Genomic DNA, 57,671 nt, shown 5'->3' with positions numbered 1-57,671 from the left:
AGGAGAAGGTGAAAGGCTATGACGGGGAACTTCTAATAGAAGGAGCATTTCCAGTTGAATTACCAAAACCGAAAGACAAAAATTGGGAAAAGGGATGGTATCAAGTTAAAGTTTTTGTTCTTGGAGAAGAGGCTTCAAATATTAACTTTATTGTTACAGATGAAGTGGATCTTAATGAATTAGATAAAAAGAAGAGTAGCGATATAGATATTAGTAAGATTAGATTTTTCTCTAAAGCTCAACAAAATATATCTTTTAATGTGGAAATAAAAGATAGTAATAAAGGGAAAATACAGGGAGCTATTTTATATAGAAATAAGTCTATAATCAAATTTGAGGCACCTATTAAAGATAATAAAGTAAAAATAAATATAGAAAAACCTAAAAATGGATGGCCTGAGGGGATGTATCAACTTATCCTTAATGTTGGTGATAAGAATATGGCAATACCATTTATAGTAGCAGAAGAAGTAAATAGAGAAGATGAGCATATATCTATTCCTATAAATATAAACTTAGAAGGGGAAGATATTTCCTCAGTAAAGCTAAAGGGACAGTTTATAGATATAGATAAATCAAGGGTTATGAAAAATATTTCAATTGAAATAAAGAGTTCAAATAAATTTAATATATCTATAAATAAACCAGAAAAGGGATTTTCCCCTGGAAGATATCAGTTTAGGATAGGAAATAAAAATGAGCTTATATATACTAAAAATTTTATTATAAAATAGAAAGGATGATATAAAATGAAAAATAAGGTTATGGTGTTTGTTATGGCCGTTTTTATGATAGTATCCATTGGACTAACAAATGTCAAAAATGTGGAGGCAGAAAATGATATTAGAAATATGAACTTTAGCTTAGAAGAGGCCAAGGACTATGCCATTGAAAATAGTAAAGACATAAAGCTTACAGATATTGAGATAGAAAATGCTAATACACAAAGAAGACAACAGCTAAAAAGGATAGAAGATTTGGAGGATGCTCAAGATTTAGCTAATAAAGGATTTATACCTATGTCAATGCAAGATAGCTTATATGGCTATGACGTTGAAATAACAAAAGAACTTACTCCCGATAGACTAAATATGGCTATAGAACTTGCTGAAAAGGGTAAGGAATCCACTATAGAACAAACTAGGTTAGGTGTAGAAAAGCTATATTATGAAGTGAAAAAAATGGAGAATCTTATAGATATACAAAGAGAATCTATAGAACGGGCTAAGGATCAACTTAAAATAGCTAAGTCCAAATTAAAAAATGGGGTAGGAACAGAGGTTGCTGTAACCATGGCGGAAATAAATTTATCCGATTTAGAAATAGAACTTGATAATTTAAATATAGGTTATAATTCAGCTAGGATGAATTTAAATAAGTTATTAGGACTTCCTGTAAATACAGAACTTACATTGACTTCGGAAGTTGAATTTGAAAAGTTTAAAGACATCGGGGCTGAAGAGATCGTTATGAAGGCATATGAGGATAGAATGGATATGTATCAAGTTAAAAAGAAATATGAATTTACCCTTAGAGAAACAGAAATAAATAAGAAATTTTATGATAAATATACTTATCCATACAAATATCAACAATATAATTTAAATAAAGCACAAATTAACCTTGATAATAAGAAAACAGATATAGAAATAGAGGTAAAGCTTGATTTACAAAAACTTAATAGTCTTGAAAATGAAATCAAGAAGTATGATAATAATATAAAAAAAGTAGAAGAAAATTTAAGGATTGCTAAAGTAAAATATGAAAATGGATTAGGGATACTACAAGACGTATTAGATGCTGAGAACACCCTTAAGAAGGCTAAATTTCAAAAGGTAACTGGTATATATAGTTATATGAATCTTAAAGGAAAGTTAGAATCATATTTGGAGTAAGTTATAATAATAGTAAAGGGATTAACTATTTACAAATTAACTATAAAGATATATAATATATATGGTGTTAATATAATATAAAAAATCAAGTAGTAAATACTACTTGATTTTTTAACAATAATAGTTAACGTATGTACAATTAATATATAAAACATATTTATATTATATATTTAGGAGAGTGGTATAATTGGGTAAAGCTAAAAGACTTTTCGAAAGCTATAATTGGATAGGACCTATAGCGGGTAAGACTATAATAGAGCTAAAGAAGACTGCTGATATTTTAGAAGAGGTCCATAAGACTTTCTTTGATAAGTTTCATATGTCAGCCACTAAATTCAATTTATTAGTAATTCTTTATAGTGATTCAAAAAAAGAACTAACACTATCGGAAATAGGAGAGGAGATGTTAGTTACAAAATCAAATATAACAGGACTGATAGATAGATTGGAAAACCAAGGGTATGTTAGGAGGGAAAGAAGTAGCAAAGATAGAAGGAAGGTAATAGCTATGATAACTAAAAAAGGAATGGAAGCAACTAAAAATATAATAAATGAGTATAAAGATTGGTCTGCTGAAACAATGACTATGTTAAATGACTATGAAAAGGAGAATCTTATAGCATTGTTAGGTAAAATGCAAAGAGGATTAGTATAACAAATTCAACTGGGGAGGTAATAAAATGAAGTTTACTAAAAGAGCAATAGTATTATTAAGTATCATAACATTATTGACTTATAGCACTGAGACATTTGCTTTTTACTATGATAAGGATAAGTCTACTGAAGAAGTAAAAGATGTAGAATCTAAAGTGGATTTTTCTAATTTATCTGTTGAGGACGCTGTTTTAGTTGGTCTTAGAAATAGTATAGATTTAAAAAAAGTAAAAAACCAGATAGAGTTAAGTAAAGTTTCTGAAGATAGGGCAGAGTATTTGTCAGGGGAAATAGAAGATGGTTCAGATCTATTGGAGCGAGGAAAACAAACAATAAATAAAAAGGAGAAACAACTTAATAGTGCTGAAAAACAACTGGAAAATGCTAAAAACAGTTTAAATTCAGGAATAGTTTTTCAGGATATACAATTACCAAATGGAGGAGAGATTAAAGCTGGAACTAACTTAAATGATTTACAACTTCCAGATAGTATGAAACATCAGATTGTTTCAAAGTTAGAAAGTGGATTAGACCAAAAAGAGGAACAACTTAAAAATAGTAAAGAGTTATTAAACTCTAAAAAGGAACAATTAGATGGTGGACAATTATCTTTAATAAATTCCCTTCAAGCAGCAGGTAGTACATTATCGAATAAATTAAATTTCGATAGTTTAGGTTCTTTTGGAGCAGAATCAACCTCTGAAATAATGACTGTTATGGCTAATATATCATATGAGGTAACATTAGCATCATATGATATGTATAAAAATCAAATAGCTATGCTCATTAAGAAAAAATATTTTGATGTATTAAAGGCTCAAAATATACTTGATATAAAGAAAAAGGCTCAAGATAGAGGAGCTAAGCAATATGAGTTTGCAAAGGCTGGATATGAAGAAGGAATGAAGGCCAAAGATGACATGCTACTTGCTAAAACATATTATAAAAAGACCCAAATTGAATATACAAAAGCAAAAGGGGATCTTAAGCAAGCTTTAATAGAACTTAAAAAGGTCATGAACATTTCTCTAGACAAAGAAGTTAATATAGTAGATGTTTCCTATGATATAAATGAGGCACCTGATATAGACAAAGGTTTAAAAATGGGATTAGAAAATAGATTGGAAATAAAAAAAGCGATTGGAGAAATGGTTGTATATAACTTGAATTTCCAATTGGCGGAGAAAAAATATACCCCCAAGACTTTCCAATATAAAGAAGCTAAACTTCTAAAAGAAAAAAATATATTAAATTATGATAAAATACAGGTTGATGTTGAAAGCTCAATAAGAGAATCTTTTGATAGGTTAAATACTGTAAGGGAAATGCTTAAAAATACAGAGGGTATGTTAAATGCAGTAAAAGAAAATCTTGAAATAGCAGAGTATAAATATAAAGAAGGTTTTGGTGTAGAAACTCAGATGCTTAAAAAACTTGATTTAGAATCTTCAGCTGGTACTATAGTTGAAGTACTAGCAGCTGAGGAAAAACTAGCAGAAGTGGAGGAGAGTATAGTAGAAATAATACATGGATATAACCTTGCTAAAGAAAAATATTATAATGATATAGCTAAATATACTTATTAAATATAAAATTAAGGAGTGATTATATGAAAAAAACAAATAAAAAAATAATATCACTATTATTTATAGTATTGCTCACTAGCATATTTACCTTTGGTTGCACATCACAGAAAAAGGACAGTGAAGCAGTGGGGTTATTTGATGGCAATAGTGAAAATATAGTAACTGGAAGTATAGAAGCTAAAGAGGTAAGTGTAAATACCAAAATTCCTGGTAGAATAAAAAAACTTAATATAGTAGAAGGGGATGAAATAAAGGGTGGAGATATTCTAGTACAGATATCTAGTGATGAAATAGAAGCGAAAAAAGAGCAGGCCGAAGCAGTTATAAAGGCAGCAAGAGCTAGTTATGAAGCAGCAGAGGGTCAAGTAACGGCGGCAAAATCAATGTTAGATAAGGCCCAAAATGGTGCTAGAAAACAAGAAATAGCCCAAGCACAGGAATATGTTAATTTAATGGAAAAAACCTATGAGAGGGTTAAAAAGCTTTATAAGAAGGGAGCAGTTTCAGCCCAAAAAAAGGATGAGGTTAGTACTCAACTTAAAGTTGCCAAAGAAAAGCTAAGTATGGCTAAAGAAGGAGCTAGAAGTGAAGATATAAATGGAGCACAAGCTTTGGTTGCTCAAGCACTTGCCATGAAACAAGCGGCATCGGGAAAGTTAGAACAGGCAAAGGGTGCTCTACAAGAGGTAGAGGCTTATCTTAAAGACACAAAAATAAAATCACCTATTAATGGTTCTATTACGGCATTAAATGCCAACGAAGGGGAACTTGTATCTACAGGAATGTCCATAGCTACCATAACTGACTTTGAAAATACATGGGTTGAGATAAATATTGAAGAAACTAAATTAGATAAAATATCTTTAAACGATGAGTTGGAAATTAAGATATCAAGTTCGCCTGACAAAGTATTTAAAGGAAAGGTCGTTCATATAAACAGAAAACCTGATTTTGCAACTAAAAGGGCTACCAATGATAATGGAGGATTTGATATAGTAACTTATGGGGTAAAAATAAAAATAGATAATAAAGATAGATTATTATTACCGGGTATGACAGCTTTTGTTAAATTACCTAAGTAGGGAGTGTTAATAATGATAAAGAGTTTTAGGTGCTCTTTTTTGGAAGAAATAAAAAAAATGGGAAAGGGAAAAATAACCGTACTAGTTCTTTTTATAATACCTATATTAGGAAATCTTCTTTTGGGATATCAGTTTAAAGAGGGACATTTAAAAGATATATCGTTGGCGATATATGATCAAGATAATTCATCTTTGAGTAGAATGATAATCGATGAATTTAATGCCAATGAAACCTTCGATATTAATTATTATGTAAATAGTGATAAAGAAATTAAGAGACTATTTAAAAATGGAGAAATAATGACTGCTATGGTTATACCTAAAGACTTTAATAAAGACATATTAAAGCTTAATGATACTAAAATTTTGATGATATATGATGGCAGCCATATGCCCACATTGAGTGTTGCTAAAGCTAAAGCAAGTGAGATATTGCTTACCATTAAAACTGGTGTATCAATGAAACTAATAGGGGGTAAATTGGGAGTTCATAAAAATATAGTGGAAAATATATCCCAGGCATTGAAATTTAGAACAAGATATTTATATAACCCTACACAGAATTATAAAAACTTTTTCACTATAGGAATGGGAATAGCTATGATACAGTCAGCTATAGCTCTATTAGCAGCATCATCTATATTGAAAAAAAAACTATCTGATAAAAGATTGGATAGAATTGGGTATCAAATAGGTAAAATATTGTTTTATGGATTATTCGGATTCTTATCCATAATGTTAATAATATTTGTTCAAAGAGATATATTGAGCATACCATTTAGAGGGAGTATTTTTGATAGTGCAATAATGAGTATCCTCTTATCTTTTTCTGTTTCTAGTTTCGGTGTTATGATATCTTCTATAATACCTGATAAAATGATAGCAACAACTATAAATGCGGTTATATTTGTTCCCAATACAATAATGATAGGATATACTTGGCCTGTTTTATCAATGCCAATTGCTTATAGAAAGGTGTCTTCATTTTTTCCATATTACCATTATGCTGATAATATAAGAGATATGTTTCTTAAGGGAACAGAAATAGAAACTATGGTATCAGATATTAATTGGTATTTTGCATTTATATCTATTACAGTTATCATAGGAGCTTTTGGAATATCTATAGGTAAAAAGGACTCAAAAGGAGAGACTACAAAATGCAAAGAAGGTGAAGTTATTGAAGCTTCTTAAATATATAGGACATGACTTAAAAGAGATAATAGGCGATAGGGATGTAATTATAATAATGCTTTTAGGACCAATATTTTTAACATTTCTGTTCGGAGGTGTATATATAAATGATTATTTAGATGATATACCCATTGCAATAATGGATATGGATAATTCATCTATGAGTAGAATGATAATAGATAACTTTGATAATAATGATAGATTTATCGTCAAATATTATCCTTCTACTACGGAGGAATTAAAAAAAGTAATAAATGATAGAAAAGCTCATATGGCAGTTTATATCCCTAAGGATTTTTCACAGGATGTTAAGGGACTAAGAGGATCAGAGGTGGCAATACTAGTTGATGGTACCAATATAGTTATAGGAAATAATGCCTATTCAAAAGCAACTAGTATAATTCAAACTGTGTCAGCAGGAACTCAAATAAAACTTATACAATCTAAGGGACAATTACCTGAGATTGCAGAGAAAACAGTAGTTCCCTTTAACTTTACCGATAGGATACTATATGATCCTAAAATAACATATATGAATTACTTACTTTTTGGTTTTATAGCAGTATTCTTACAACAGGTAACATTTTCTGGTGTTGGTATATCTATTTGTAAAAATGGAAATAAAATGGCCGTGGAGAATCCTATACTTAGAATATTTTCAAGAATAATAGCCAGTGGAATATATTGTTTAATTTCTACTTTTATAGCTATTTTAATAGCTATAAAAGTATTTGAGGTTCCTTTTAATGGAAGCATTCCCCTTGCTTTAGGATTATCTACTATATTTGTGTTAGCCATAAGCCCAATGGCTATTATAATTGCTTCTTTTGTAAAGAAAAAATTAAAATTTGTTCAAATAGCATATATGTTATCACTTCCCACATTTGCAACTTGTGGATATGTATGGACGACAGAACATATCCCAAATATGTTAGTTATAGGAAGCAAAATATTATGGCCCCTTGTGTACTTTGCAAGACCTTTTGATGAAATATTATTTAAAGGAGCAGATTTTAGTGTTATAAAATCTGATTTTTACGGACTAATAATATTTGCAGTAATATGGCTTACTATAGCAATCTGGTTGTTTAAGGTGCGATTTAAAGTTAATTCAAAGCAATCTAGTTAGAAAGACAAGGCTGACTGACCGATCAGCCTTGTTTTTTTACGATTTATTATTGTATAATCAATAATATCTTAAATTGTTAATATTAATTAAAATCACTTGACAATTATTATAATTAAGAATAGAATGAAAACAACTGACTGACTGTTCAGTTTTCAAACAAGGATAAGGAGGAATGGATAATGTCAAAAAAATTAAGTTTAATAGTTGTAATATTATTACTTAGTATTGGAGTTTTAGTGGGATGTGGGAGTGATAATAAAGATACAGAGGGAAATAGTGTAAAAAAAGAAGAAAACTATACTCCTGTTAATGTTGAAGATGTAAAAAAGAAAACTTTATTTAATGTAAGTACATTTAGTGGTAAAATAAAAGCGGATAAGGAAGTTATGATATTACCCAAGATAGTAGGTAAAGTTGAAAGTATAAAAGGGGAAGTGGGAGATAAAGTCAATAAAGGGGATATATTATTCACATTAGAAAAAGATGATATCCAAAAGAAAGTAAAACAAGCAAAAGTAGCATATGAAGGGGCCAAAGCTAACTTTGAACTTACAAAGGAAAAAATAGATAATGCCCAAAAGAACTTTCAAAGAACAAAGGAACTATATGAACAGGGGGCAGCTACAAAGGCTCAGTATGAACAGGCTAAAATAGCTGCATCTAATAATTCTCTTGAAGCTGCTAAAACTCAAGTAGAACAGGCAAAGGTGACCTATCAACAAGCATTAGATGCTATTGATAATACTAATATTAGTTCTCCTATAAGTGGTGTGATTTCAATGGTTAATATTGAAGAAGGAGAGTTTGCAACAAATACTCAGCCATCTATGACTATAGTTAATGCAAATAAAGTGTATGTAGAGATAAATGTAACTGAAGACATAATAAATGAAATTTACAAGGGGATGGAGGTTAATATAGATATACCTTCTGTTCCTTTAAAAGATGTAACTGGAAAAATAAATACGGTTAGTCCATCAGTAAATCAAAGGATTCAGTTATATCCAGTTAAAATATATGTGGATAATGAAAATGGAAAAATAAAACCGGGAATGTTCTCTAAAGTTGATATTAAAACTAATGTAAGAGAGGACGTAATATCAGTAAAAAGCGAAGCCGTTGTAAAGGATGAAGGAGAAGATATTATATATATAGTAGAAGAAAATAGAGCTGTAAGAAGAAAAGTAAAAACGGGGTTGGATACAGGAGAATATATAGAGATAGTGGAAGGTGTAAATGAAGGAGAAAAAGTTATAGTTAAAGGACAAAATTATACAGACGAAGGGGAAAAAGTAAAAATAATAAGAGGTGAATAGTATGAATTTATCAAAGTTAGCTGTAAATAGACCTGTAACAATAATCATGATAACACTTATTATTCTATTACTAGGTTTTATTTCCTTGACTAGACTACCAATAGATTTATTACCAGAAATAGAGGTGCCAGTGGCTATAGTTCAAACAACATATAGGGGAGTAGGGCCTGAAGAGATTGAAAAATTAATTACTAAGCCTTTGGAAGAAACAATTGTTACAGTTGATAACATAAAAAATGTAAGTTCTGTATCATCAGAGGGAAGTTCAATAGTTATAGCAGAATTTAATTTTGGAACAGATATGGATTTTGCTTCATTGAAAATGAGAGAGAACGTAGATTTAGTTAAGGGCTATTTGCCGGATGGAGCCAATGATCCTATGGTAATGAAGATAGATCCAAATGCTCAGCCTATTATGAATATTGCTATATCTAATGGAGGGGATTTGGCAAAACTTCAAAATATAGCAGAGGATACTATAAAGCCCAGGCTAGAAAGACTAGAAGGAGTGGCTTCCATAGATATTATCGGTGGATATGAAAGAGAGATAGAGGTCTCATTAAATCAAAGAAAAATGATGGGATATGGGATTTCTATAGACTATATATCTAAGATAATAGGAGCAGAAAATCTAAATTTACCAGGGGGGAGGGTTACAAAGGGAAGTCAAGATCTTATAGTAAGAACTATGGGGGAATTTAAATCAATTGATGAGATAAAAAGGTTACCCATTCCCCTTAAAACTGGTGGAGTTGTATATTTAGAAGATTTAGCTGAAGTGAAGTTCAAAAATAAGGAGCTAGATGCAATATCTAAATTAAATGGCAATAAGAGTATAGGTATATCTATACAAAAACAATCGGGTAGTAATACTGTAACTGTAGCTAATAGGGTAAATGAAGAAATAAAAAATTTAGAAGAAGATTTAAATGGAATAAATATAAAGGTAGTTTTAGATTTATCGGAGTTTATTAAGTTATCAATAAATAATGTTATGCAAAATGCTATTATAGGTGCTATTTTAGCTATAGTTATATTATATCTATTTTTAAGAAATTTTAGGACTACTATAATAATAGGTACGGCAATACCTATATCAATAATTGCAACTTTCATACTTATATATTTTAATGATATTACACTAAATCTTATGACCCTTGGTGGATTGGCCTTAGGGATAGGTATGCTTGTAGATAATGCAATAGTTGTACTTGAGAACATTTATAGGTTTAGACAAGATGGTTACTCTAGAAAGGAAGCTGCCATAAAAGGGGCTAAGGAAGTTGGAATAGCAGTTACTGCATCTACTCTAACTACAATAGCAGTATTTTTACCAATAGTATTTATTGAAGGAATTGCTTCAACCATATTTAAAGAGCTGGCTCTTACTGTTACAATGTCCCTTATAGCATCATTATTGGTTTCTTTAACGATAATACCCATGCTATCATCTAAGTTTTTAAAGGTTGATAGAGAACAAGGAGAAAAACATAATAATAAATTTAGACTTTTTTCTATTATATACGATACCTTCGACAAACTGTTTTTCAAAGTTGAATCCATATATAAGAGAATATTGAAGTGGGCTATAACACATAGAAAGACAACAGTGTTACTGGCTATTTTAATATTTGTGGTTAGTATGGTATCTATATTTAGTGTAGGGGCAGAATTTTTTCCAAAAGTAGACGAAGGACAAATTACAATAAGTGTATCTTTGCCTCAAGGGGCAGAATTAGAAGAAACTAATAATATAGTAACAAAAATAGAAAATAAAATAAAAAATGTCGCTGAAATAGAATCTGTACTATCAAATATAGGTTCTAGCGGTGCTATTTCCTTTGGAGGAAATAATTCTAATAAGGCGAGTATAACAGTTAGCCTTATTGATTTAGATAAAAGGGATAGATCCACTTCTGAAATCGCCGATGAATTAAGAAGTAGGATTAAAGACATACCTGGAGCAGATAAGAAAGTTAGTGAAGCATCTAGTATGATGATGGGAGGAGCAGGAGGAGCTCCTATAAGCATAGATATTAAAGGTGATGATATAGACACACTTAAAACTATATCTGAAGATTTCAAAGATATTATTACATCAATAGATGGAACTAGAGGTGTTGAAACTACTCTATCTGACGGAATTCCAGAAGTCCGAATAAAAATAAATAGACAAATGGCATCTCAATATGGGTTAACTGCAGCCCAAATTGCAAATAGTGTAAAAAGTACTATATCGGGGACCACGGCAACTCGTTATAAGATTGATGGGGATGAGATAGATATAGTGGTTAAAGGAGATGAAATATTTAGCAAAAGTATTTCCAACCTAGGCCAGAGCTTTATTGACACTCCTATGGACATAAGAGTGCCCTTAGCTCAAGTATCAGATATCTCCATAGAAAGGGGACCTGTAGGTATAAATAGAGATGGACAGGTAAGGACAGTATCTGTAACAAGTCAAATTTTAGGTAGGGATTTAAAGAGTATAACAGATGATATAAGACTAAAAATAGATGAATATAATATGCCAGAGGGATATAGTTATGAATTTGGAGGAGAAAATAAAGAGTTAAATGATGCATTTTCAGACTTAGGTTTAGCTCTTATATTGGCCGTAGTTCTTGTGTATATGATACTTGCATCTCAATTTGAGTCTTTATTACATCCATTTAGCATAATGTTATCTGTTCCATTAGCATTTGCAGGAGGGGCATTAGCATTGTTCTTAACTAGAAGATCTCTAAGTGTGCCAGCATTAATAGGATTTATTATGTTGGCCGGAATAGTGGTTAATAATGCAATAGTGCTTATTGACTATATAAATACTAGACGAAGAGAAGGGGAAAATAGAACTGAAGCAATAATAAACTCAGGACCTATAAGACTTAGACCAATACTTATGACTACATTGACTACTGTTTTAGGTCTTATCCCGCTGGCATTAGGAATAGGTGAGGGAGCAGAGACCCAAGCACCTATGGCTACAGCAGTTATTGGAGGACTATTATTATCTACAGTACTAACATTAGTATTTATACCAGTTGTCTATACGTTGTTTGATGATCTTGCAAGATTTATTAAAGTAAAGATATTTAAAAGAAAAAGTGCTTAACAAGTGGTTATTCTTTGGAGAATTGTAAATTCTTCTGGATAATTTTTAGAGAGGAGAAGAAAATGATTAACAAAGAGGAACGAAGGGAGAAGATATTAGATTCGGCCCTAGATGTTTTTTCTCAAAATGGATATTACAAATCGAAAATTGAGGATATAGCAAAAGAAGCTGGTATAGGAAAGGGAACAGTGTATGAATATTTTGAAAGTAAAAAAAATCTTTTTCAAGAGTTAGTTATTTATACTTTAGATAGATATTTTGAAGATATTTATAAAATAATTGAACAAGAAGGTTTGAGGAATAGACTTTTAGCATATGCATTTTATCATGGAGAATCGATAAATAGGCATATGGATATGATGGAATCTTTGCCTAAAAAAAATGACATATTTTCTTCAAAGATAAAGTTATATATAAAAGAGTTTAGGCAAAAGGTCTTTATACTTTTAGAAGATATTCTAAAAGAGGCTATTAACAGAGGTGAGGTTAGAGAGGATTTAGACATAAATATAGCAAGCTTTATGATACTAGGAACCATAAATCAATATTATGCAGAGGAAATATTTTTAAATGATAAAAATGTGTATGATGTTGATCATAAAAAGATTGTGGATTTTTTAGTTGAAAGTATGTTATAATGACACTAAAAGGTAGGGTAAGCTATTTTTAGCAGCTCTACCTTTTATATTTTACAATAATTATAGAAGGAATTATAAGTTATATGAAGAATATTAACAGTAAGATGTTAATTTTGATTTGGCATTACTTTATAATATTAAATAGGATAGGAGAGATAATCATGTTTAGAGTGTTAATAAACCATAAAAAATTCATAATATGTATTATCATATTGGCAATGATGCCTACTATGGTTTACGCAAGATCATTTACAGATGTTAAAAAAGACTACTGGGCTTATGATTATATTGAAAAAATGAATAAAAATAAAATAATTACTGGTTATCCAGATGCAACATTTAGGCCGAATGATAGGGTTACAACAGTTCAAAGTTTGGTCATGTTATCTAGAATATTAGATATTAGTGATAATGAAGCTAAGATTATACAAGATAGATATAATGAATTTTTAAATAGTATAGGTGTTGATAATTGGGCTAAGAAGGGCATAGCTATTGCCATAGATAGAGACATAATAAGCAAAGAAGCAGTAAAAGAAATATATACAAAGGATAAAGGGAAATTTGCCAAAAAATACGAAATATGTGTATATATAACCAAAGCTATGGGTTTAGAAGAAAAAGCTAGGGAAAATAAAATAATTATACTGCCATTTAAAGATACTGAGAATATACCAGTCAAGTCTAGAAAATATGTTAAAATGATGCTGGATATAGGTGTTTTAAATGAACAGGGAAGTGGAGATGGGAAATTTAATCCAGATACATCTCTAACAAGGGCTATTATAGCGAAGATCTTAAGTGTTGCTGTAGATTATTTAAATGAAAATAAAGAAATAGATATGGAGGAAAATATAGTTAATGACAGCAATAAAGATACATATAGTGTACACGGTAATATAATAAAAATATATAATATAAGCGACAATTTATTTTTGAATATAGATGATGACGGTAAAGACAAAGTTTATAGAATAGAAGATGATGCCAAAATAAAAATTGATGGAGATATATCAAAGGTGTCGGATTTAATAGTGGGATTAAAGGTTGAACTAGAAGTTGATGATACTAAGAAAATAATATCCGTAAATGGAGAAACTATAGAGGATGAATATGAAGGATATGTATATAACATTGGAAAAAAGGAAAACAAAATTACTATAGAATATGAAAAAGGAAATGATGATATAAAAAAGACTTTTGTTGTAGATAGTGATGCTGATATTGAACTTGATAATGTTGATGTTAAGTTAAAAGATATAGATGAAGGCGATTATGTAGAAATACAAGTTAAAAAAAGTAAGATAGTGGATATAGAAGGAATAAGAGAGGACAAAGATGTAGAAGGATATATAACTGAAATAGAAATAGAGGATAATCCAAGTGTAATTATAAAAAACAAAGATGGACAAGAAAACAAGTATTATATATTAGATGATGTTTATGTGGAAAGAAATGATAAAAAAGTCAGGGTGGAAACATTAAGAGTTGGAGATCAAGTTGAACTTAAGCTAAAATACAATAAGGTTAAAAGTATAGAAGCAGAAGCTACAGAAGAAGATAATGAGGGTATAATTAAGTCAATAAATATATCTGAGTTATCTCAGATAACTATAATAGATAAAGATGATAAAAAAGTTACGTATGATTTGCCGAAAGATGCCACAATAGAAATAGATGATGATCTAGAAAGTATTTATGACCTAAGAAATGGATATTATGTAGAGCTTGAAGTGGAAAGCGGGAAAGTAAGGAAACTAGAAGCTGAGTCTAGGGATCATGGAGAAAGATATATTGGAATAATCGATGATATAAGTGTTAGAAAAGAAAAAATTGAGCTATATATACAATCCCCTAAATATAGAAAAGGAGAGTATATTATTATAATATTTGATGAAGATACTAACTTTATTGGATTAGATGGAAAGAGAATGAGGCCAAAAACATTAGATGATGACGATAAGATAGAAGTTATAGGAGAATATTATAAGGGTCAATTTGTGGCGAATACGGTTATTTTATCTGAAAAAGGGAATTAGATTTCACTATTTTGTGATAATAATAAGGATGGTAACAATACATCATAAAAGATATATTTTTAGATTTTATGATGTTATAATTATACGAACTAAATATAAAGGAGGAATAAATGTGATATCATTATTCGACAAATTAAATACAGCATCTATAGTGATAATAGGTTTTATATTAGCCATATTGGCAATAGCTGTAGTAGCTAATATAGTTATAAAAATAAGGTATAGAAAAGTAGGACATGCTTTAAATGGGATCAAAAAAGGGCATGAAGATGGGGAATCTAATAGATACTTAGGTTCTATTGTAAAAGATTATAAATTATCAGCCGGAGGTAATGTAGAGGATATAAATACCCAAGCTATAATAGAGAAACATTTTAATAATGAATATAAAGGCCTTCAATTTGGACAAAGGTTTGTGAATTCTAGTATTTCACTTATGATTATTTTAGGATTATTGGGTACATTTTATGGATTAACACTGTCTATATCGGATCTGGTACAAGTATTGGCAAGTACTGATAGTGGAGAGGTTTTAAATGGAGTATCTAATATAGTAGGGGGATTAATCGAATCAATTAAAGGGATGTCAGTTGCATTTATTACTTCATTATGCGGTATAGCATCATCTATAGTTATGACACTTATTAATATATTTTTTAGTATAGAACAGACTAAGGAATCGGTTATGGTAAACATAGAAGAATACTTAGATAATGTTATAGCACTTAAGTTTGCTAGAACTAAAAAATCAGAAAGTGCAATGGTTGTGGATGAATTGAAAAACACATTTGAAGATTTTGGAGGATCAATTGAAAAAAATCTTGAAATGTTAATAGGTAAATCTGTTAATAATTTAGCAGTGGCAACTAAAGAAATAGAAACATCTGCTACAGGGCTTATAGGTTCTATTAATACTTTTGATAAAGCAATTGATAAATTTAACCACAATACTAGAGACTTTTCTGAATTTAATCATCATTTAAAAACTAACATTGACAGAATGAATGTCGCATTTGCTGATTTTACAGAAGAAATGAAAACAAATACTAAAAATATAAGAAAAGATAATGAAGTGTTTAGTGAAATATCTGTATCTTTAGACAAGTTAAGTAAAAAAATAGATAATTAAAGTTGGTGATATAATGAAGAGAAGAAAGAGATATACAGAATATAATAAGGAGCATAATTTCTGGCCGTCATTTACTGATATGATGGTAACTATAGCCTTAATACTTTTTTTTCTTATAATTTTGGCCTTTGTACAAAATATAATATTTGATAGTCATTTAAAGGAAGCTAATGAAGAAATAAGTAAAAAAAAGGATAAAATAAAATTACTTAGAGATGAAGTAGATGAGATACGGGCAGAGGTTGAAAGGGGAGAAAAAATATTAAAGTTATATCAAAGAAAAACAGAAAAACAAAAAGAAATAATAGCAGAGAGTAATAGAGAACTTGGAAATCTAAGGGCTCAACTTAGGGATATAGCTATGCTTAGATTAGATGTATTAGAGAAGGTTAAAAAGTCCATTGAAGTAGAGTTAGGACAGGAAAATCAAAGAGGAGAGGAACTCCTAAAAATATCAGAGAATGGAAATATAATGTTAAATGAGGGGTTAATGTTTGATTTAGGGTCTTATGAAATAAAGCCAGAAGGAAAAGAATTATTAGATCAACTTTCTGTAGCCTTTGAAAATATATTGGAGAATAGAGATGTAAGAAAATATATAGATGCGATAAACATACAGGGGCATACAGATTCAAACAGTAGTCATGAATTTAATAGAGATTTGTCCACCAAAAGAGCTACGTCTGTTGTAAACTATTTATTAAATGCCAATCAAACTTTAGAAAAGTTATATGGAAGATATTTTTTAGCTAGTGGTTATTCTGAATTTAGACCAGCGGTAATAGAAAGAACAGAAGAAGATAGGGCAAGAAATAGAAGAATAGAGATATCAATAATCCTTAAAGATTCTAATGTTAGAGATATGATAGAGGACTATTTAGAGGGATCTATGGAGATATTTGAACAAGGAAATAAAAATTTAAATCAATAAAAATTATCATTTTATTCAAAAACGTTTGTTCTGTTGAAAAAATATCCCAATAGTGTATAATATAATTGTGAATTTAAATTAATATATTACTACGAGTGGGTGAAAAGTTGTGAAAGAATACAAAATGATCTGTGTTGATGATCAACTTGGTATAAGGATTCTATTAAATGAAATTTTTAAAGATGAATATGAAGTAGTTATGGCCGATTCAGGAAGTAAGGCTATAAATTTGGTTAAAGACTTTCAACCAGATGTTGTATTACTAGACGTTAAACTGGGGGATATGAACGGGGCAGATGTATTAGGAACCATAAATAGTATTAATTCAAACATAAAAACAATAGTTATGACAGGATATAATGATGATGAATCCTTAAAGAGGGTGGAGAAATTAAAGCCCCATATGATAATTAATAAACCCTTTGATGTAAATGATATAAGGTCAAAGGTAAAAGAAATTTTGTACTAGAATTTATAAAACTAGATGCTATAATAGGTCGCAGATTCCTGTGACCTTTCTTTTTTTTGAGAAATCTAGTATAATGAAGGGGAAAATAAAGAAGAGATATAAAGAATAAAGAATGAAGAATAGATAATGAAATTTTACGACCGTAGGGAGTAAAATAACCATAATTTCTTCTTTCTTCTTTCTTCTTTAAATGAAAAGGGAGGTCATATTATGGAGAAAGTTGTTATAAGAATGAGGATGAGTATGCATGATGCCCACTATGGGGGAAATTTAGTAGATGGTGCAAAAATGCTACAACTATTTGGAGATGTTGCAACTGAGTTACTTATAAGAAATGATGGAGATGAAGGTCTTTTTGCAGGTTATGAAAGTGTAGAGTTTACTGCCCCTGTATATGCAGGAGATTACATAGAAGCCGAAGGGGAAATCATAAAAAAGGGGAACTCATCGAGAAAGATGAAGTTTGAAGCAAGAAAAGTAATAAAGCCAAGACCCGATATAAACGATTCAGCATGTGACGTTCTAGAAGAACCTATAGTGGTATGTAAAGCTGTAGGGACTTGTGTTGTACCGAAGGGGAAGCAAAGAGGAAAGTAGAAAGAAGCAATATAAAAGCAAAGAATAAAGAATAGAGAATAAAGAATAAATAAGGAGATTTTACTCCCTATGGTCATAAAATTTAATTAAATAAAAACAAAGTGGTCTTAGGCCACTTTGCACCGCATCTATTCTATATTCTTTATTCTGTAAAAAAGTAGGGACAGGGCATGCCCTGTCCGGATGGATGATCATAAAATACTGGTCTGAAATGTAGAGGAATTTATTCTCCAGTACTTTATGAAATAAAAGTTATATAGCATAAAACAAATAAGAAATAAGAATAATAGGAAAATTTCCTGGGAAATATGTCGGTAATTATTTAAATATGATAAATAAAAAAGACGAAATATAAAAATAAAGAATGAAGAATAGAGAATAAAGAATAAATAATGAAACCTTCGACTGAAGTCGAAGTTATAAATTAAATAAAAACAAAGTGGCCTAAGGCTATTTTGGACGATATCTATTCTCTATTCTTTATTATCTATTCTTTAAATAAAAGAAGGGGGATCACTAACAATGGAAAAACTAATAATAACTGCTGCCCTTACTGGGGCAGAGGTAACTAGAGAGCAACAGCCTAATCTTCCATTATCACCGGAGGAGATTGCAGAGGCTGCCTATGAGGCTTATAAAGCGGGAGCATCTATAGTACATGTACATGCTAGAGATAAAGATGGAAATCCAACTCAAGATTATGAAGTTTATAAAGAGATAAAAGAAAAAATTGAAGAAAAGTGTCCAGTTATATTTCAACCATCAACAGGGGGAGCCACTTGGCATACCCCAGAGGAAAGACTACAACCGGTAAAGTTAAGTCCAGAGATGGCAACCCTTAGTTGCGGTACATGTAATTTTGGACCAGATGTATTTATGAATTCCCAAGAATATATAGATGAATTTGCTACAGAAATGAAAACAATGGGAGTAAAGCCTGAAATAGAAGTTTTTGAAAGGGGTATGATTAATAATGCTAAAAGATTAGTTAAAAAGGGCTTAGTTGATGCCCCAATTCACTTTGACTTTGTTATGGGTGTTCCAGGGGCCATAACAGGAGAGATTAGAGATTTATTATATATGGTGGAAAGCATTCCAGAAGGTTCCACATGGACAGTGGCAGGAATAGGTAGATATGAATTACCCCTTGCTACAACAGCAATAATGTTAGGTGGTCATGTAAGGGTAGGATTTGAAGACAATATATATTATAAAAAAGGTGAATTAGCCAAGTCTAATGCCCAACTGGTAGAAAGAATATCAAGACTTGCAGAAGAGTTGGGGAGAGAAGTAGCAACCCCAGAAGAAGCAAGGAAAATATTAGGGATTAAAAAATAAAGTAAAGTCAGTTGTGGGATTACGAATCCCCAACAACCGTTACTGGGGGATTCGTAATCCCACAGTTTCATGCAAGGCCTGAATATATTCGGGCCTATTTTAATGCCCTATGGGGGCCTTGTCCTAATAGATATTAAGAAAAATTAACAGGCCTACTGTCTACAAAATATATTGACAGTAGGCTTTATTTTTCAATATGTGACAATATATTTTTTATTCTTTGACAAATTTCATATGGATATTTATATAAATAAAGAAGGATTTTCTATCCCGTTGAAGAATTAAAATATATAAGGAGGTGGAAGGGTGTTTATTCGTAGCGATGTAGCTTTTGCTGTTAAATGTGAGATATGCGGGAAAGTCAAAGTACAGAAGATGTCCCTATTTGATATAAGAAAAGGTAAGGGGCTTAAACTATATTGTAACAAGTGTAAGCAGCATAATGCTACTATAAAAACAGTAGATTTTAAATCCTTCAGCATAGAAGTTCCTTGCTTTGCATGTCAAGACACCCATATTTTTAGATATTCACTTAAGGAACTAATTTCAGATAGAAAAATATGTAAATGTCCAGAAACAGGAATGGAAATATTGTTTATAGGAAAACATGATAATATAAATACAATAGTACAAGATCATAAAGAAGACTCTAATTTAACTATTAACGAGCTAGGCTTTTATGACTATTTCAACAATCCAGAGACAATGATGAGGGTTATAAATATAGTAAGAAAACTAGAAATGGAAGAAAAAATATATTGTGATTGTGGTATAGGTGATATAGATATAAACCTATTTCCCGATAGAGTAGAACTTAACTGTTCAAATTGTAATAGTATACAAGTAATATATGCTGAAAATGAAACAGATTTACATAATATAATGGATAAAGAAGGAATAACTATGCACAAAAATTCCTTTGGCTGTATAGATGCTATAAACTTTAGGGACTAGTTAATAGTTAATAGATAACAGATAATAGTCAAAACAAAAGTAGTTACGAATTTATTCGGAAGTTACGGTAAAAAATAATTGACAATTGACAATTGATAATTGACAATTTAAGGTGATTTTACTCCCTACGGTCATAAAATATTATATTCAAATCGGCTTCAGCCGATTTGCACCTTTAATTGTCCACTGTCAATTGTCAATTGTCAATTTAATAAACGCCCCATCAGGTGGCGGAAAAATCAGCTTGCTGATTTTATTAACTATTAACTATTAAGGGTGTCACATATAAACAATTATGTTATAATATATATATAAAAGAATAAAAAAGTATAATATAAATACAAACAAAAAAGGAGGAGTATTTTAATGTTAGTAACAGGTAAAGAAATACTTGATCATGCCCATGAGCATGGGTATGCGGTTGGAGCTTTTAATGTTAATAATATGGAGATAGTTCAGGCTATAATTAATGCTGCAGAGGAGACTAACTCCCCAGTTATTATGCAAGCTAGTCAGGGAGCCCTTAAATATGCTGGGGTTGAGTACATATCTGCTATGGTTAAGGTAGCTGCAGAAAAGGCAAAGGTTCCTGTAGCCCTTCATCTTGACCATGGTACAAATTTTGAACAAATAATAATGTGTATAAGAAATGGATTTACATCAGTAATGATAGATGCATCAAAGCATGAACTGGATAAAAATATAGAGATAACTAAAAATATAGTAGGAATAGCCCATGCAGCGGGAGTATCCGTTGAAGCTGAAATAGGTAAAATAGGTGGTACAGAAGATGATATCACTGTTGATGAAAAGGAAGCAACATTTACAGATCCCGATGAAGCAGAAAAGTTAGTTAAAGAAACTGGTTTAGATTCCTTGGCAATAGCAGTTGGTACTGCCCATGGCCCATATAAAGGAGAGCCTAAATTAGACTTTGACAGAATAACAACTATTAAAGAAAGATTAAATATACCTCTAGTATTACATGGTTCATCTGGGGTACCAGAGGAAAGTATTAAAAAAGCTGTAGAGCGTGGCATTAATAAAATAAATATTGATACAGATATAAGAATGTCCTTTAATGAAGCAGTTAGAAAGTTTGCCAATGAAAATCCAGATATTTATGACCCAAGAAAGTTATTAGGACCAGGTAGAGAAGCTGCTAAAAATATAATAGCTGATAAAATGAGAATGTTCGGATCAGCAGGGAAAGCTTGGAGGTAATATAAATGAAACTTTTTATAGATACTGCCAATGTAGATGAAATAAGGGATGTAAATGATTGGGGAGTTATATGTGGTGTGACCACAAACCCATCCCTTATAGCTAAAGAAGGAAGAGATTTTAAAGAGGTCATAGCAGAAATATCTGATATAGTAGATGGACCCATAAGCGCAGAGGTAATATCTCTAGAGTCAGAGGGTATGATTAAGGAAGCTAGGGAGCTATCTAAGATACATCCAAACATAGTAATAAAAATACCGATGACTAAAGAGGGTCTAAAGGCAGTAAAGATACTAAATAATGATGGTATAAAGACCAATGTAACCCTTATTTTCTCTGCTAATCAAGCATTACTTGCTGCAAGGGCAGGAGCTACATATGTAAGTCCTTTTATAGGTCGAATGGATGATATAGCGAATGAAGGTATGGAAATAGTTAAAGACATAGTAGAGGTATTTGCAATTCACAGAATCGAAACAGAAATAATAGCTGCAAGTATAAGACACCCTATGCATGCCCTAAAGGCAGCAAAGGCAGGAAGCCACATAGCAACGGTACCATACAACGTATTTGAAAAAATGCTAAATCACCCAATGACAGATAAAGGAATTGAAAAGTTTCTAAAGGATTGGGAAGGGGTTAAGTAATAAAGAATAGAGAATGAAGAATAAAGAATAGATAAGGTGCAAAGTGGCCAGAGGCCACTTTGTTTTAATTATAATAAAATCTCTATATCTATTCTTTATTCTCTATGCCTTATTATCTGTTTTTACGTTATGCTAATTGACAAATTAACACTAAATAGAATATACTATTTGTGATAATAAAATACGAAGGGGATGTTTCCATGGATAGAAATCTTGCTTTAAACCTAGTAAGGGTAACGGAGGCAGCTGCGTTATCAAGTGCCAGTTACCTAGGTAGAGGAGATAAAATAGCTGCAGATCAAGCAGCTGTAGATGGAATGAGGAAAATGTTTGAAACCTTAAATATAGATGGATCTGTAGTAATAGGTGAAGGAGAAATGGACGAGGCTCCAATGTTATATATTGGAGAAGAAATTGGTAAAGCTTTAGAGGGCAGTATTAAAGTTGATATAGCAGTTGACCCCCTTGACGGAACAACTGCTGTGGCAAAGGGACTTCCAAATGCAATAGCTGTTGTGGCTATGGCGCCCAGGGGATGCCTACTTCATGCACCTGATATGTATATGGATAAGATAGCTGTAGGGCCTAAGGCTAGGGGAAGCATTGACATCGATGCCCCGGTTGAAGAAAACCTAAAAGCTGTTGCTAAGGCACTAAAAAAAGATATATCCGATTTAACAGTTACAATAATAGACCGACCTAGACATGATGAGCTGATAGATAAAATTAGAAAAGCTGGAGCAAGAATAAAACTATTTAGTGATGGAGATGTGGCTGCAGCTATAGCAACATGCTTTGATCATTCAGGAGTAGATATACTAATGGGAATAGGAGGAGCTCCAGAGGGGGTTATAGGAGCCGCTGCATTAAAATGTATGGGAGGAGAATTCCAAGGAAGACTTTACCCATATAACGATGAAGAAAGGGAAAGATGTAAGAAAATGGGCCTAGAGGATCCAAATAAAGTTCTTACTATGGAAGACCTAGCAAAGGGAAATGAAATATTCTTCTCAGCAACAGGTATATCCGATGGAGAGCTACTTAAAGGTGTAGTATATCACGAAAACAATACTGCAAAAACCTACTCAATGGTAACAAGGGCAGAAACAGGAACAATAAGATTTGTTGAAGCCATTCATAAACTAGACAAAAAACCGGAATATGCTAAGTAAAACAAAGAATAAAGAATAGAGAATAAAGAATAGATAAGGTACAAAGTGGCCATAGGCCACTTTGTTTTAATTACAATCAAATTTTACGACCATCGGGAGTAAAATTTCCATATCTATTCTTTATTCTCTATTCTCTATTCTTTAAATTTTAAACCGTTGACTTTTTTTAAACAAAGTGATAGGATGGGACTATAATCTTGTCTATTTTATCTTCATTATACTTACATATGTATATCTTTGAATTCAGTCGAAGTTCATATTTAGAATTCCGAATACAATTTCAAATTAAAGGAAAAATAGATTATAAACCTTTGTTATATAAATTTTGGAGGTGGCATTTTGGACCGCGAGTATTTGAATAATAAGAAGTTAGTCCAATTAAGGACAATCGCTAAAGAGCTTAAGATAAAGGCTCCTACTAAATATAAAAAAGGAGAACTTATCAATGAGATTTTAGATAGATTAGAAAAAACTAAAAATAATAAAAAAGATAATAAAAAGGAAATGTATATAGATGGTATGCCCGATAAAATAAGCGAAGAGATAAATCAAAGTGATGATATAAACATGGCGGAAGGAATATTAGAACAACATTCAGATGGATATGGTTTTTTGAGGTGTAGAAATTATTTATCCGGTGATAATGATATATACATATCTCCATCCCAAATAAGGAGATTCAATTTAAGAACTGGAGATAAAGTAACAGGTATAACTAGACCACCTAAATCTGGAGAAAAATATAAAGCACTATTATATGTAAAAAAGGTTAATGACAAAAAGCCAGAAACCACTGTAAATAGAAGAGATTTTGATAAATTAACACCGATTTATCCTAATGATAGAATAAATGTTGAAACTTCTTCAAATGAATTATCCACAAGAATAATCAACTTAATCGCTCCCATTGGAAAGGGTCAAAGAGGTATGATAGTATCCCCACCTAAAGCTGGTAAAACTGTCCTTCTTAAAAAGATAGCTAATAGTATAGCTAAAAATAATCCCGAGATGGAAATAATAATATTACTAATAGATGAAAGACCGGAGGAAGTTACCGATATGCAAAGGTCTGTAAAGGCTGATGTTGTTTATTCAACCTTTGATGAACTACCAAAACATCATATAAAAGTTGCAGAGATGGTTTTAGAAAGGGGTAAAAGACTAGTTGAACATGGTAAAGATGTTGTTATTTTGCTAGATAGTATTACTAGACTAGCAAGGGCATATAACCTTACTATACCGCCAACAGGTAGAACCCTATCAGGAGGTTTAGACCCAGGAGCCCTCCATAGACCGAAAAGATTCTTTGGTGCGGCTAGAAATATAGAAGGTGGCGGCAGTCTTACTATTTTAGCTACAGCTTTGGTTGAAACTGGAAGCAGAATGGACGATGTAATATTTGAAGAGTTTAAAGGAACAGGAAATATGGAGGTACATCTAGATAGGAAGTTATCTGAGAAAAGAATCTTCCCTGCAATAGATATAAATAAATCAGGTACAAGAAGAGAAGAATTATTACTTTCCCAAGAAGAACTAGAAACAATATGGAGAATCAGAAAGGCCTTAAGCAATTCATCCACATCAGATGTAACCGAATTCCTTATAGATAGACTTATGGGAACAAAGAATAATGAAGACTTTATAAACGTTGCTAAGAAAAATTTTATTTAATACTTTCTGCTTGAATTACTATAATATATATGCTATAATGTATTAGTTGAAAAATAGGAATTTTTATATAAAAGTATTATGAAGAAAGAGGTGAAACACAATGAAAAAAGGTATTCATCCAGAATATAAAAAAGTAACTGTACACTGCGCATGCGGAAATACTTTTGAATCAGCATCAACAAAAGACGAATTGAAAGTAGAGATTTGTTCAGAATGTCATCCATTCTACACTGGTCGTCAGAAGCGTGTTGACGAAGGTGGTCGTGTTGATAAATTTAAGAAAAAATATGGAATACAATAATATTTGGATTGTATATAGTAGGTTAGAGCCAATTGGCGCTAACCTTTATTTTTGCTTTAAAACAAAAATTTATTTAATGAAGAATTTAAAAGATAGAATAAGAAATAAATATAAAGATGTAAATATGTAGTGGACAATTGTCAATGGACAGTGGACAATTGAAGGTGATTTTACTCCCTACGGTCGTAAAATATTATATACAAATCGGCTTCAGCCGATTTGTACCTTTAACTGTCAATTGTCAACTGTCCAATGTCAATTAGAAAAAAGAGGGGTGTCACAAAAATGTATGGACCAAATCATCATGGTTGGATAGAAGTAATAGTAGGACCTATGTATAGCGGAAAAAGTGAAGAACTAATAAGACGGGTAAGAAGAGCCCAAATAGCTAAACAAAAAATACAAGTTTTTAAACCTGCTATTGATGATAGATATAGCATAGATGAAGTAGTATCCCATAATGGGGAAAAAATCGAAGCCCAGAGGATTGTTAATTCCGATGATATATATGAATACTTAAATGATGATACAGAGGTTATAGGCATAGATGAAGTACAATTTATAGATGAAGGTGTTATAGACATATGTAGAAAATTGGCTGATAGAGGACTTAGAGTAATAGCTGCAGGTCTTGATATGGATTTTAGAGGTGAACCCTTTGGATGTGCCCCAAGTATTATGGCGATAGCAGAGTTTGTAGATAAGTTAACTGCTGTATGTGTAAAGTGTGGAAGCCCTGCCAATAGAACCCAAAGATTAATAAATGAAAAACCGGCAAACTATTATGAACCAACTATATTAGTAGGCGCTAAGGAAAGCTACGAAGCAAGATGTAGAAAACATCATGAAGTTCCGAAATAAAGAAGAAAGTGTAAAGAAGAAAGAAGAGATTAAAAAACAAAGAATAGAGAATAAAGAATAAATAAGGAGATTTTACTCCCGATGGTCGTAAAATTAAATAAAAACAAAGTGGCCTTTGGCCACTTTGCACAATATCTATTCTTTATTCTTTATTATTTATTCTCTAAATAAAAGTGGAGTTGATAAAAATGAAAACCACAATACAAAACCTACTAAAAACTGCCAATGCAAAATTAAAAGAAAGAAGAAATCCCCAATTGGATAGTATGCTATTACTTTGTTATGTTATTAATGTTGATAAAATATATATTTATACACATAGGGATCAGGTTATAGATATGGAAACTGTGGATAAGTTTTATAAACTAGTGGAAAAAAGAAGTAAAGGTTACCCTTTACAATATATAATAAAAAAACAGGAGTTTATGGGTCTAGATTTTTTTGTAGATGAAGGAGTATTGGTTCCTAGACCAGATACAGAAATATTAGTAGAAAGTATAATAAAACTAGTTAATGAATCTAATATGAGGGATAAAGATAACATAAATATAGTTGATATAGGGACCGGTAGTGGAGCCATAACATTAAGTCTAGCCCACTATATTAAAAATGCCTTTATTTATTCAATAGATATAAGCCAAGATGCTTTAAATATCGCTAAAAGGAACTGTAAAAACTTAAGACTTGAAAATAGAGTAGAATTTTTAAATGGAGACCTTTTTAAGCCCTTAGAAAATTTATATAAAGAAAAAGAAATAGATATAATAGTATCAAATCCCCCCTATATACCCACTAAAGATATAACAAATCTCGAAGTAGAAGTTTCCCAGTATGAACCTAAACTTGCCCTAGACGGTGGCATCGATGGACTTAATTATTACAAAAAAATAATAGAACAAGCTCCAAATTATCTCAAAGCAAATGGAATTTTAGCCCTAGAAATAGGATATAATCAAGGTAAAGATTTAAAAAAACTGTTACAACAAATAGGGAAGTTTGATAACATAGAAATTAAGAAAGACTTAGCAGGACATGATAGGGTTGTGATCGCTATGCTTAAATAGTAAATAATAAAGAATAGAGAATAAAGAATAGATAAGGAGATTTTACTCCCGGTGGTCGTAAAATTAAATTATAATAAAACCAAAGTGGCCAAAGGCCACTTTGTACCACATCTATTCTCTATTCTTTATTCTCTATTCTCTAAAAAAAGAGGGGGTTATTACATAAATGAAAGAGTTACTAAAGCAATTCCTAATATTTTTCCGTATTGGAGCTTTCACTTTCGGTGGGGGATATGCTATGATACCCCTTATACAGGAGGAAATAGTGGATAAAAATGAATGGATGGATAATGATGAATTTTTAGATACCCTTGCTATAGCACAATCGGCTCCAGGGGCTGTGGCAGTAAATACTGCTGTTTTTATAGGTAATAAATTAAACGGATTTCTGGGTTCAATGGCCTGTTTATTAGGTGTAATATTACCATCCTTTATGATAATACTTATAATTGCTATGTTTTTATACCAATATAGGGATAATAAGGTTATAGACAAAATGTTTTTAGGAATAAGACCAGCAGTTGTAGCCTTAATATTATCATCGGTTTATAAACTGGCTAAGGCATCAGAACTTAAGAAAAAATCATTTATAATATCTATATTGGCATTAATAGCCGTTGCCTTTTTAGATATAAACCCAATATGGACAATAGTTGTTGGGGGAGTTTTTGGAGTAGGGATTAACCTAATTAAAGAGGAAATGTAAAAATATAATTAACAATTGACGATTGACGATTGACAATTGACAATTAAAGGTGATTTTACTCCTTATGGTCGTAAAATATTATAGGGAAATCGGCTTCGCCGATTGTACCTTAAATTGTCAATTGTCAACTGTCCATTGTCAATTAGAGAAAAAAGGGGGGTTATTACTTTGATTTTAATTAAACTTTTTATATCGTTCCTAAAAATAGGAGCTTTCAGTTTCGGTGGAGGATATGCAATGTTACCCCTTATAGAACGGGAGATAATAGAAGTTCATGGTTGGTTAAATCCCCATGAGTTTATAGATATACTTGCCATAGCCCAAATGACACCGGGACCTATAGCACTAAATAGTGCAACCTTTTTAGGATATAAAGTGAGTGGAGTGCTGGGATCAGTTATAGCTACTATAGCAGTTGTAACACCATCGGTTATAATTATATTAATAATGGCTCATTTTTTTAATAAATTTAAAGAGTCGAAATATGTGGCATGGATATTTAGTGGTATACGGCCTGTGGTATTAGGACTTATAGCATCTGCCGCAGTAAATGTTGGAAGGGGTGCATTTATAGATATAAAAAGTGTTATGATAGCATCGGCTATATTTTATCTAATAACATTTAAAAAGCTCCATCCAATACTGGGAATAGTAGCATCTGCAGTTATGGGTGTAGTCCTATATTGATGATGTAGTCAAAGAAGGAAAAATATGATATAATTTTTTACATGTGAGACCAAGGGGAACGGTTTTTTTTATATGTGGGGACTGAATATATTCAGTCCGGCTTTAAAGGCATATAGTATGGAACAATAACAAAACTTAGTTGCTGGGGGATTCGTAATCCCACAGCTTTTTAAGAGATATAGTGCCTGGCATATTTGAACCTTGCACTCTGCACCGAACAAAGAAGCGCCAAAGGCGCCTTTGTTCTTAATGAAGTTAAATAAAATAGAGGTGAATATAAATGTTAGATAAGTTAGAATTTTTAGAAGAAAAATACAAAGACTTAAATGCCAAAATAAGTGACCCAGAGATAATTAGTCAAACATCTAAATGGCAAAAATATGTGAAAGAGCATGCTGAAATTGAACCTATTGTTCAAAAATATAGGGAATATAAAGAAGTGTCTGACGGAATCGAAGATGCTAAAGAGATGTTAAAGGATAAACTGGAAGATGATTTTAGGGATATGGTTAAAGAGGAATTGAATGAATTACAGAAAAAAGAAGAAACATTGAGGGAAGGAATGAAGTTAATGCTTATTCCAAAGGATCCCAATGATGACAAAAACGTTATAATGGAGATTCGTGCTGGGGCCGGTGGAGATGAAGCTGGTATCTTTGCTGGAGATTTATTTAGAATGTATTCAAGATACACCGAAAGACAGGGATGGAAAATGGAACTTATGAGTTCCAATGAACAAGGTGTAGGTGGATTTAAAGAAATAATCCTGCTTATAAAAGGAAAAGGAGCATTTAGTAAACTTAAATATGAAAGTGGGGTTCATAGGGTTCAAAGAGTTCCGGCAACTGAATCCGGTGGAAGAATCCATACTTCAACTGCCACTGTTGCGGTGTTACCTGAAGCTGATGATATCGATATTGAAGTAAGTCAAAATGACCTTAGAATAGATGTTTATAGATCATCAGGAAACGGAGGACAGAGTGTTAATACAACAGACTCTGCCGTTAGAATAACCCATGAGCCTACTGGAATAGTGGTCTCCTGTCAGGATGAGAAATCTCAACTTAAAAATAAGGATAAAGCCATGAGAATATTGAAGGCTAGGTTATATGATAAAATGCAAGCAGAACAAAATGCAGAAATAGCCCAAGCGAGGAAAAGCCAAGTAGGTTCAGGGGATAGAAGTGCAAAAATAAGAACATACAACTTCCAGCAGGGTAGAATAACAGACCATAGAATAAATATGACTGTATACAAATTAGATTCATTCTTAGATGGGGACATTGGGGAAATGCTAGATGCACTTATCACTACAGACCAAGCAGAGAAACTTAAGGAATTGAACGGATAGTTTTTTAAAGAAGAAAGAAGAGGTATAAAAGCAAAGAATAAAGAATAGAGAATAAAGAATAAATAAGGAAACCTTCGACTGAAGTCGAAGCTACAAATTTTTTTGTGTAGGGACTGAATGTATTCAGTCCCTTGGCCATAGGAAGAGTGGGGTATTTGAATAAAACCAAGATAGAGGGGAGTTCATTCCTCGGCCGTGTTGTTGGGGGATTCGTAATCCCTCAACCTATTACAATGAAATTTTACGACCGAAGGGAGTAAAATAACCACGTCTATTCTCTATTATTTACTCTCTATTCTCTAATTAAAACGGGGAGATGATTTAGGTGAATGGCAATCTAACTTTTCTACTTGATATAGCAATAATTTTAATATTTGCTAATTTGGGGGGTTTTTTAAGTAGAAAGATAAAACAACCGGCGGTTCTTGGTCAGATTATAGCCGGACTTGTTATTGGACCAGCAGTTTTAGGGATTATAGAAGAAAGCAGTGCAATATCCCATATGGCTGAGATAGGTGTAATACTTCTTATGTTTATAGCAGGACTTGAAACGGATATAGATGATTTGAAGGCATCTAGTAAATCTTCAGCTCTTATAGCTTTAGGAGGAGTAGTGGTTCCATTTGTATTAGGTTTTTTAGCATTAAAACTTGCAAAACCTTCTGCTACTACAAATGAAGGTTTATTTTTGGGGGTAATATTAACAGCTACAAGTGTAAGTATAACTGTCCAGGCCCTAAGGGAACTTAAGAAGCTTAGGACAAAGCAAGGGGTAGGTATATTAGGTGCAGCTATTATAGATGATGTTGCAGGAATTATTATACTAACGGTTATTATCGGTATGATAAGCCCTACTGAAAGTAGTAATATATTATTAGTATTAGGTAAAATAGCATTATTTTTTATTTTATCAATGGCATTTGGTATAATATTTTCTAAATTCTTAACTAAACATTCGGAGTTTATTTGTAGGGAAAATAGACTGTTGACGGCGGCTTTAATATTTTGTTTTTCCTTAGCATTTATAGCCGAGGAACTAGGGGTTGCAGCAATAATCGGGGCTTATTTTACTGGAGTAATATTTTCCACTACTCCCCATAGAAATAGAGTATCCCACGAAATACAAAGAATAAGTTATGCCCTATTTACCCCCATATTTTTTATAAACATAGGTCTTGGGGTAAAGTTTAATAATGTAAGTGGTGTTATAGGTATAAGCATTGTAATAATATTAGCATCTGTATTAGGAAAATTAATTGGCTGTGGAATAGGTTCTAAGCTATCAGGATTTAATAATAGAGAGTCACTACAGATAAGTATAGGTATGATACCTAGAGCAGAGGTGGCTTTAATAGTAACAAACTTAGGCTTAAGTATGGGTATCATAGGAAATGATATATTTACATCAATAATATTAACAGTATTAGTAACAACAATAATAACTCCACCAATGTTAAAATTAGCCTTTGATGACAAAGAAAAGGAAAGTAAGCGGAAATTAGTTAAGAAAATGTAACTTTAAAACAAAGAATAAATAATAGATAATAAAGAATAAATAAGGGAACCTTCGACTGAAGTCGAAGCTATAAACTTTATTTTGCAAGGACTGAATATATTCAGCCCCCCCGCCGTAGGAAGAGGCGGGGTTTCTGTTTTATATAATGAAATTTTACGACCAAAGGGAGTAAAATAACCACATCTATTCTCTATTCTCTAATGTAAAATTCCCATTCCCAAAACAAAACCAAAAACAAATCCAATAGTAGAAATTCTACCTTTATAGATTTCCCTAGCATTAGGGATAAGTTCTCCACAGGTTATGTATAACATGGTACCGCTGGCTAAGGATAAACATAGGGATATAAAAATATCTGAAACATTACCTAAGATCCCTCCAATTAATGCTCCTAGCCCAGTAGGAATACCAGATATAAATGTTAAAAACAATATTTTTAGTGACTTTGCTCCGGCCATTCTAAGGGGAGTTCCCATAGCGATTCCTTCCGGCAGATTATGCAGTGCCATAACTAAAGCCACCTTTATACCCAAATCCCTTCTAAATACAAATCCAGAACCTATGGCAAGACCTTCAGGCAAGTTATGTAAAGCTATACCGATACCAACAAGTATACCTGTCTTTAGTAAAGAATTATTTTTTATTTTACTGTCTGGAATCATATCCTCTATAAAAACAACTAAAATAATACCCAATATTATTCCAACTATACATATCCACAAATCCCCTATAGAAAGGGCCTCAGGTAATAGGTCAAAGGTTATTATACTAAGCATAAGACCACTGGTTATCCCAAGGAGAACACTAAGAAATTTCCTATTAGGTCTTACCAATAAAATAGAGATAATCCCCCCAGCTCCAGTCCCAACAACCCCAACCAAAGTCCCTAAAATAGCAGTATCTATAATATTATTCATTTATACACCCCACTTTATTTTTCTATTTATAATATATTAGATACTTAGGGGAAATATTATGTTTAAAGAATAAAGAATAGAGAATAAAGAATAGATAAGGAGATTTTACTCCCGATGGTCGTAAAATTAAATATAAACAAAGTAGCCTCTGGCCACTTTGCACCACATCTATTCTCTATTCTTTATTCTCTATTCTCTATTTTCCCTAGACCTAAACCCTCCATTTGTGTATAATATATATTTGAGAACGTAAATGGAAATGATAATAATAAAAAGAAGGGATTTAAATGGATTTAATAAATACAAAGATATTAAAAATAGATAATGAAAATCCTGATAAAGATAAAATAAAAGAGGCAGCGAGAATATTAAAAAGTGGCGGTACTGTTGCTTTTCCAACGGAAACAGTTTATGGATTAGGAGCTAATGCCCTAAATGAAGATTCAATAGATAAAATATTTAATGCAAAGGGGAGACCCCAGGATAATCCTTTGATAGTACATATTGCAGATATAGACCAAATAAATAAGTTAGTAAAAAACATATCTAAAAGGGCAAAAACAATAATGGAGAAATTTTGGCCAGGACCGTTAACTGTTATTTTTGACAAAAGTGATATAGTCCCCTATAAAGTAACAGGGGGCTTAGAAACTATAGCCATAAGAATGCCAAATCATAAGATAGCTTTAAGTCTTATAAAAGAAGCAAATCTTCCAATAGCTGCTCCCAGCGCAAATATATCGGGGAAACCCAGTCCAACAGAATCTAGTCATGTTATTCAAGACCTATCGGGGAAAATAGATATGGTAATAGATGGTGGAAACACTGGAGTAGGTTTAGAATCCACTGTGCTAGATTTGTCAGGAGATATACCCACCATATTAAGACCCGGTGGTATTACAATAGAAGACTTACTAACGGTATTTGACAAAGTTGACTATGATAAAGCATTGGAAAATAACGACGAAAACTTAAAACCCAAATCTCCAGGTCAAAAATATAGACATTATTCACCAAATGCTAAAATGACCATTATAAAGGGTAATGAAAATCTAGTATCAAAAGAGATAAACAAACTTACAAAAAAATATGAAGACCAGGGACTAAAAGTAGGAATAATGGCCACAGAGGAAATGAAAGATAAATACGAAAATGGAGAAATACTTGTGGTGGGAAGTAAACAAAAAACTGAAACAATCGCCAAAAATCTCTTTGATACATTAAGAAAGTTTGATAAATTAAAAGTAGACATAATATTAGCTGAAGCAATAGATGAAAAGGGAATAGGCAAAGCAATTATGAACAGAATGGGTAAAGCCAGCCAGAATATTGTTAAAGTAGAATAGGTAGAGAAGGAATGTGAAGATATAGTGGAGAGTTGAGAATTGAGAGTGGAGAGTTATGGTAATCTTCGACTGAAGTCGAAGCTACGTTATGTTAAAGAAGAATGGGTAAAGAAGGAATGTAAAGAGACAGAGGCTATGCTTCCTCATGTGTAGGGCCTGAAAGTGGCGGGAAAGAGGCGAAAATAAAATCAATTTAAAAATAACAAGCAATCAAAAATATCAAAATCCCACTGATTTTGTTGTTGGGGGATTCGTAATCCCCCAACCAGCGGTGTAGGGAATGGACCGAAAATAAAATTAATAAAAAACAAATAGCAACTAACATCCAGAAACTATGTAATAGCACCAATTTATAATTTAAAATTTAAAATTCCGAAGGCGGTTCAAGGCAAAAACTGTGGATCTACAATAATTAACAATTAGAAATTAAAAATTAACAATTCCGAAGTCCCACTTCGGCAAGGGGGTGTATGTATTATGAACATACTATTTGTTTGTACAGGAAATACCTGCCGCAGTAGTATGGCGGAGGCTTTGTTTAAAGACATATTAGAAAAAAAAGAAAGGGATTTAAATATAAATGTTAAATCAGCAGGAATATATGCAATGGAAGGGAGTCCTGCCACAAGACAGGCTATAGATGTTATGAAAAATAGAAATATAGACTTAACAAAACATAAATCTAAATTAATAACAAATAATATGATAAATAGTGCTGACTTGATTCTTACTATGACATCTTCCCATAAAGATGCTCTTTTAAAAATAAAGCCTGATATATATAACAAAGTATTTACCCTTAAAGAATATGCAAATGTAAATAGTAATATAGACATAATGGATCCCTATGGAATGCCAGTTGCAGAGTACGAAAAAACAGCAAAAGAGATTAAAGAGGCCATCGTTAAAACCCTTGAGAAGATAAAGAATAAAGAATAGAGAATAAAGAATAGATAAGGAAATCTTCGACTGAAGTCGAAGCTACATTGTGTTAAAGAAGAGATGTAAAGAGACGGAAGCTATGCTTACCCGTGTGTAGGGTCTGGGCATGCCAGACCCCGCCCTGAAAGTGGCGTAGATGGACCTAAAATAAAAACAATAAAAACAAATAGCAACTAGCACCCAGAAACTATGTAATGGCACCAATTTATAATTTACAATTTTAAATTTAAAATTCCGAGGCGCCGCTTCGGCAAGGGAGGTTTTTAATAATGAAAATAGCTATAGGTAGTGATCATGGTGGTTATGAACTTAAGGAACATATAAAAGGCTACTTAGATGAAAATGGAATTGAATATGTTGACTGTGGAACAGACTCAACGGAATCTGTGGACTATCCAGAATTTGGACAAAAAGTAGCAGAAGCAGTAAAGGAAGGAAAGTGTGATAAGGGTATAGTTTGTTGTGGAACTGGAATAGGAATATCCATTGCAGCCAATAAGGTTCCAGGGATAAGATGTGCATTATGTAGCGACTGCTACTCAGCTAAAATGTCTAGAGAACACAATAATGCCAATGTCCTTGCCATGGGAGCCAGAGTATTAGGTAGGGACTTAGCAATAGAAATAGTAAGCACCTGGCTAAAAACAGACTTTCAAGGTGGAAGACATGAAAGAAGAGTAGACAAGATAGAGGGTATTGAGAATAAATACGCTTTAGATTAAAGATTAAAGAATAGAGAATAAAGAATAGATAAGGAGATTTTACTCCCGATGGTCGTAAAATTAAATATAAACAAAGTGGCCTGTGGCCACTTTGCACCATATCTATTCTCTATTCTTTATTATCTATTATTTAAATAAAAGGAGGATATATGAAAATGGGTAAAGTTATAGAAATGAATCATCCACTTATAAAACATAAATTAACATTCATAAGAGATAAAAATACAGGTTCTAAGCAATTTAGGGAGCTTGTAAAGGAAGTATCTATGCTTATGGGATATGAATTAACTAGGGATTTATCCCTTGAAACAATAGACATAGACACACCCATAATGAAGGCTAAATCAGAAGTGATATCAGGTAAAAAGTTAGGTATAGTACCTATCTTAAGGGCAGGTCTCGGTATGGTAGAGGGTATGCTTAATCTTTTACCGGCAGCTAAAGTTGGTCATGTGGGGCTTTATAGAGACCCGGAAACATTAGAGCCAGTTGAATATTATTGTAAACTACCAACCGATGTTGGGGAAAGACAGTTAATAGTACTGGACCCAATGCTTGCAACGGGAGGCTCAGCAAAGGCGGCAATAACTTTCCTTAAAAATAAAGGAGCTACGAATATAAGATTCGCATGTCTTATAGCGGCACCAGAGGGTATAAAAGCTGTACAAGATGCCCATCCAGATATAGATATATATGTGGGAGCAGTAGACGAAAAACTAAACGACCACGCCTACATAATCCCTGGCCTAGGAGATGCAGGAGACAGACTTTACGGAACGAAATAACTTAAATTAAATAATAAATAGTAGAGAATAAAGAACTTAAAGCAAAGAATAAAGAATAGAGAATAAAGAACAAATAAGGAAACCTTCGACTGAAGTCGAAGCTATAAATTAAATAAAAACAAAGTGGCCTTCGGCCACTTTGCACCAAATCTATTCTCTATTCTCTAGTTAAAAAAGGGGTGTATTAAGTTGCGTCCATCTTGGGATAACTATTTTATGGAGATAGTTAATGTTGTAAAAAAAAGATCAACTTGTTTAAGAAGGCAAGTTGGGGCTTTGATAGTTAAAGATAAAAGGATTTTATCAACAGGATATAATGGGGCACCTACAGGACTTGCCCACTGTGAAGAAACGGGATGTCTTAGGGAACAACTAAAGGTGCCATCGGGAGAAAGACATGAACTCTGTAGAGCACTCCATGCAGAGCAAAATGCAATAGTACAAGCCGCCAATTCCGGTGTAAGTATAAACAATGCCACAATATACGTTACAGATCAACCCTGTGTACTATGTGCCAAAATGATAATAAATGCAGGTATTAAAAGGATAGTATTTGAAAAAGGATACCCTGACGAACTATCCATGAAACTTTTAAATGAAGCAGGAATAGAAATAAAAAAATTAGTTAATAGTTAATAGATAAAGAGCAAAGTGGCCTTCGGCCACTTTGTTTTGCTTACAAAACAATCTTTCTATTTAAAAATTAACTATCTTGTGTCAATAAATCTTTTATCTTCAAGCTTTTGACTAGTAACTATTAACTGTTAACTATTAACTATATTTTATCAGTTGACTAAAATCCTTAATTAGAATAAAATTAAAATAAAGATTAAATTGAAAAAAATTTGCCTTAAATAAAAGAAGATACATAAGGGAAAACTAGGATTGAAGAAGGAGTGTTACAATGGATAAATACTATATACCATTTTTTATAGCTGTTGCCATAGCTTATCTGGCTACACCGCTGGTTAGATGGTTTGCTATTAAAGTGGGTGCAGTTGATGTACCAAAGGATGATAGAAGAATTCATAAAAAACCTATGCCTTTAATGGGTGGACTTGCCATATATATTGCTACCATAATTTCAATGATTATTTATATAGATCCTATAGATAAGGGAATAATATCAATAATGGTGGGAGCAACAATAATTGTTATAACTGGAGTAATAGACGATATAAAGCCATTATCAGCTAAAGTCAAGTTTCTAGCCCAGATAGTTGCTGCCTTTATATTAGTATGGGGAGATATAAGAATAGAATTCATTTCCAATCCCTTTGATAAAGTAGATGGTATGTTAATATTAGGAGCTCTTTCTACACCGATTACTATATTTTGGGTTGTGGGTATAACAAACACCCTTAACTTTATAGATGGAGTTGATGGACTAGCAGCAGGAGTTGGCTCCATTGCCTCAATGAGTTTATTATTTGTGGCATCGATAAATGGATATACCAGTGTAGCTATAATGTCTGCCATAATAGCAGGCTCTGCATTTGGATTTTTACCCCATAACTTTAATCCAGCCAAAATATTTATGGGAGATACCGGTGCATTGTTTTTAGGATATATGCTGTCGGTTATAGCAATAAAAGGGGTAATGAAAAGTGTTGCTGCAATAGGTATTGCCATACCGATATTAGTTCTTGGTATTCCTATTTTTGATACAACTTTTGCAATAATTAGAAGGGTTATAAATAAAAAACCAATATATGAAGCCGATAAGGGTCACCTTCATCACAGACTTTTAAAAAGAGGATTAAGCCAAAAACAAACAGTTTTAGTTTTATATACAATAAGTGTATTTTTAGGTGTATCTGCTGTAATACTAACGGATGCAAAACCTAGTACCGCTGTAATGATACTTGGAGGAATATTTTCAGTATCTATACTAGCTGCAGCTAGAAAAAGAATAGTGGCAGGAAAAAAAGCAAAAGAAAGAAATAAGTAAAAAGCAAGGGAGACCTTGCTTTTTTATTAAAGAATAAATAATAGAGAATAAAGAATAAATAAGGTGATTTTACTCGCTATGCTCGCAAAATTAAATTATGTATGGACAGGGCATGCTCTATCCGATGGGTTATTCACTGTAAAGAGGAATTCATTCCCCCTTGTCCAGTTGCTGGGGGATTCGTAATCCCCCAGCACTTATTACAATAATATTTTACGACCAAAGGGAGTAAAACCACCTTTAATTTTCAATTGGCAACTGTCGATTGTCAATTATATAAAAGGAAAGGAATGAATAAAATGAATAAAATGAAAAAAATAAAAGTATTATCAACCTTCGGCACCAGACCAGAGGCCATAAAAATGGCTCCTGTGGTAAAAAAATTAAGGGAAAATGAAAATGTTATAGATAAGATTTGTGTAACTGCACAACATAGGGAGATGTTGGATCAAGTTTTAAACGTATTTAATATAAAGCCAGATTATGATTTAAATATATTTAAGCCGGGACAGACCCTAGCAGAGATAACAACAAGGGCTTTAAATGGACTAGAGAAAGTCATAAAGGAATTTAAACCCGATGTATTATTGGTCCATGGAGATACTAGCACGACATTTGCCGGTGCATTAGCTGGATTTTACAATAACATTAAGGTGGGACATGTGGAAGCAGGACTAAGGAGTGGAAATCTATACTCTCCATATCCAGAGGAGGCAAATAGAAAGTTAGCCGGTGTAATAACTAATTATCACTTTGCACCGACAGAAAAAAGCAGATTAAATTTATTAAATGAAGGGTATGAAGATAGTAGAATATTTATTACTGGAAATACCCAGATAGATGCTTTGTTTGAAGTTGTGGATGATGAATATGTTTTTGAAAATGAACTATTAAATAGTATAGACTATAAAAACAAAAAGATAATAACCATGACAGCCCATAGAAAAGAGAACCTTGGAAAACCAATGGAAAACATTTTTAATGCAATAAAAGATGTGGTGCTTAAAAATGAAGATGTAGAGGTGATATTCCCCATACATTTAAATCCCAAAGTAAGAAATATCGCCAATCCTATATTAAAGGATTTAGATAGAGTACATATTATAGAACCTTTAGACTATTTACCCTTTGCCAATCTTCAGGCTAGAAGTTATCTTATAGTTACAGACTCAGGGGGAATCCAAGAAGAGGCTCCATCCCTTGGAAAACCCATATTAGTAGCAAGAAGGGAAACTGAAAGACCTGAGGGTATAGAGGCTGGAACAGCAAAACTATTAGGTGTGGAAAGGGATAATATATTTAGAGAGATAGATACCCTTGTGAACAATGAAGAAGAATATAATAAAATGTCCAATGCAGTAAATCCCTACGGTGACGGAAAAGCATCCGAGAGGATAGTGGAAATCTTAATTAAAGAAGAAAGTGTAAAGAAGAAAGAAGAAATATAAAGACGTAGGGACAGGGCATGCCCTGTCCAATGAAATATCCAAAAACTACGGGTCTGAAACTGTAGAGAGGAATTCATTCCCTGTTTATATTAATTGCTCTAGTGATTTTCAATCTATCTTGCTAGTGTATTGGTAATCCTGATTTGTTACTAGTGTATTGGTAATCTTGATTCGTTACTAGTGTATTGGTAATCTTGATTTGTTGCTGGGGGATTCGTAATCCCCCAGCCCATTATAATGAAATTTTACGACCATAGGGAGTAAAATAACCACATCTATTCTTTAATTAAAAGAAGGATTCCACAAAAAAATGTCGAATTTAAACATTAAGTTATAAATACCATATATAAATAAAGGGAGGAAAAAATATGAATAAGAAAAAAATATCAATGTTATTAGTTATTATGCTAATAATAACAACAGTATTTACAAGTCCTATTATGGCTAAGGACAAGACAGAGGAACAGAGAGAAATAAAAAATGTCATAGTTATGGTAGGAGATGGAATGGGAGTAGGTCAATTAGAGGTGGCTAGATTATTTGAACATGGTAGAGTAGGAAAGCTGTTTATGCAAACGTTACCTAATGTTGCTTTAATGCAAACCTATTCTGCTGATAACATAGTGACCGATTCAGCAGCTGCTGGAACGGCTATGGCCACAGGAGTTAAAACAGGTAATGGAATGGTTGGAGTAGATGAAAATGGTCTTAAAGTAGACAGCATATTGGACCTATTTAAGGCTAATGGAAGTAAGGTTGGAGTTATATCAACCAATACAGTAGTTGATGCCACACCTGCAGCTTTTACAGCTAGTGTAGATAGTAGATCAGATAATGCAGCTATAGCTAGAGAAATGCTTGAAAGTGATTATGATGTTTTACTTGGTGGAGGTTCAAAATACTTTTCACCTAAAAAGCAAGATGGTGTAGACTTAGTTGAAAAGTTTAAAGAAAAGGGTTATACATATGCATCTAATAGAGATGAACTAAATAAAGTTAAAGATGCAGACAAATTATTAGGGTTATTCCATCCTTCATATATGAACTATAAAGCAGATAGGGAAGAAACTAATAGTAATGAACCAACATTAGTTGAGATGCAAGATAAGGCTTTAGAAGTTCTTGATAAATCAAAAGATGGTTTCTTCTTAATGGTAGAGGGAGCTAGAATAGACCACGCAGCCCATGCAGCAGATGTTACAGGGGTATGGAAAGAAACTATAGAGTTTGATAATGCTGTTAAAAAGGCAGTAGACTTTGCTAAAAAAGATAAAGAAACATTAGTTATAGTGTTAGCTGACCACGAAACAATGGGATTTGCAGCTTCAGAAGTAATGGATATAGAAGCTCTTAAGGAAATAGAGGTTTCTCCAGAATATATGGCTGGAAAGCTAGTAGAAAATGAAGAAGGAACTGGATATACCACAGAAAGTGTGAAGGAAGTATTTAAAACATATGCAAATATAGAACTAACAGACGAAGAAGTAGCTAAGTTTAATGGAAGTATTGTTAATGAGGATGATGGTAGTTTATACTATGCCTATAAAGTAGGTTGGGAAATAGGAAGTATCATAGCAGACAAATATAATGCTGGAGTTATGAGTGCCAGTGTTAGAGCAAAAAGTGATACAGGTGGACACTCAGGAAACATGGTTCCTGTATTCTCATATGGACCGGGTTCTGAAAACTTTGAAGGTGTTCTTAACAATACAGATATATCAAAGATGATTTCAGATATAATGAAATTTGAAAAATTCCCAACAAATAATGATCATGTTAAGAAAATAGACATATTAACAACTAATGATTTCCACGGTAAACTAGAAGGTGGATATGAGGCAGGAGCTGCTAAACTAGCTGCTTATATGAACTATTATAAGAGTCAAAATCCAGAGGGTACTGTTATATTAGATGCTGGAGACTCTTTCCAAGGGACACCTATGTCAAATGTACTTTTTGGAAAGCCAGTTGTTGAGATGATGAATACAATAGGATATGATGCAACCACAATAGGAAATCACGAATTTGACTGGGGTATAGAAAAAGCCCTTGAAACCTTTGGAGATGCAGAGTATGAAGTACTTGTTTCCAATATATATAAAGATGGTAAACTAGTATCTTGGGCAAAGCCTTATACGATAGTTGAGAAAAATGGAATTAATATAGGTATTATTGGTTTTGCAACTGAAGAAACAACTACTGCTGCAAAATATGAATATGTAAAGGATTACACATTTGAAGACCCAGTTAAGATAGCAAATAAACTTATCCCTGAAGTAAAAAGAAAGGGTGCAGATATAGTAGTATTATTAGGTCATATCCCTGCCGATCAAGATAGGGAAACAGGAGAAATAACTGGAGCATTAAAAGAACTAGCTCAAGGAGTTACTGGTGCCCATGCTGTAATAGGGGGTCATAGCCATAGACAAGTAACGGGTATAGTTAATGATATGCCTTTAGTTATGGGATATAAACATGGAAGAATGATGGGTCATATAACCCTTATGTATGATACAAATAAAAAAGAAGTAGTTAAAAAAGATGTAGAACTTATAGAGGTAAGAAAAGGTAACTTAGATGTTGAACCAGTAAAGGCTATGGAAGATATGGTTGCTAAATATAATGAAACTTTAGAGCCAATCTTCGGTGAAGTGATAGGTAAAGCACCTAATGGATTAACTAAAGACTATAACAATGAGTCAGCTGCAGGAAACTGGATGACTGATGCTGTAAGGGAAATGGTAGAGACAGATATATCCTTTACAAATGCCGGTGGAATCAGAGCTAATATGGATGCTGGGGATATAACAGTTGGAGAGGTATTTGAAGTAATGCCTTTTGATAATACTATAGTAACCGGTGAAATGACAGGAGCACAAATAAAGGCTATGTTAGAGCAAAGTGTAACATTAGAAAAGGGTATGTTACAAATATCTGGTCTTAAATTCACTTATGACTCAACAAAACCGGAAGGCGAAAGGGTAATAGATATTACCTTAGAAGATGGAACAGCTATTGAAATGGATAAAACATATACAGCTTCAACAAATGACTTCTTAGCAGGAGGACAGGATAACTTTACAATGTTAAGAGAGGTTCAATGGACCAACACATATGAATTAGTAAGGGATGCATTAATAGAGAACATTAAAAAATACAAAGAAATAGATCCAAAAGTTGGAGATAGAATTATAGATGTAAGTAAAAATGAAAGTGCAAGCTTATATATGTTAAGAAATGTAGCATAGTTTTTTAATACAAAGAATAAAGAATAGAGAATAAAGAATAAATAAGGAGCAAAGTGGCCGTAGGCCACTTTGTTTTTATTATAATGAAATTTTACGAACGAAGTGAGTAAAATAACCACATCTATTATCTATTCTTTAATAGAAAGGTTTTTCTTTGTTGTCTTTATTGTTGCATGTAGTAATTTTTTTAGTTCAATACAGTCATTTAATATGGGGGTCGTTTTTTCTTTGTTTAAGTACTCTGTAGACACTAGTAGTTGCAGCCAATACTCAGTTTCGTTAGCCTCCTTAAAAGCTAAATACATTTTTGATAAAAAGTCCTTTTTACTTTGGGCATATATTCCTTCATTGAGATTGGCACCTATGCTTGTACCTGATCTAAGTAGTTGCTTAGATAAAACAAACTCTTTTTTAGTCTTGCACAAGTACTTATATAACTTTATAATTCTTAAAGAAAATTTAAAACTTTTATCTATACTTATATTTTCTTTCAAACCTATCACCTCTATTTTATTTTCTGTAATTATTCCCTTAAAAAATAATTTTATACCTCCAACTCTAAATAAAGAATAGAGAACTTAAAGAAAAGAATAAGGAATAAATAAGGAGCAAAGTGGCCGTAGGCCACTTTGTTTTTATTATAATGAAATTTTACGAACGAAGTGAGTAAAATAACCACATCTATTCTTTATTCTCTATTATCTATTCTTTAAAAAAAAGAAGGAATATATAAAATATTCTAGAATACCTATAATGTTAGAGATAAAATAAAATATATTAAATATAAAATAAAGAAACGGGGGTATACCATGAATAAATTAATATCTGTTGAAGAAGCTGTGGAGCATATAAAAGATGGTATGTCAGTGATGATTGGAGGATTCCTTGGTTGTGGAAGTCCACATAAGATTATTGATGCCCTAGAGAAAAAGGGGACTAAGGATTTAACAGTAATAGGTAACGATACTGGATTTCCAGATGTGGGTATAGGTAAACTTGTTGTAAGTAAACAAGTGAAAAAGATTATTGCTTCCCATATAGGAACTAATCCTGAGACAGGAAGACAAATGAATGAAAAGGAAACTGATGTAGAGCTAGTTCCCCAGGGAACCTTAGCAGAAAGGGTAAGAGCCGGGGGTTCAGGTCTAGGAGGATTTTTAACTCCCACAGGTATAGGTACAATAGTTGAAGAGGGAAAAGAAAAGATTAAAGTAAATGGAGAAGAATTTTTGTTAGAACTTCCCCTTAAGGCTGATGTTGCATTAATATCAGGGGCTAAAGTTGATAAGAAGGGAAACGTTTACTATAATAAGTCAACTAGAAATTTCAATCCCCTTATGGCAACAGCGGCGGATATTGTTATAGTAGAGGCCGATGAGATAGTAGAAGTAGGGGAAATAGACCCTAATGATGTAATGACACCTAGTATATTTGTTGATTATATTGTAGGGGGTGAAAAGTAATGGATAAGAAAGAGATGAAACAATTAATAGCTAAAAGAGTAGCTAAGGAATTTAAGGATGGAGATGTTGTAAACTTAGGTATTGGATTACCTACAATGGTTGCAAACTACATAGATGAAGATATAGACATTACTTTACAGTCAGAAAATGGGTTTGTAGGTATAGGACCCGTTCCTGAAGAGGGAAAAGAAGATAAGGATTTAACAAATGCTGGGGGACAGTATGTAACCGTAAAAAAAGGTGGAGCATTCTTTGATAGTGCCACTTCCTTTGGAATAATAAGGGGTGGACATGTGGATGCAACAGTATTAGGAGCCCTTCAAGTTGATGAAAAGGGTAACTTAGCAAACTGGATGATACCTGGTAAGATGGTACCGGGCATGGGAGGAGCTATGGACCTAGTTGTAGGTGCTAAAAAGGTTATAATAGCTATGACCCATACAGCTAAGGGAAGACCTAAAATATTAAAGGAATGTCAACTACCCCTTACAGCGGCAGGGGAAGTAGATCTTATCATAACTGAAATGGGTGTTATGAAGGTGACAGAAAAGGGTCTAGTACTAACAGAACTAGGACCAGAAGCAACAGTAGAAGAAGTAAAAGCAAACACAGAAGCAGACCTTATTATTGCTGATGATATTAAGAAAATGGAAGTTTAAAGATAAAGAAGAATTAAGGTAAAAAGTGGCCGATGGCCACTTTTTTCTATTTTATGTAGGGACAGGGCATGCCCTTTCCGATGAACTATCGGGAATTATTATTTTGAAACTGTAGAAGGGAATTTATTCCCAGATTATTTTAAATGCAAAGAAAAAAGAATAGATAAGCAAATCTTAGACTGAAGTCAAAGCTAGAGATTTTGTGGTTGGGGGATTCGTAATCCCCCAACCAGTGTAGGGACTGAATATATTTAATAATTTTTCTTTCTTCTTTACCCATTCTTCTTTATTATTATTGTTAAACAAAAAACAAAGTTGTCCATAAAACCTAAAACTTGTTATAAAAATAACAAATAAAATTTTTTAAAAAGGTGTTGTGAAAATGTTTTCAATAGCTTAAAATAGGTATATGTGTTATATACTTTTTAACTAAGATATATTTAACAATAATGGCATAAAGGTATATAATATTAATTGGATAAATTAAATAGGTTAACTATAATGACGAAATATTCTAAAAATATAAACTCTTTTTGTATAATAATAATATTGAAAAATAATTTTGGAGTGATAGAATGAAGAAAGAGGATAAATCTAAAATATTAAGAAATTTATCATTGATAACCCAAATCGGGATATCTATGATTGTGCCCATATTAATTGGAATAATATTTGGTAATTTTTTAGATAATAAGTTAGGTACAGAGGTTATATTCCTTATTATTTTTCTAATACTGGGGGTAGCAGCATCTTTTTTAAACCTATTTAAGATAACAGATAAGTTATCTAAAAGGAAGTGATAATTTGAGTTTACTTGGAAATACCCAATTTAAAGTTATAAAAAGGGTTATAATTTTTTCTTTATTTATTATAGGAATACTTTTTTTCACTGTTGACAATCCTAAACCATATGTATATGGATTTATATTTGGCACATTAATAAATGTATTAAACTTTAGGTTAATGGCCCTTACACTAAAAAAATCCATCAAAATGGGAAAAAAACAGATAATGCCATACATAGTTGGGAATTATATTATAAGATATAGTATTTATGGTTTAGTTCTGATAATAGCTGCGAAAGCAGACTACATAAACTTCATAACAACAGCATTAGGATTTTTTATGGTTAAAATAATAATTTTAGCCGATAGTTTTTATGAAACCGTTAAAAAAAATTGACAATTGACAATGGACAGTTGAGAGTTAAGGAACAAATCGGCTGAAGCCGATTTGGAATTTTAATAATTTTACGACCAAAGGGAGTAAAATCACCTTAAATTGTCAATTCTCAATTTTCAACTCTCCATTACAAAAAAGAAGGGAGGTATAAAATTGTTTGAAATAGTAGATGGTGCTGGAAATGTGATATTATCAAGAACCATTATAAACAGTCTTTTAGTAGTAATATTATTAAGTATTTTTGCTTTTTACGTAAATTATAGAGTTAAAAAAGCCGATCCAAATGAAAAGCCAAAGGGTTTTCTAAATGTAATAGAAACCTTAGTGGAAGCCATTGACAACCTAGTAAGAACAACCATGGGGGAAAAGTTTAAAAACTTTACTCCATATATAGGAACATTGGCACTTTATTTAGCTGTGGCCAATTTATTTGGACTGCTAGGGTTTACACCTCCTACATCGGATTATAGTATTCCCTTTACCCTTGCCATAATGACATTTGTATTAACCCAATATTATGGTATAAAGGGAAATGGTTTAGGAGGCTATTTTAAAGGTTTCTTTGAACCCATCTGGTTTTTATTCCCTATAAATATAATAGGGGAGTTGGCAAACCCAGTGTCATTATCATTCCGTTTATTTGGTAACATACTAAGTGGTGTTATAATAATGGGACTATTATACTCTGCTTTGAATTCCGCACTTGGGATTTTGAGTTACATTGTGACACCTGTGGTAACTTCAGTATTCCATGCATACTTTGATGTATTTGCTGGGTTAATACAAACATTTATATTTATGATGCTTACCATGATTTTCGTATCAATGGCAGCAGATGAGTAACAGTCAACACTGAACCTAAGGGTTCTAATATATAAAATAAATAAAAAAGACTATTATTTAAAGGAGGAAATAAAATGTTAGAAGGAATTAGTGGTACAGATTTTATACTTGGAATGTCAGCAGTAGGTGCAGGATTAGCGGCTATAGCAGGTATAGGTCCTGGTATAGGACAGGGTTATGCAGCAGGTAAAGCAGCAGAAGGTGTTGGAAGACAACCGGAAGCTCAAGGTGACATAATAAGAACAATGGTACTAGGTCAGGCTATCGCCGAGACAACAGGTATCTATGGACTAATCATTGCAATAATCCTATTATTCGTTAAACCATTAGTAGGATAAAACTACATAAAGAGGTGGGTTAGGATACCCATCTCTTATTGTTAGGAAAATACAGAAATAAATGATAGATTATTAAGACCTTATCCAGAATAAGGAAGGAGGCAGTAATAGATGAACATGGACTTTGTTGTAAAGGCGTTACCGGAACCACAAACGGTGATTATACAGCTAATTGCCACCCTTGTACTACTTGGTGTTTTAGCAAAATTTTTATATAAACCTGTTTTAGAAATGCTTGAAAAAAGAAAACAGGGTATAGAGGATAATATAAACGAAGCAAAGGAAAAGAAGGAAGATGCAATAAGTTTAAAGTCACAATATGAACAAAAGATAGATGATGCTAAAAAAGAAGGCCAGGAAATAATAGAAACATCTAAGAAGCGAGGAGAAGAACTAAGGGAACAAATAGTTACTGAAGCTAAAGAAGAGGCAAATAAAATAGTAGAAAGGGCTAGAAGAGAAATAGAGGCCGAGAGACAAAAAGCTACAGAAGAACTAAAAGAAGAGGTTGTAACTATAGCTATGATGGCTGCTTCTAAGGTTGTTGATAAAAACCTAGATGAAGGTTCCCATAGGGAAATGATAGATAAGTTTATCAATGAGGTAGGGGAAAAACAATGGCAGAATTAGTAGGAAAAAGATATGCAGAGGCGCTATTTGAAGTAGCTATTGAGCTAGATAAACTTGAAACCTTTAAAGAAGAAATAAATGGAGTGTCCCATGTTTTTAATAATGAACCACAATTAAAAACAGTATTTGAACACCCTAAATTATCAAATAATGAGAAAAAAGATATTATAAACTCCATATTTAAAGATAGGGTATCCGGGGAAATACTAAACCTTCTCTACATATTAGTAGATAAAAGAAGGGAAAAGTTTGTTTCCGATATAAGCAAAGAATACACAATACTTTCTAATGAAGAACAGGGAATAATCGAAGCTAAAGCTATTACAGCAGTTAAGATGAGTGATAAAGAGAAGGAAAAACTTCAAGACAAGTTATCTAAAAAACTAGATAAAACGGTTATTCTTACAAATGCTGTTGATGAAAAAGTATTAGGCGGAGTTTTACTAAAAATAGAAGACAGAGTAATAGACTCAAGTATACAAGGTCAGATTGAAGAGATTAAGAAAAATCTTAGTAATGTAAGAATAGCAAAATGATAGGGGTGAAAACTAATGAATCTTAGACCTGAAGAAATAAGTTCAATTATAAAAGAGCAAATAAAAAGGTATGAAAATAAACTAGATGTTGTGGATGTTGGTACAGTTATACAGGTTGGTGATGGTATAGCAAGAATCCACGGCCTTGAAAATTGTATGGCAGGGGAGCTTTTAGAATTCCCTGGAGAAGTTTATGGTATGGCTCTAAACCTTGAGGAGGACAATGTAGGATGTGTGCTTTTAGGCTCCGATGATAATATAAAAGAGGGCGATACTGTAAAAAGAACAGAAAGAATAGTTGAGGTTCCAGTTGGAGACCAAATGATAGGTAGAGTTGTAAACTCCCTAGGTCAAGCAATAGATGGAAAGGGACCTATAAAATCAGATAAATTTAGACCAGTTGAAAGAAAGGCTCCTGGAGTTATAGAGAGAAAATCTGTTGATGTTCCACTACAAACAGGTATTAAGGCAATAGACTCTATGATACCTATAGGTAGAGGACAAAGGGAGTTAATAATAGGTGATAGACAGACTGGTAAGACAGCCATAGCTATCGACACCATATTAAATCAAAAAGATCAAGATGTTATTTGTATATATGTGGCAATAGGTCAGAAAAGATCAACTGTTGCACAGATAGTTAATACATTAGAAGAAAATGGTGCCATGGATTATTCCATAGTTGTATCATCAACAGCCAGTGAGCTAGCACCACTTCAATATATAGCACCCTATGCTGGAGTTGCCATGGGTGAAGAGTTTATGGAAAATGGAAAAGACGTCTTAATAATATATGATGATCTTTCAAAGCACGCCGTTGCTTATCGTACCATGTCATTATTACTTCGTCGTCCACCGGGACGTGAGGCATATCCAGGGGATGTATTTTACCTACACTCAAGACTACTTGAGAGGGCAGCCAGACTTGATAAAAAGTATGGCGGTGGTTCAATCACAGCCCTTCCAATAATAGAAACCCTTGCAGGGGATATATCGGCATATATACCAACAAACGTTATATCCATAACCGATGGTCAGATATTCCTAGAGTCGGAGTTATTCTTCTCGGGACAAAGACCAGCCGTTAACTCAGGACTTTCTGTATCCCGTGTTGGTGGTTCCGCTCAGATAAAGGCAATGAAGAAGGTTGCATCGAAAATAAAACTGGAGTTGGCACAATATAGAGAACTGGCGGCATTTGCCCAGTTTGGATCTGACCTAGATAAGGATACCCAGGCTAGATTAGCCCAAGGGGAAAGACTAATGGAAATACTAAAACAGCCCCAGTATTCACCGGTTCCAGTTGAAGAGCAGGTTATGGTGATTTATGCTGCCATAAATAAATATCTAACTGATATACCAGTTGATAAGATAAAGAAATTTGAGAGTGAATTCTTAAACTTTATGGAAAATAATTACCCAGAGGTTGGTAAATCTATAATAGAAACTAAAAAACTTACAGATGAAACTGAAGAGAAGTTAAAGTCTGCAATAGAAGAATTTAAAAAGAATTTTTCATAGATAATTCTCCCCATAAATAGATATACGTAGCTTCGAATTCATTCGAAAGTTACTTTGAAAATAAGGAGGTGGAGATATGGGCCAATCAATGAGGGATATAAAAAGAAGAATCCGTAGTGTAAATAATACAAAACAAATAACAAAGGCTATGGAACTTGTAGCTTCTGCTAAACTAAGAAAGGCAAGGGAAAAGCTAGAGAAAACTAGACCCTACTTTAATACAGTGGTTAGAAGTATTCAGGAGATACTTGCTGAAACCACAGGTATAAAGCATCCATTTTTAGAAAAACGTGATGTAAAAAATACCGGATATATTGTAATAACCGGAGATAGAGGTTTAGCAGGGGGATATAATAGTAATGTTATAAAACTAACGGAAAACCATATAGATAAAAATAAAGACAATTCAGCTCTGATAACTGTGGGTTCAAAGGGTAGAGACTACTTTAAAAATAGAGGATATAATATAGAAGGTGAATTTCTACATATATCTGAAGATCCAAGGTATACCGATGCTGATAACATAGGAAAAACGGTCATAGAGTTATATGAAAAGGAAGAAATAGATGAGGTTTATCTTGTATATACGGTGTTTAATAGTCCTATTTCCCAAGAAGCTAAAATGATGAAGCTTTTACCGGCTGAAAACATAGAAGGTGAAGACACTGGGGAAAAGGAAAGGAAAACCCTTATACAGTATGAGCCTTCAGCAGAAGAGGTACTTAGTTACTTAATACCTAAATATATTAAAAGTAGTATATATGGAGCCATGATAGAGGCTTCAGCCAGTGAGCAGGGAGCAAGGAGAACAGCCATGCAATCAGCCACAGATAATGCTGAAGATATGATAGATAGTCTTGAATTAAAATACAATAGAGCTCGTCAAGCATCTATCACCCAAGAGATATCAGAAATAGTAGGTGGAGCAGAGGCTCTTAAATAATAGATAAATAGGAAACAGGAAGGAGTTGAAATAAATGGCTGAAAAAAACGTAGGTAAGATTGTACAGATAATCGGTCCTGTAGTTGATATTAGATTTAGTGAAGAGAACCTACCGGAACTTTTAAATGCTATAACAATAGAAGATAAAAAGAAAAAGGTTGTAGTTGAAGTTGCCCAGCATATAGGGGACGATACAGTAAGATGTATAGCCATGGATTCCACAGATGGATTTGTTAGGGGAATGGAAGCTATAGATACTGGAGCACCTATTTCGGTTCCAGTGGGAGAAAAAACCTTAGGTAGAATGTTTAATGTCCTTGGTGATGCAATAGATGGAAAGAAAGATCCCAAGACAAAGGTTAAATCTCCTATCCATAGGGAAGCACCGGCATTTGAAGAACAACAAACAGCCACAGAAATATTTGAAACAGGTATAAAGGTAGTTGACCTTATAGCCCCATATGCAAAGGGTGGTAAAGTTGGACTATTTGGTGGTGCTGGAGTTGGAAAGACAGTGCTTATCCAGGAGCTTATAAACAATATAGCAACTGAGCACGGTGGACTTTCAGTATTCGCCGGAGTTGGAGAGAGAACTAGAGAAGGTAATGACCTTTATTATGAAATGGAAGAATCGGGAGTACTGGAAAAGACTTCCCTTGTATTTGGTCAGATGAATGAGCCTCCAGGAGCAAGGATGCGTGTTGCCCTTACAGGCTTAACCATGGCAGAACACTTTAGAGATAGGGAAGGTCAAGATGTATTATTATTTATTGATAATATATTTAGATTTACCCAAGCCGGTTCAGAGGTTTCAGCATTACTTGGACGTATGCCAAGTGCCGTTGGTTATCAGCCAACCCTAGCTACAGAGATGGGTGAATTACAAGAGAGAATAACATCAACTAGAAAGGGTTCTATAACATCGGTTCAGGCGGTATATGTACCGGCCGACGACTTAACTGACCCGGCACCGGCAACAACATTTGCCCACTTAGACTCAACAACGGTTTTATCAAGACAAATATCTGAGTTAGGTATATACCCAGCAGTTGACCCCCTTGATTCAACATCAAGGATACTAGACCCTGCCATTGTGGGAGAAGAACACTACAATGTTGCCCGTAGAGTACAGGAGGTACTACAAAAATATAAAGAACTACAGGATATAATCGCAATCCTTGGTATGGATGAACTTTCAGAAGAGGATAAACTAACAGTATCCCGTGCAAGGAAAATACAACGTTTCCTATCACAGCCATTTACTGTTGCGGAACAGTTTACAGGTATGCCTGGTAAATATGTACCTATAAAGGAAACAGTAAAAGGATTTAAGGAGATCTTAGATGGCAAACATGATGACTTACCAGAGTCTGCTTTCCTATTTGCTGGAACTATAGAGGACGTAATAGAGAAGGCAAAGGAAATGAACGAAGAAGAATAGACAAAGCTCCATAGGTAGGAGGTGTTTATATGGCAGGATTTGTCCTAGAAATAGTTACCCCCGATAGAAAATTCTTTGAAGAAGAAGTTGATAGGGTGGTAGTAAGGGGACAAGAGGGGGATCTAGGTATTATGAAAAATCATATACCATTAGTAACTCCCCTTAATATAGGTAGAATAAAAATAAGTCAGAACAATGAAGAAAAAGAGGCCACAATAGCAGGAGGATATGTTGAAGTAGGTAGAGATAAAACAACAATAATCACAGATGCTGCCGAGTGGCCAGAAGAAATAGATGTAAAAAGAGCCGAAGAATCCAAAAAAAGAGCTGAAGAAAGACTAAATAAGAAAAGCTCCGATGAAGTGGACTTAATGAGGGCAGAAGTAGCCTTTAGAAAGGCTTTAAATAGGATAAATATGGCGAAACGGAAATAAATAATAAAGGGAGTGGCCTAGGCCACTTCCTTTATTATTTATAGAGGAGAGGAGAATTCATTTTCCGGTCTCGTTGTTAGGGGATTCGTAATCCCACAACCAATAAAACTGGAAAAGGTGAAAAACTAAGGGATTACCAATCCCTTCACTAACGAAGAAACTCATCCCAACTTATAATTTTAACCTCAGAATCCCCGCTTCGGTATACTCTTCTAATTAGAACAAAAATAAAAAAATAAAAATAAAGTGTATAAAACAGCTTGTCCTTGTTAAAACTCTATAATAGTGAGGAAAGGTAATAGTGATAAAAATGTTTTGTCCCCCTTTACATTTTTATACCTTTACCTTTCCTCCTTTTTTAGTTAAATAATAAAGAATGAAGAATAAAGAATAGATAAGGTAACTTTCGACTGAAGTCGAAACTACAAATTAAATAGAAACAAAGTGGCCTCTGGCCACTTTGCACCATATCTATTCTTTATTCTTTATTCTCCATTCTTTAAAAGAAAGGCGGTTCTCATAAATGAAAATCCTTAAAAAAACATCACTAATAGCAATAATAATATTAATGGCAATAATAAATAATGTTTGGGCTAAGGGGACAATACAATATACTTCAGATTTATTTGATGTATTTAATAAAACAGGAGCAAAATTATATGAGACCAATATAACTTGTAAAGGCCTATTTACTAATGGGACTATGGACATAAAAGAGATGAAAAAGACAAATCAAGATATAGTTAACGCATTAAATGTCGATAATAATACATATAACATGAAAATAATCAACAATAAAAATAAAAAAACAATTATAACGAAGGGATGGGACGGATTAGGTAGAACTATCAATATAACCTTGTATAATCATAAATATAATAATAAAATAAGAAGTGAGCTATCAATAGATATTATACAAGGTAATAATTTAACGAATATTAGTGATATTGAGAGAAAAATAAAGAAAATATCTAAAAAATTTAATATTAATACACAAATTACCACTTGTATAATAGGCACATTTAAGGGAAAATTAAATAGTATAGAGAAATTTACAAGTTTATCAAAATCCTTAAACATTATAAATGGAGAAAAGGTAGAAGGGGTTTTAAAGTCCAACTTAACAAGCATATCTGCATATTCCCCAAATATTAGTAAGCACATCTACACAGGCAATAATAAAATGAATATTAATATAGCAATGAGATATAACAAATATGAAGATAAAACCTATATTTGGATTGGAACACCCATTATTAGGAAAGAATATTGATTTAAAAAGATAGTGGAAAGTGGAGAGTTAGTGTTAAAGAAGAAAGTGTAAAGAAGAAAGAAGAAAGTTAAAAGCAAAGAATAAATAATATAGAATAAAGAATAGATAAGGAAACCTTCGATTGAAGTCGAAGCTAGAGACTTGTTGTTGGGGGATTCGTAATCCCCCAACCAATAAAACTGGGAAAGGTGAAAAACTGTGGGATTACGAATCCTCCAGTAACGAAGAAAATCACCCCAATTTATAATTTAAAATATACAATTTAAAATTCCGAAGCGCCGGTCCAAAGCAAAAACTATGAACCTACAATAACTAACAATTAACAATTAAAAATTAACAATTCTGAAGCCCCAGCTTCGGAAAACGTAGGGACTGGGCATGCCCAGTCCATCCGCCCTGAAAGTGGCGGGAATGGACCGAAAATAAAACAGATTAAAAGAACAAAACCAACTAACAGCCCAAAAACATTATATCGTTGTTGGGGGATTCGTAATCCCCCAACCAATGAAACTGGGAAAGGTGAAAAACTGTGGGATTACGAATCCTCCAGTAACGAAGAAAATCACCCCAATTTATAATTTAAAATATACAATTTAAAATTCCGAAGCGCCGGTCCAAGGCAAAAACTATGAACTTACAATAACTAACAATTAACAATTAAAAATTAACAATTCTGAAGCCCCAGCTTCGGAAAACGTAGGGACTGGGCATGCCCAGTCCATCCGCCCTGAAAGTGGCGGGAATGGACCGAAAATAAAACAGATTAAAAGAACAAAACCAACTAACAGCCCAAAAACATTATATCGTTGTTGGGGGATTCGTAATCCCCCAACCAATAAAACTGGGAAAGGTGAAAAACTGTGGGATTACGAATCCCCCAGTAACGAAGAAAATCACCCCAATTTATAATTAAAAATATACAATTTAAAATTCCGAAGCGCCGGTCCAAAGCAAAAACTATGAACCTACAATAACTAACAATTAACAATTAAAAATTAACAATTCCGAAGCCCCAGCTTCGGCAAAGGGAGGACACCAAAATTGACAAAAATCATCGTAGAAAACAGTCCCCCACTTAATGGAACTGTAAGGATAAGTGGAGCTAAAAATTCCGCCCTACCTATAATAGCTGCATCTTTATTAGCCACGGAAGACTGTATTTTAGAAGATGTTCCGAATCTAAGGGATGTAGAAGTTATATCTGAGGTTTTATTAAGTTTGGGATCAAAGGTACAAAAGATAGACGAAGGTAAAATGAAAATAAATAGTTCAAAGTTAAATAAATTTGAAGCACCCTATGACTTAATGAGAAAAATGAGGGCATCATTTTTAGTTATGGGACCATTACTTGCAAGGATAGGAAAAGCAAAGATATCATTACCGGGAGGATGTGCCATAGGTACAAGACCTATAGATTTACATCTTAAAGGTTTTAAAGCATTAGGTGCCGATATTAAAGTCGGTCATGGATATATTGAAGCAAAAGTAGACAAATTAGTAGGTGAAAAAATATACTTAGACTTCCCCAGTGTTGGAGCTACAGAAAACATAATGATGGCTGCAACTATGGCAGAAGGTGAAACAATAATAGAAAACTGTGCCATGGAACCTGAGATAGTAGATCTCGCTAACTTCTTAAATAAACTAGGAGCCAATATAAAGGGTGCAGGAACTAATACTATTAGAATAAAGGGAGTCAATGAACTAAATGGAGCTAACCACTCAATAATCCCCGACAGAATAGAGGCAGGAACATTTATGGTAGCGGCTGCTATAACTGGAGGAAACGTACTAATAGATAATGTTATAATAGATCATATAAAACCAATCATAGCAAAACTAATAGAAGCCGGAGTTGAGGTAGTAGAAGAGGAAGATAAAATTAGGGTAATAGGAAATAATAAAGTAAAAGCCCTAGATGTAAAAACATTGCCCTATCCAGGTTTTCCAACAGATATGCAGTCCCAGTTCATGGCACTAATGGCTAAAGCAGAAGGAACAAGTGTCATTATAGAAACAGTATTTGAAAATAGGTTTATGCATGTAGACGAATTAAAGAGAATGGGAGCCAACATAAAAATAGATGGTAGAAGCGCAATAATAGAAGGGGACGGAGAAATACAAGGCGCCCCAGTAAAAGCAACGGATCTTAGAGCAGGTGCGGCACTTATTTTATTCGGTCTTATAGCAGAAGGAGAAACTGAAATAACAGAAGTCCATCATATAGACCGTGGATATTCTAATATAGAAGAAAAATTAACAAATTTAGGAGCAAAAATATATAGAAATGACTAAAGATAAAGAAGAAAGTGTAAAGAAGAAAGAAGAAATAAGGTGAAAAGTGGCCAAAAGGCCACTTTTTTCTATTATAAATAATAATTGACGATTGACAGTGGACAATTAAGGTATAAATCGGCTGAAGCCGATTTTAAATATAATATTTTATGAACGAAGTGAATAAAATTACCTTCAATTGTCAACTCTTCCTTCTCCTCTTTCATTAAAATAAATCATATTCCTCCCGCCTCCTGCATAGAATTAAAATAGAACACAAAATTCTAAAAAAACATTGGACAAAGGAGGAGTATATGAAGAGGATAACTATAGGAGCAGCTTTTATTTTATTTATAACAGTAATTATACCCATGGTGTTAATATTAGGATATGATATTTTTATTAATGAAGAAGAAAATCAAGTTAAAGTAAAAGAAGAGGAAAATATAACAGAGGATTATGAGATTGATATATATAATATAAAAACAAAAAAAGTAGAGAAAGTAAAAATGGAAGAGTACTTAAAGGGAGTTGTGGCGGCAGAGATGCCCGCAGCCTTTCATATAGAGGCTTTAAAAGCCCAAGCAGTTGCAGCAAGAACATACTCTATGAATAAGATAAAAACCTTTAAAGACGGACACCCAGACCATCCCCAAACAGCACTATGCACAGGGATACATTGTCAAGCATGGCTTTCAAAGGAAGACTTAAAAAATATAAAAGGGGAAGACTGGATAAAAAATTATTGGCCTAAGATAGAAGAGGCGGTAGATAAGACCAAAGGGGAAGTGGCGAAATACAATGGCAAAATAATAGAGGCTTTCTTTCACTCTAATAGTGGAGGTATGACAGAAAATTCAGAGGATGTTTTTTCCGCTGCTAGGCCATACCTTAAAAGGGTAGAGAGTCCCTATGATGAAGATTCTCCTAAATATAAAAATGAAGTTACAATATCCATAGATCAGTTTATATCTAAGATAAAAGCAAACTACCCAAAGGTAAATTTAGACAAAAATAATTTCCATGAAAAAATAAAGTCAGTCAGTAAAACCGAAAGTGGCCGTGTTAAAGAGTTGATGATAGACGGTGAAGTTGTAAGTGGAAGGGATATAAGAAGCATATTTAAATTAAATTCAACCAACTTTGTAATGCACGCAAACCTAGAGGAAAATATAATAAAAATACAAACCAAAGGCAACGGTCACGGAGTAGGCCTAAGCCAATGGGGAGCCAATGGTATGGCTAAAGCTGGAAATGATTATATAGAAATACTGAAACATTATTATACTGGAGTTGATATAGAGAAAGCCTACTAAAAACAAAGAATAAAGAATAGAGAATAAAGAATAGATAAGGTGCAAAGTGGCTGTAGGCCACTTTGTTTTTTTATGTGTGCCCAGCATGGACACAGTCTATAGGGTGAAAGTCCCGAACACCGAAGGTGATATAGGTGCTAGCTGAAGACAAGGGTGTCCACCGTGAGGTGGAATCTGAAGGAAGTCGGCGGCA

Annotated in this window: 53 protein-coding genes (1 of these 53 running past the window's edge); 51 read left to right on the top strand and 2 right to left on the bottom strand. The window is 32.9% G+C overall.

Annotated features, from left to right (window positions below):
- The 28 genes from secA to V6137_RS01910 form a co-directional block, all read left to right on the top strand.
- On the top strand, positions 1-734 hold the 3' portion of the coding sequence (gene secA / locus V6137_RS02045; protein WP_425446215.1) for a preprotein translocase subunit SecA. It extends 2,569 nt beyond the left edge of the window; 734 of the gene's 3,303 nt are visible here — the last part of the coding sequence; its start codon lies off the left edge, out of view; its stop codon occupies positions 732-734.
- Between the two features lie 15 nt (positions 735-749).
- Complete coding sequence (locus V6137_RS02040) at positions 750-1,895, top strand: TolC family protein (protein WP_425446214.1); 1,146 nt, start codon at positions 750-752, stop codon at positions 1,893-1,895.
- 187 nt (positions 1,896-2,082) lie between these two features.
- Positions 2,083-2,550, top strand: a complete 468-nt coding sequence (locus V6137_RS02035) for a MarR family winged helix-turn-helix transcriptional regulator (protein ID WP_425446213.1) — start codon at positions 2,083-2,085, stop codon at positions 2,548-2,550.
- 25 nt (positions 2,551-2,575) lie between these two features.
- Positions 2,576-4,135, top strand: a complete 1,560-nt coding sequence (locus tag V6137_RS02030; protein ID WP_425446212.1) for a TolC family protein — start codon at positions 2,576-2,578, stop codon at positions 4,133-4,135.
- 23 nt (positions 4,136-4,158) lie between these two features.
- Entirely contained in the window at positions 4,159-5,217 is a 1,059-nt protein-coding gene (locus tag V6137_RS02025) for an HlyD family secretion protein (protein WP_425446211.1), read from the top strand.
- Positions 5,218-5,256: 39 nt separating this feature from the next.
- Positions 5,257-6,411, top strand: a complete 1,155-nt coding sequence (locus V6137_RS02020; RefSeq protein ID WP_425446210.1) for an ABC transporter permease — start codon at positions 5,257-5,259, stop codon at positions 6,409-6,411.
- A complete protein-coding gene (locus V6137_RS02015; RefSeq protein WP_425446209.1) occupies positions 6,398-7,540 on the top strand; it encodes an ABC transporter permease in 1,143 nt (380 codons plus the stop codon). Before V6137_RS02020 ends, V6137_RS02015 begins: the two co-directional genes overlap by 14 nt.
- Positions 7,541-7,719: 179 nt before the next feature.
- A complete protein-coding gene (locus V6137_RS02010) occupies positions 7,720-8,856 on the top strand; it encodes an efflux RND transporter periplasmic adaptor subunit (protein ID WP_425446208.1) in 1,137 nt (378 codons plus the stop codon).
- 1 nt (position 8,857) lies between these two features.
- Entirely contained in the window at positions 8,858-11,971 is a 3,114-nt protein-coding gene (locus V6137_RS02005; protein ID WP_425446207.1) for an efflux RND transporter permease subunit, read from the top strand.
- A 62-nt stretch (positions 11,972-12,033) separates the two neighbouring features.
- Complete coding sequence (locus V6137_RS02000) at positions 12,034-12,609, top strand: TetR/AcrR family transcriptional regulator (RefSeq protein WP_425446206.1); 576 nt, start codon at positions 12,034-12,036, stop codon at positions 12,607-12,609.
- Between the two features lie 161 nt (positions 12,610-12,770).
- Positions 12,771-14,648 (top strand): S-layer homology domain-containing protein, encoded by a 1,878-nt coding sequence (locus V6137_RS01995; RefSeq protein ID WP_425446205.1) that lies wholly within the window; start codon positions 12,771-12,773, stop codon positions 14,646-14,648.
- Positions 14,649-14,760: 112 nt separating this feature from the next.
- Positions 14,761-15,777 carry a MotA/TolQ/ExbB proton channel family protein gene (locus V6137_RS01990; protein ID WP_425446204.1) on the top strand — a complete coding sequence of 339 codons (1,017 nt, stop codon included), beginning with the start codon at positions 14,761-14,763 and terminating at the stop codon, positions 15,775-15,777.
- 13 nt (positions 15,778-15,790) lie between these two features.
- Complete coding sequence (locus tag V6137_RS01985) at positions 15,791-16,708, top strand: OmpA/MotB family protein (protein ID WP_425446203.1); 918 nt, start codon at positions 15,791-15,793, stop codon at positions 16,706-16,708.
- Between the two features lie 109 nt (positions 16,709-16,817).
- Positions 16,818-17,177: a response regulator gene (locus tag V6137_RS01980; RefSeq protein ID WP_425446202.1), complete on the top strand. Its 360-nt coding sequence runs from the start codon at positions 16,818-16,820 to the stop codon at positions 17,175-17,177.
- Between the two features lie 210 nt (positions 17,178-17,387).
- On the top strand, positions 17,388-17,774 hold the full coding sequence (gene kal / locus V6137_RS01975) for a 3-aminobutyryl-CoA ammonia lyase (RefSeq protein ID WP_425446201.1): 387 nt from the start codon (positions 17,388-17,390) through the stop codon (positions 17,772-17,774).
- Between the two features lie 522 nt (positions 17,775-18,296).
- Positions 18,297-19,112 (top strand): 3-keto-5-aminohexanoate cleavage enzyme, encoded by an 816-nt coding sequence (gene kce / locus V6137_RS01970; protein WP_425446200.1) that lies wholly within the window; start codon positions 18,297-18,299, stop codon positions 19,110-19,112.
- 306 nt (positions 19,113-19,418) lie between these two features.
- Positions 19,419-20,066 carry a hypothetical protein gene (locus V6137_RS01965; RefSeq protein WP_425446199.1) on the top strand — a complete coding sequence of 216 codons (648 nt, stop codon included), beginning with the start codon at positions 19,419-19,421 and terminating at the stop codon, positions 20,064-20,066.
- A gap of 366 nt (positions 20,067-20,432) precedes the next feature.
- The gene (locus V6137_RS01960) at positions 20,433-21,290 is read left to right on the top strand and encodes a class II fructose-1,6-bisphosphate aldolase (RefSeq protein ID WP_425446198.1); all 858 of its coding nucleotides are present in this window, start codon (positions 20,433-20,435) and stop codon (positions 21,288-21,290) included.
- 5 nt (positions 21,291-21,295) lie between these two features.
- A complete protein-coding gene (fsa, locus tag V6137_RS01955; RefSeq protein WP_425446197.1) occupies positions 21,296-21,937 on the top strand; it encodes a fructose-6-phosphate aldolase in 642 nt (213 codons plus the stop codon).
- 200 nt (positions 21,938-22,137) lie between these two features.
- Positions 22,138-23,109 carry a class II fructose-bisphosphatase gene (gene glpX / locus V6137_RS01950; protein ID WP_425446196.1) on the top strand — a complete coding sequence of 324 codons (972 nt, stop codon included), beginning with the start codon at positions 22,138-22,140 and terminating at the stop codon, positions 23,107-23,109.
- A gap of 339 nt (positions 23,110-23,448) precedes the next feature.
- Positions 23,449-24,780, top strand: a complete 1,332-nt coding sequence (rho, locus tag V6137_RS01945) for a transcription termination factor Rho (protein WP_425446195.1) — start codon at positions 23,449-23,451, stop codon at positions 24,778-24,780.
- A 100-nt stretch (positions 24,781-24,880) separates the two neighbouring features.
- A complete protein-coding gene (rpmE, locus tag V6137_RS01940; protein WP_425446194.1) occupies positions 24,881-25,081 on the top strand; it encodes a 50S ribosomal protein L31 in 201 nt (66 codons plus the stop codon).
- Positions 25,082-25,366: 285 nt separating this feature from the next.
- Entirely contained in the window at positions 25,367-25,942 is a 576-nt protein-coding gene (locus V6137_RS01935) for a thymidine kinase (protein WP_425446193.1), read from the top strand.
- A 188-nt stretch (positions 25,943-26,130) separates the two neighbouring features.
- Positions 26,131-27,006, top strand: coding sequence for a peptide chain release factor N(5)-glutamine methyltransferase (gene prmC / locus V6137_RS01930; protein WP_425446192.1), 876 nt, complete (start codon positions 26,131-26,133; stop codon positions 27,004-27,006).
- 166 nt (positions 27,007-27,172) lie between these two features.
- A complete protein-coding gene (locus V6137_RS01925; protein ID WP_425446191.1) occupies positions 27,173-27,712 on the top strand; it encodes a chromate transporter in 540 nt (179 codons plus the stop codon).
- Positions 27,713-27,880: 168 nt separating this feature from the next.
- A complete protein-coding gene (locus V6137_RS01920) occupies positions 27,881-28,399 on the top strand; it encodes a chromate transporter (protein ID WP_425446190.1) in 519 nt (172 codons plus the stop codon).
- A gap of 280 nt (positions 28,400-28,679) precedes the next feature.
- A complete protein-coding gene (prfA, locus tag V6137_RS01915; RefSeq protein WP_425446189.1) occupies positions 28,680-29,750 on the top strand; it encodes a peptide chain release factor 1 in 1,071 nt (356 codons plus the stop codon).
- A gap of 325 nt (positions 29,751-30,075) precedes the next feature.
- Positions 30,076-31,266, top strand: a complete 1,191-nt coding sequence (locus V6137_RS01910; RefSeq protein ID WP_425446188.1) for a cation:proton antiporter — start codon at positions 30,076-30,078, stop codon at positions 31,264-31,266.
- 197 nt (positions 31,267-31,463) lie between these two features.
- On the opposite strand, the gene V6137_RS01905 is transcribed toward V6137_RS01910, so the two are convergent.
- Positions 31,464-32,183, bottom strand: a complete 720-nt coding sequence (locus V6137_RS01905; RefSeq protein ID WP_425446187.1) for a ZIP family metal transporter — start codon at positions 32,181-32,183, stop codon at positions 31,464-31,466.
- 287 nt (positions 32,184-32,470) lie between these two features.
- On the opposite strand from V6137_RS01905, the gene V6137_RS01900 reads away from it, so the two are divergent.
- The 8 genes from V6137_RS01900 to V6137_RS01865 all read left to right on the top strand — a co-directional run bounded on the left by V6137_RS01900 (position 32,471) and on the right by V6137_RS01865 (position 42,625).
- Complete coding sequence (locus tag V6137_RS01900; RefSeq protein ID WP_425446186.1) at positions 32,471-33,529, top strand: L-threonylcarbamoyladenylate synthase; 1,059 nt, start codon at positions 32,471-32,473, stop codon at positions 33,527-33,529.
- 477 nt (positions 33,530-34,006) lie between these two features.
- The gene (locus tag V6137_RS01895; protein ID WP_425446185.1) at positions 34,007-34,468 is read left to right on the top strand and encodes a low molecular weight protein arginine phosphatase; all 462 of its coding nucleotides are present in this window, start codon (positions 34,007-34,009) and stop codon (positions 34,466-34,468) included.
- A 272-nt stretch (positions 34,469-34,740) separates the two neighbouring features.
- Positions 34,741-35,193: a ribose 5-phosphate isomerase B gene (gene rpiB, locus V6137_RS01890; protein WP_425446184.1), complete on the top strand. Its 453-nt coding sequence runs from the start codon at positions 34,741-34,743 to the stop codon at positions 35,191-35,193.
- Between the two features lie 155 nt (positions 35,194-35,348).
- Entirely contained in the window at positions 35,349-35,978 is a 630-nt protein-coding gene (gene upp, locus V6137_RS01885) for a uracil phosphoribosyltransferase (RefSeq protein ID WP_425446183.1), read from the top strand.
- Positions 35,979-36,167: 189 nt separating this feature from the next.
- Positions 36,168-36,614, top strand: a complete 447-nt coding sequence (locus tag V6137_RS01880; protein ID WP_425446182.1) for a deoxycytidylate deaminase — start codon at positions 36,168-36,170, stop codon at positions 36,612-36,614.
- Between the two features lie 268 nt (positions 36,615-36,882).
- Positions 36,883-37,929: a glycosyltransferase family 4 protein gene (locus V6137_RS01875; RefSeq protein WP_425446181.1), complete on the top strand. Its 1,047-nt coding sequence runs from the start codon at positions 36,883-36,885 to the stop codon at positions 37,927-37,929.
- A 308-nt stretch (positions 37,930-38,237) separates the two neighbouring features.
- On the top strand, positions 38,238-39,377 hold the full coding sequence (wecB, locus tag V6137_RS01870; protein ID WP_425446180.1) for a non-hydrolyzing UDP-N-acetylglucosamine 2-epimerase: 1,140 nt from the start codon (positions 38,238-38,240) through the stop codon (positions 39,375-39,377).
- A gap of 368 nt (positions 39,378-39,745) precedes the next feature.
- Positions 39,746-42,625, top strand: coding sequence for an alkaline phosphatase (locus V6137_RS01865; RefSeq protein WP_425446179.1), 2,880 nt, complete (start codon positions 39,746-39,748; stop codon positions 42,623-42,625).
- 128 nt (positions 42,626-42,753) lie between these two features.
- Here V6137_RS01865 and V6137_RS01860 read toward each other — a convergent pair whose 3' ends face one another.
- Positions 42,754-43,119 (bottom strand): four helix bundle protein, encoded by a 366-nt coding sequence (locus V6137_RS01860; protein ID WP_425446178.1) that lies wholly within the window; start codon positions 43,117-43,119, stop codon positions 42,754-42,756.
- Positions 43,120-43,434: 315 nt separating this feature from the next.
- On the opposite strand from V6137_RS01860, the gene atoD reads away from it, so the two are divergent.
- The 15 genes from atoD to spoIID all read left to right on the top strand — a co-directional run bounded on the left by atoD (position 43,435) and on the right by spoIID (position 57,478).
- Entirely contained in the window at positions 43,435-44,088 is a 654-nt protein-coding gene (atoD, locus tag V6137_RS01855) for an acetate CoA-transferase subunit alpha (RefSeq protein ID WP_425446177.1), read from the top strand.
- Complete coding sequence (locus V6137_RS01850; protein WP_425446176.1) at positions 44,088-44,747, top strand: 3-oxoacid CoA-transferase subunit B; 660 nt, start codon at positions 44,088-44,090, stop codon at positions 44,745-44,747. The genes atoD and V6137_RS01850 overlap by 1 nt, the downstream gene beginning before the upstream one ends.
- A 575-nt stretch (positions 44,748-45,322) precedes the next feature.
- Entirely contained in the window at positions 45,323-45,547 is a 225-nt protein-coding gene (locus V6137_RS01845) for an AtpZ/AtpI family protein (protein ID WP_425446175.1), read from the top strand.
- A 4-nt stretch (positions 45,548-45,551) separates the two neighbouring features.
- Entirely contained in the window at positions 45,552-45,929 is a 378-nt protein-coding gene (locus tag V6137_RS01840; RefSeq protein ID WP_425446174.1) for an ATP synthase subunit I, read from the top strand.
- Positions 45,930-46,082: 153 nt separating this feature from the next.
- On the top strand, positions 46,083-46,772 hold the full coding sequence (atpB, locus tag V6137_RS01835) for a F0F1 ATP synthase subunit A (protein ID WP_425446173.1): 690 nt from the start codon (positions 46,083-46,085) through the stop codon (positions 46,770-46,772).
- A gap of 74 nt (positions 46,773-46,846) precedes the next feature.
- Positions 46,847-47,110, top strand: coding sequence for an ATP synthase F0 subunit C (atpE, locus tag V6137_RS01830; RefSeq protein WP_425446172.1), 264 nt, complete (start codon positions 46,847-46,849; stop codon positions 47,108-47,110).
- 111 nt (positions 47,111-47,221) lie between these two features.
- Positions 47,222-47,740 (top strand): F0F1 ATP synthase subunit B, encoded by a 519-nt coding sequence (locus V6137_RS01825; protein WP_425446171.1) that lies wholly within the window; start codon positions 47,222-47,224, stop codon positions 47,738-47,740.
- Complete coding sequence (locus V6137_RS01820; RefSeq protein WP_425446170.1) at positions 47,728-48,276, top strand: F0F1 ATP synthase subunit delta; 549 nt, start codon at positions 47,728-47,730, stop codon at positions 48,274-48,276. Before V6137_RS01825 ends, V6137_RS01820 begins: the two co-directional genes overlap by 13 nt.
- 15 nt (positions 48,277-48,291) lie before the next feature.
- A complete protein-coding gene (atpA, locus tag V6137_RS01815; protein WP_425446169.1) occupies positions 48,292-49,797 on the top strand; it encodes a F0F1 ATP synthase subunit alpha in 1,506 nt (501 codons plus the stop codon).
- 76 nt (positions 49,798-49,873) lie between these two features.
- Complete coding sequence (atpG, locus tag V6137_RS01810; protein ID WP_425446168.1) at positions 49,874-50,740, top strand: ATP synthase F1 subunit gamma; 867 nt, start codon at positions 49,874-49,876, stop codon at positions 50,738-50,740.
- 34 nt (positions 50,741-50,774) lie between these two features.
- Complete coding sequence (atpD, locus tag V6137_RS01805; RefSeq protein WP_425446167.1) at positions 50,775-52,181, top strand: F0F1 ATP synthase subunit beta; 1,407 nt, start codon at positions 50,775-50,777, stop codon at positions 52,179-52,181.
- 29 nt (positions 52,182-52,210) lie between these two features.
- Positions 52,211-52,615, top strand: a complete 405-nt coding sequence (locus V6137_RS01800) for a F0F1 ATP synthase subunit epsilon (protein ID WP_425446166.1) — start codon at positions 52,211-52,213, stop codon at positions 52,613-52,615.
- Positions 52,616-53,138: 523 nt separating this feature from the next.
- The gene (locus tag V6137_RS01795) at positions 53,139-53,888 is read left to right on the top strand and encodes a YwmB family TATA-box binding protein (RefSeq protein ID WP_425446165.1); all 750 of its coding nucleotides are present in this window, start codon (positions 53,139-53,141) and stop codon (positions 53,886-53,888) included.
- Positions 53,889-54,929: 1,041 nt separating this feature from the next.
- Entirely contained in the window at positions 54,930-56,183 is a 1,254-nt protein-coding gene (murA, locus tag V6137_RS01790; RefSeq protein WP_425446164.1) for a UDP-N-acetylglucosamine 1-carboxyvinyltransferase, read from the top strand.
- Positions 56,184-56,476: 293 nt separating this feature from the next.
- Positions 56,477-57,478, top strand: coding sequence for a stage II sporulation protein D (gene spoIID / locus V6137_RS01785; RefSeq protein WP_425446163.1), 1,002 nt, complete (start codon positions 56,477-56,479; stop codon positions 57,476-57,478).
- Positions 57,479-57,671 lie beyond the last annotated feature (193 nt).

Source organism: Dethiothermospora halolimnae (assembly GCF_037577855.1).
In the GTDB taxonomy this organism is placed as follows: Bacteria; Bacillota; Clostridia; order Tissierellales; family VENL01; genus Dethiothermospora; species Dethiothermospora halolimnae.
This window is presented reverse-complemented; position numbering and strand designations above follow the sequence as displayed.

Excerpts from the sequence above, each read along its gene's own strand:
- prmC (WP_425446192.1), top strand. The coding sequence starts at position 26,131 with ATGAAAACCACAATACAAAACCTACTAAAAACTGCCAATGCAAAATTA.
- V6137_RS02030 (WP_425446212.1), top strand. The coding sequence starts at position 2,576 with ATGAAGTTTACTAAAAGAGCAATAGTATTATTAAGTATCATAACATTA.
- atpE (WP_425446172.1), top strand. The coding sequence starts at position 46,847 with ATGTTAGAAGGAATTAGTGGTACAGATTTTATACTTGGAATGTCAGCA.
- fsa (WP_425446197.1), top strand. The coding sequence starts at position 21,296 with ATGAAACTTTTTATAGATACTGCCAATGTAGATGAAATAAGGGATGTA.
- V6137_RS01825 (WP_425446171.1), top strand. The coding sequence starts at position 47,222 with ATGAACATGGACTTTGTTGTAAAGGCGTTACCGGAACCACAAACGGTG.
- V6137_RS02000 (WP_425446206.1), top strand. The coding sequence starts at position 12,034 with ATGATTAACAAAGAGGAACGAAGGGAGAAGATATTAGATTCGGCCCTA.
- V6137_RS01895 (WP_425446185.1), top strand. The coding sequence starts at position 34,007 with ATGAACATACTATTTGTTTGTACAGGAAATACCTGCCGCAGTAGTATG.
- V6137_RS02010 (WP_425446208.1), top strand. The coding sequence starts at position 7,720 with ATGTCAAAAAAATTAAGTTTAATAGTTGTAATATTATTACTTAGTATT.
- V6137_RS02005 (WP_425446207.1), top strand. The coding sequence starts at position 8,858 with ATGAATTTATCAAAGTTAGCTGTAAATAGACCTGTAACAATAATCATG.
- rpiB (WP_425446184.1), top strand. The coding sequence starts at position 34,741 with ATGAAAATAGCTATAGGTAGTGATCATGGTGGTTATGAACTTAAGGAA.
- V6137_RS01875 (WP_425446181.1), top strand. The coding sequence starts at position 36,883 with ATGGATAAATACTATATACCATTTTTTATAGCTGTTGCCATAGCTTAT.
- V6137_RS02025 (WP_425446211.1), top strand. The coding sequence starts at position 4,159 with ATGAAAAAAACAAATAAAAAAATAATATCACTATTATTTATAGTATTG.
- V6137_RS01935 (WP_425446193.1), top strand. The coding sequence starts at position 25,367 with ATGTATGGACCAAATCATCATGGTTGGATAGAAGTAATAGTAGGACCT.
- rpmE (WP_425446194.1), top strand. The coding sequence starts at position 24,881 with ATGAAAAAAGGTATTCATCCAGAATATAAAAAAGTAACTGTACACTGC.
- V6137_RS01900 (WP_425446186.1), top strand. The coding sequence starts at position 32,471 with ATGGATTTAATAAATACAAAGATATTAAAAATAGATAATGAAAATCCT.
- V6137_RS01865 (WP_425446179.1), top strand. The coding sequence starts at position 39,746 with ATGAATAAGAAAAAAATATCAATGTTATTAGTTATTATGCTAATAATA.
- atoD (WP_425446177.1), top strand. The coding sequence starts at position 43,435 with ATGAATAAATTAATATCTGTTGAAGAAGCTGTGGAGCATATAAAAGAT.
- V6137_RS01845 (WP_425446175.1), top strand. The coding sequence starts at position 45,323 with ATGAAGAAAGAGGATAAATCTAAAATATTAAGAAATTTATCATTGATA.
- glpX (WP_425446196.1), top strand. The coding sequence starts at position 22,138 with ATGGATAGAAATCTTGCTTTAAACCTAGTAAGGGTAACGGAGGCAGCT.
- V6137_RS01995 (WP_425446205.1), top strand. The coding sequence starts at position 12,771 with ATGTTTAGAGTGTTAATAAACCATAAAAAATTCATAATATGTATTATC.
- V6137_RS01960 (WP_425446198.1), top strand. The coding sequence starts at position 20,433 with ATGTTAGTAACAGGTAAAGAAATACTTGATCATGCCCATGAGCATGGG.
- V6137_RS01820 (WP_425446170.1), top strand. The coding sequence starts at position 47,728 with ATGGCAGAATTAGTAGGAAAAAGATATGCAGAGGCGCTATTTGAAGTA.
- atpD (WP_425446167.1), top strand. The coding sequence starts at position 50,775 with ATGGCTGAAAAAAACGTAGGTAAGATTGTACAGATAATCGGTCCTGTA.
- prfA (WP_425446189.1), top strand. The coding sequence starts at position 28,680 with ATGTTAGATAAGTTAGAATTTTTAGAAGAAAAATACAAAGACTTAAAT.
- V6137_RS01905 (WP_425446187.1), bottom strand. The coding sequence starts at position 32,183 with ATGAATAATATTATAGATACTGCTATTTTAGGGACTTTGGTTGGGGTT.
- V6137_RS01985 (WP_425446203.1), top strand. The coding sequence starts at position 15,791 with ATGAAGAGAAGAAAGAGATATACAGAATATAATAAGGAGCATAATTTC.
- kce (WP_425446200.1), top strand. The coding sequence starts at position 18,297 with ATGGAAAAACTAATAATAACTGCTGCCCTTACTGGGGCAGAGGTAACT.
- V6137_RS01850 (WP_425446176.1), top strand. The coding sequence starts at position 44,088 with ATGGATAAGAAAGAGATGAAACAATTAATAGCTAAAAGAGTAGCTAAG.
- V6137_RS01925 (WP_425446191.1), top strand. The coding sequence starts at position 27,173 with ATGAAAGAGTTACTAAAGCAATTCCTAATATTTTTCCGTATTGGAGCT.
- upp (WP_425446183.1), top strand. The coding sequence starts at position 35,349 with ATGGGTAAAGTTATAGAAATGAATCATCCACTTATAAAACATAAATTA.
- atpG (WP_425446168.1), top strand. The coding sequence starts at position 49,874 with ATGGGCCAATCAATGAGGGATATAAAAAGAAGAATCCGTAGTGTAAAT.
- V6137_RS01795 (WP_425446165.1), top strand. The coding sequence starts at position 53,139 with ATGAAAATCCTTAAAAAAACATCACTAATAGCAATAATAATATTAATG.
- wecB (WP_425446180.1), top strand. The coding sequence starts at position 38,238 with ATGAAAAAAATAAAAGTATTATCAACCTTCGGCACCAGACCAGAGGCC.
- V6137_RS01800 (WP_425446166.1), top strand. The coding sequence starts at position 52,211 with ATGGCAGGATTTGTCCTAGAAATAGTTACCCCCGATAGAAAATTCTTT.
- atpA (WP_425446169.1), top strand. The coding sequence starts at position 48,292 with ATGAATCTTAGACCTGAAGAAATAAGTTCAATTATAAAAGAGCAAATA.
- spoIID (WP_425446163.1), top strand. The coding sequence starts at position 56,477 with ATGAAGAGGATAACTATAGGAGCAGCTTTTATTTTATTTATAACAGTA.
- V6137_RS02040 (WP_425446214.1), top strand. The coding sequence starts at position 750 with ATGAAAAATAAGGTTATGGTGTTTGTTATGGCCGTTTTTATGATAGTA.
- kal (WP_425446201.1), top strand. The coding sequence starts at position 17,388 with ATGGAGAAAGTTGTTATAAGAATGAGGATGAGTATGCATGATGCCCAC.